General features: G+C 57.9%; 55 protein-coding genes and 1 riboswitch (1 of these 56 only partly in view). Of the genes, 28 read left to right on the top strand and 27 right to left on the bottom strand.

Translation table 11 applies throughout. The features are described from left to right. The 5 genes from DEO48_RS22315 to DEO48_RS22295 form a co-directional block, all read left to right on the top strand. On the top strand, window positions 1-68 hold the final stretch of the coding sequence (locus DEO48_RS22315; RefSeq protein WP_109846315.1) for a fimbrial protein. The gene continues 469 nt to the left of window position 1, outside the view; the window shows 68 of its 537 coding nt (coding positions 470-537); its start codon lies off the left edge, out of view; the stop codon is at window positions 66-68. 68 nt (window positions 69-136) lie between these two features. Then, entirely contained in the window at window positions 137-811 is a 675-nt protein-coding gene (locus DEO48_RS22310; protein WP_109846314.1) for a molecular chaperone, read from the top strand. Window positions 812-836: 25 nt separating this feature from the next. Further along, window positions 837-3380 (top strand): fimbria/pilus outer membrane usher protein, encoded by a 2544-nt coding sequence (locus DEO48_RS22305; RefSeq protein ID WP_109846313.1) that lies wholly within the window; start codon window positions 837-839, stop codon window positions 3378-3380. A gap of 20 nt (window positions 3381-3400) precedes the next feature. Continuing rightward, window positions 3401-4393 (top strand): fimbrial protein, encoded by a 993-nt coding sequence (locus DEO48_RS22300; protein WP_109846318.1) that lies wholly within the window; start codon window positions 3401-3403, stop codon window positions 4391-4393. Then, window positions 4390-4893 carry a fimbrial protein gene (locus DEO48_RS22295; RefSeq protein WP_109846312.1) on the top strand — a complete coding sequence of 168 codons (504 nt, stop codon included), beginning with the start codon at window positions 4390-4392 and terminating at the stop codon, window positions 4891-4893. The genes DEO48_RS22300 and DEO48_RS22295 overlap by 4 nt, the downstream gene beginning before the upstream one ends. On the opposite strand, the gene dinG is transcribed toward DEO48_RS22295, so the two are convergent. Both dinG and rhlE read right to left on the bottom strand, forming a co-directional pair. Continuing rightward, the gene (dinG, locus tag DEO48_RS22290; RefSeq protein ID WP_109846311.1) at window positions 4880-7057 is read right to left on the bottom strand and encodes an ATP-dependent DNA helicase DinG; all 2178 of its coding nucleotides are present in this window, start codon (window positions 7055-7057) and stop codon (window positions 4880-4882) included. The two genes, DEO48_RS22295 and dinG, sit on opposite strands and share 14 nt — an antisense overlap. Window positions 7058-7154: 97 nt before the next feature. Continuing rightward, entirely contained in the window at window positions 7155-8540 is a 1386-nt protein-coding gene (gene rhlE / locus DEO48_RS22285) for an ATP-dependent RNA helicase RhlE (protein WP_109846310.1), read from the bottom strand. A gap of 207 nt (window positions 8541-8747) precedes the next feature. Between rhlE and cecR the strand changes: the two genes are divergently transcribed. From cecR to DEO48_RS22260, 5 genes are read left to right on the top strand one after another with little or no spacing between them, the layout of a single operon-like run. Beyond that, entirely contained in the window at window positions 8748-9425 is a 678-nt protein-coding gene (gene cecR / locus DEO48_RS22280) for a transcriptional regulator CecR (RefSeq protein WP_109846309.1), read from the top strand. Further along, window positions 9422-10417 (top strand): secretion protein HlyD, encoded by a 996-nt coding sequence (gene hlyD, locus DEO48_RS22275; protein WP_109846308.1) that lies wholly within the window; start codon window positions 9422-9424, stop codon window positions 10415-10417. Before cecR ends, hlyD begins: the two co-directional genes overlap by 4 nt. Further along, complete coding sequence (locus tag DEO48_RS22270) at window positions 10410-12149, top strand: ATP-binding cassette domain-containing protein (RefSeq protein ID WP_109846307.1); 1740 nt, start codon at window positions 10410-10412, stop codon at window positions 12147-12149. Before hlyD ends, DEO48_RS22270 begins: the two co-directional genes overlap by 8 nt. After that, window positions 12139-13272 (top strand): ABC transporter permease, encoded by a 1134-nt coding sequence (locus DEO48_RS22265; protein ID WP_109846306.1) that lies wholly within the window; start codon window positions 12139-12141, stop codon window positions 13270-13272. The genes DEO48_RS22270 and DEO48_RS22265 overlap by 11 nt, the downstream gene beginning before the upstream one ends. Window positions 13273-13281: 9 nt before the next feature. Further along, on the top strand, window positions 13282-14388 hold the full coding sequence (locus DEO48_RS22260) for an ABC transporter permease (protein WP_109846305.1): 1107 nt from the start codon (window positions 13282-13284) through the stop codon (window positions 14386-14388). Here the strand turns inward: DEO48_RS22260 and DEO48_RS22255 are convergent. Further along, window positions 14350-14760: a YbhQ family protein gene (locus tag DEO48_RS22255; RefSeq protein ID WP_014883088.1), complete on the bottom strand. Its 411-nt coding sequence runs from the start codon at window positions 14758-14760 to the stop codon at window positions 14350-14352. The two genes, DEO48_RS22260 and DEO48_RS22255, sit on opposite strands and share 39 nt — an antisense overlap. 133 nt (window positions 14761-14893) lie before the next feature. Between DEO48_RS22255 and DEO48_RS22250 the strand changes: the two genes are divergently transcribed. The 3 genes from DEO48_RS22250 to DEO48_RS22240 are packed head-to-tail and all read left to right on the top strand — an operon-like array spanning window position 14894 to window position 17852. Next, entirely contained in the window at window positions 14894-15655 is a 762-nt protein-coding gene (locus DEO48_RS22250; RefSeq protein WP_023334979.1) for an endonuclease/exonuclease/phosphatase family protein, read from the top strand. After that, on the top strand, window positions 15652-16890 hold the full coding sequence (gene clsB, locus DEO48_RS22245) for a cardiolipin synthase ClsB (RefSeq protein ID WP_109846304.1): 1239 nt from the start codon (window positions 15652-15654) through the stop codon (window positions 16888-16890). The genes DEO48_RS22250 and clsB overlap by 4 nt, the downstream gene beginning before the upstream one ends. Next, window positions 16890-17852 (top strand): YbhN family protein, encoded by a 963-nt coding sequence (locus tag DEO48_RS22240; RefSeq protein ID WP_023310857.1) that lies wholly within the window; start codon window positions 16890-16892, stop codon window positions 17850-17852. Before clsB ends, DEO48_RS22240 begins: the two co-directional genes overlap by 1 nt. A 105-nt stretch (window positions 17853-17957) precedes the next feature. Here DEO48_RS22240 and DEO48_RS22235 read toward each other — a convergent pair whose 3' ends face one another. The 6 genes from DEO48_RS22235 to moaA all read right to left on the bottom strand — a co-directional run bounded on the left by DEO48_RS22235 (window position 17958) and on the right by moaA (window position 21437). Continuing rightward, on the bottom strand, window positions 17958-18665 hold the full coding sequence (locus DEO48_RS22235; protein ID WP_109846303.1) for a Bax inhibitor-1/YccA family protein: 708 nt from the start codon (window positions 18663-18665) through the stop codon (window positions 17958-17960). A 64-nt stretch (window positions 18666-18729) separates the two neighbouring features. Then, the gene (gene moaE, locus DEO48_RS22230) at window positions 18730-19182 is read right to left on the bottom strand and encodes a molybdopterin synthase catalytic subunit MoaE (RefSeq protein WP_029742165.1); all 453 of its coding nucleotides are present in this window, start codon (window positions 19180-19182) and stop codon (window positions 18730-18732) included. Between the two features lies 1 nt (window position 19183). Then, on the bottom strand, window positions 19184-19429 hold the full coding sequence (gene moaD, locus DEO48_RS22225) for a molybdopterin synthase sulfur carrier subunit (RefSeq protein WP_023310854.1): 246 nt from the start codon (window positions 19427-19429) through the stop codon (window positions 19184-19186). Beyond that, window positions 19422-19907 (bottom strand): cyclic pyranopterin monophosphate synthase MoaC, encoded by a 486-nt coding sequence (moaC, locus tag DEO48_RS22220; RefSeq protein ID WP_109846302.1) that lies wholly within the window; start codon window positions 19905-19907, stop codon window positions 19422-19424. The genes moaD and moaC overlap by 8 nt, the downstream gene beginning before the upstream one ends. A gap of 3 nt (window positions 19908-19910) precedes the next feature. Then, on the bottom strand, window positions 19911-20423 hold the full coding sequence (gene moaB, locus DEO48_RS22215; protein ID WP_047648328.1) for a molybdenum cofactor biosynthesis protein B: 513 nt from the start codon (window positions 20421-20423) through the stop codon (window positions 19911-19913). A gap of 24 nt (window positions 20424-20447) precedes the next feature. Next, window positions 20448-21437 (bottom strand): GTP 3',8-cyclase MoaA, encoded by a 990-nt coding sequence (gene moaA, locus DEO48_RS22210; RefSeq protein ID WP_109846301.1) that lies wholly within the window; start codon window positions 21435-21437, stop codon window positions 20448-20450. Beyond that, window positions 21425-21558: riboswitch (molybdenum cofactor riboswitch) on the bottom strand. (Overlaps the previous gene by 13 nt.) A 225-nt stretch (window positions 21559-21783) precedes the next feature. Between moaA and yvcK the strand changes: the two genes are divergently transcribed. Next, entirely contained in the window at window positions 21784-22692 is a 909-nt protein-coding gene (gene yvcK, locus DEO48_RS22205; protein WP_023310851.1) for a uridine diphosphate-N-acetylglucosamine-binding protein YvcK, read from the top strand. Window positions 22693-22764: 72 nt separating this feature from the next. Here yvcK and uvrB read toward each other — a convergent pair whose 3' ends face one another. Continuing rightward, window positions 22765-24780 (bottom strand): excinuclease ABC subunit UvrB, encoded by a 2016-nt coding sequence (gene uvrB / locus DEO48_RS22200; RefSeq protein ID WP_109846300.1) that lies wholly within the window; start codon window positions 24778-24780, stop codon window positions 22765-22767. Between the two features lie 752 nt (window positions 24781-25532). Here uvrB and DEO48_RS22195 point away from each other — a divergent pair. Then, entirely contained in the window at window positions 25533-26255 is a 723-nt protein-coding gene (locus DEO48_RS22195) for an ABC transporter ATP-binding protein (RefSeq protein ID WP_109846299.1), read from the top strand. Here the strand turns inward: DEO48_RS22195 and bioD are convergent. From bioD to bioB, 4 genes are read right to left on the bottom strand one after another with little or no spacing between them, the layout of a single operon-like run. Then, window positions 26218-26919 (bottom strand): dethiobiotin synthase, encoded by a 702-nt coding sequence (bioD, locus tag DEO48_RS22190; RefSeq protein ID WP_181367042.1) that lies wholly within the window; start codon window positions 26917-26919, stop codon window positions 26218-26220. The two genes, DEO48_RS22195 and bioD, sit on opposite strands and share 38 nt — an antisense overlap. Beyond that, window positions 26912-27667 carry a malonyl-ACP O-methyltransferase BioC gene (bioC, locus tag DEO48_RS22185; RefSeq protein ID WP_109846297.1) on the bottom strand — a complete coding sequence of 252 codons (756 nt, stop codon included), beginning with the start codon at window positions 27665-27667 and terminating at the stop codon, window positions 26912-26914. The genes bioD and bioC overlap by 8 nt, the downstream gene beginning before the upstream one ends. Beyond that, window positions 27651-28808, bottom strand: coding sequence for an 8-amino-7-oxononanoate synthase (gene bioF / locus DEO48_RS22180; protein ID WP_109846296.1), 1158 nt, complete (start codon window positions 28806-28808; stop codon window positions 27651-27653). Before bioF ends, bioC begins: the two co-directional genes overlap by 17 nt. Beyond that, window positions 28805-29845, bottom strand: a complete 1041-nt coding sequence (bioB, locus tag DEO48_RS22175; protein WP_033144975.1) for a biotin synthase BioB — start codon at window positions 29843-29845, stop codon at window positions 28805-28807. The genes bioF and bioB overlap by 4 nt, the downstream gene beginning before the upstream one ends. A gap of 86 nt (window positions 29846-29931) precedes the next feature. Between bioB and bioA the strand changes: the two genes are divergently transcribed. Beyond that, a complete protein-coding gene (gene bioA / locus DEO48_RS22170; RefSeq protein WP_375232175.1) occupies window positions 29932-31221 on the top strand; it encodes an adenosylmethionine--8-amino-7-oxononanoate transaminase in 1290 nt (429 codons plus the stop codon). 48 nt (window positions 31222-31269) lie between these two features. Next, window positions 31270-31746 carry a kinase inhibitor gene (locus DEO48_RS22165; protein ID WP_109846294.1) on the top strand — a complete coding sequence of 159 codons (477 nt, stop codon included), beginning with the start codon at window positions 31270-31272 and terminating at the stop codon, window positions 31744-31746. 98 nt (window positions 31747-31844) lie between these two features. Here the strand turns inward: DEO48_RS22165 and hutH are convergent, their stop codons facing one another. From hutH to hutI, 5 genes are all read right to left on the bottom strand, one after another. Continuing rightward, complete coding sequence (hutH, locus tag DEO48_RS22160; protein ID WP_109846293.1) at window positions 31845-33365, bottom strand: histidine ammonia-lyase; 1521 nt, start codon at window positions 33363-33365, stop codon at window positions 31845-31847. Next, entirely contained in the window at window positions 33365-35050 is a 1686-nt protein-coding gene (gene hutU / locus DEO48_RS22155) for a urocanate hydratase (RefSeq protein WP_109846292.1), read from the bottom strand. Before hutU ends, hutH begins: the two co-directional genes overlap by 1 nt. Before the next feature lie 127 nt (window positions 35051-35177). After that, window positions 35178-35912: a histidine utilization repressor gene (locus DEO48_RS22150; RefSeq protein ID WP_023310841.1), complete on the bottom strand. Its 735-nt coding sequence runs from the start codon at window positions 35910-35912 to the stop codon at window positions 35178-35180. Window positions 35913-35931: 19 nt separating this feature from the next. Further along, window positions 35932-36870 (bottom strand): formimidoylglutamase, encoded by a 939-nt coding sequence (gene hutG / locus DEO48_RS22145; protein ID WP_109846291.1) that lies wholly within the window; start codon window positions 36868-36870, stop codon window positions 35932-35934. Next, window positions 36867-38090 (bottom strand): imidazolonepropionase, encoded by a 1224-nt coding sequence (gene hutI, locus DEO48_RS22140; RefSeq protein WP_109846290.1) that lies wholly within the window; start codon window positions 38088-38090, stop codon window positions 36867-36869. Before hutI ends, hutG begins: the two co-directional genes overlap by 4 nt. A 226-nt stretch (window positions 38091-38316) precedes the next feature. Here hutI and DEO48_RS22135 point away from each other — a divergent pair, with 226 nt between their 5' ends. Beyond that, a complete protein-coding gene (locus DEO48_RS22135; RefSeq protein WP_048976073.1) occupies window positions 38317-39600 on the top strand; it encodes a putative acyl-CoA thioester hydrolase in 1284 nt (427 codons plus the stop codon). Between the two features lie 77 nt (window positions 39601-39677). Here DEO48_RS22135 and pgl read toward each other — a convergent pair whose 3' ends face one another. Then, on the bottom strand, window positions 39678-40673 hold the full coding sequence (gene pgl, locus DEO48_RS22130; RefSeq protein ID WP_109846289.1) for a 6-phosphogluconolactonase: 996 nt from the start codon (window positions 40671-40673) through the stop codon (window positions 39678-39680). Between the two features lie 140 nt (window positions 40674-40813). Here pgl and DEO48_RS22125 point away from each other — a divergent pair, with 140 nt between their 5' ends. After that, window positions 40814-41632 (top strand): pyridoxal phosphatase, encoded by an 819-nt coding sequence (locus tag DEO48_RS22125; RefSeq protein WP_047650617.1) that lies wholly within the window; start codon window positions 40814-40816, stop codon window positions 41630-41632. On the opposite strand, the gene modC is transcribed toward DEO48_RS22125, so the two are convergent. From modC to DEO48_RS22105, 4 genes are all read right to left on the bottom strand, one after another. Beyond that, window positions 41633-42691 carry a molybdenum ABC transporter ATP-binding protein ModC gene (gene modC, locus DEO48_RS22120; RefSeq protein ID WP_109846288.1) on the bottom strand — a complete coding sequence of 353 codons (1059 nt, stop codon included), beginning with the start codon at window positions 42689-42691 and terminating at the stop codon, window positions 41633-41635. Between the two features lie 2 nt (window positions 42692-42693). Next, window positions 42694-43383, bottom strand: a complete 690-nt coding sequence (gene modB, locus DEO48_RS22115) for a molybdate ABC transporter permease subunit (RefSeq protein ID WP_109846287.1) — start codon at window positions 43381-43383, stop codon at window positions 42694-42696. Then, on the bottom strand, window positions 43383-44156 hold the full coding sequence (gene modA, locus DEO48_RS22110; protein ID WP_109846286.1) for a molybdate ABC transporter substrate-binding protein: 774 nt from the start codon (window positions 44154-44156) through the stop codon (window positions 43383-43385). The genes modB and modA overlap by 1 nt, the downstream gene beginning before the upstream one ends. A gap of 178 nt (window positions 44157-44334) precedes the next feature. After that, a complete protein-coding gene (locus DEO48_RS22105; protein WP_023310811.1) occupies window positions 44335-44484 on the bottom strand; it encodes an AcrZ family multidrug efflux pump-associated protein in 150 nt (49 codons plus the stop codon). Between the two features lie 127 nt (window positions 44485-44611). On the opposite strand from DEO48_RS22105, the gene modE reads away from it, so the two are divergent. The 7 genes from modE to gpmA all read left to right on the top strand — a co-directional run bounded on the left by modE (window position 44612) and on the right by gpmA (window position 52359). Further along, window positions 44612-45400: a molybdenum-dependent transcriptional regulator gene (gene modE / locus DEO48_RS22100; RefSeq protein ID WP_109846285.1), complete on the top strand. Its 789-nt coding sequence runs from the start codon at window positions 44612-44614 to the stop codon at window positions 45398-45400. 67 nt (window positions 45401-45467) lie between these two features. Beyond that, window positions 45468-46940, top strand: coding sequence for a molybdate ABC transporter ATP-binding protein ModF (gene modF, locus DEO48_RS22095; protein ID WP_109846284.1), 1473 nt, complete (start codon window positions 45468-45470; stop codon window positions 46938-46940). A 201-nt stretch (window positions 46941-47141) separates the two neighbouring features. Beyond that, window positions 47142-48158: a UDP-glucose 4-epimerase GalE gene (gene galE / locus DEO48_RS22090; protein ID WP_023334950.1), complete on the top strand. Its 1017-nt coding sequence runs from the start codon at window positions 47142-47144 to the stop codon at window positions 48156-48158. A 9-nt stretch (window positions 48159-48167) separates the two neighbouring features. After that, window positions 48168-49214, top strand: coding sequence for a galactose-1-phosphate uridylyltransferase (gene galT, locus DEO48_RS22085; protein WP_063440600.1), 1047 nt, complete (start codon window positions 48168-48170; stop codon window positions 49212-49214). Window positions 49215-49217: 3 nt separating this feature from the next. Continuing rightward, window positions 49218-50366 carry a galactokinase gene (gene galK / locus DEO48_RS22080; RefSeq protein ID WP_109846283.1) on the top strand — a complete coding sequence of 383 codons (1149 nt, stop codon included), beginning with the start codon at window positions 49218-49220 and terminating at the stop codon, window positions 50364-50366. Further along, window positions 50360-51400 (top strand): galactose-1-epimerase, encoded by a 1041-nt coding sequence (gene galM / locus DEO48_RS22075; RefSeq protein WP_109846282.1) that lies wholly within the window; start codon window positions 50360-50362, stop codon window positions 51398-51400. Before galK ends, galM begins: the two co-directional genes overlap by 7 nt. A gap of 206 nt (window positions 51401-51606) precedes the next feature. Beyond that, on the top strand, window positions 51607-52359 hold the full coding sequence (gene gpmA, locus DEO48_RS22070; RefSeq protein ID WP_023310804.1) for a 2,3-diphosphoglycerate-dependent phosphoglycerate mutase: 753 nt from the start codon (window positions 51607-51609) through the stop codon (window positions 52357-52359). Window positions 52360-52419: 60 nt separating this feature from the next. Here gpmA and aroG read toward each other — a convergent pair whose 3' ends face one another. Next, window positions 52420-53472 carry a 3-deoxy-7-phosphoheptulonate synthase AroG gene (aroG, locus tag DEO48_RS22065; RefSeq protein WP_109846281.1) on the bottom strand — a complete coding sequence of 351 codons (1053 nt, stop codon included), beginning with the start codon at window positions 53470-53472 and terminating at the stop codon, window positions 52420-52422. Between the two features lie 304 nt (window positions 53473-53776). Between aroG and DEO48_RS22060 the strand changes: the two genes are divergently transcribed. Together DEO48_RS22060 and zitB are read left to right on the top strand one after the other, a co-directional pair. Continuing rightward, window positions 53777-54157, top strand: a complete 381-nt coding sequence (locus DEO48_RS22060) for a protein YbgS (RefSeq protein WP_109846280.1) — start codon at window positions 53777-53779, stop codon at window positions 54155-54157. Between the two features lie 105 nt (window positions 54158-54262). After that, complete coding sequence (gene zitB, locus DEO48_RS22055) at window positions 54263-55201, top strand: CDF family zinc transporter ZitB (protein ID WP_109846279.1); 939 nt, start codon at window positions 54263-54265, stop codon at window positions 55199-55201. Here zitB and pnuC read toward each other — a convergent pair. Next, entirely contained in the window at window positions 55198-55917 is a 720-nt protein-coding gene (gene pnuC, locus DEO48_RS22050) for a nicotinamide riboside transporter PnuC (RefSeq protein ID WP_094934374.1), read from the bottom strand. The two genes, zitB and pnuC, sit on opposite strands and share 4 nt — an antisense overlap. A gap of 22 nt (window positions 55918-55939) precedes the next feature. Further along, window positions 55940-56983: a quinolinate synthase NadA gene (gene nadA / locus DEO48_RS22045; RefSeq protein WP_039261329.1), complete on the bottom strand. Its 1044-nt coding sequence runs from the start codon at window positions 56981-56983 to the stop codon at window positions 55940-55942. Window positions 56984-57174 lie beyond the last annotated feature (191 nt).

Genomic DNA, 57174 nt, shown 5'->3' with positions numbered 1-57174 from the left:
AGACTCAGGAATCGATCACTGCCGGACAGGCTAACTCTGCGTCTACTTTTACAGTTATTTATAACTGATACGATCAATAAGGAGATATTAACCTTCACGTAAAGGTTAATATCTCCTCTTTCTTTGAGACAGATTTATGCGACACCGTTATTTATTAAGCGCACTTTTACTGACCGCAGTAACAGCCCATGCAGGTGTGATTATTAATGGCACCCGACTGGTTTATCAGGGAGAGAAAAAAGAGTCTTCGATTGGGATTTCCAATCCGGATGATATTGACTATCTGGTACAGTCCGGGGTGGATACCGGTTTGAAAAGAGGCGGTAAAGCGCCATTTCTGATTACCCCGCCTCTGTTCCGTCTGAACGCTAAAGAAGATAACGTGTTACGTGTGGTGCGCACCGGCGGAAATATGCCAGAAGATCGCGAGTCGTTATACTGGTTAAATATTAAAGCCATTCCTTCTTCACGTCATGAAGAGGGCGTTAATACATTACAAATAGCCATCAACACCCGTATTAAATTGCTGTATCGCCCTGCATCGATTAAAGGCAAACCCGAAGAAGTGGCAGATAAACTGGAATGGCACCGCGAAGGTAATGATCTGGTGGTCAACAACCCCACGCCTTTCTATATGAATTTCCAGAGCGTAACGCTGAACGGCCAAAAAGTGGCAAAAGCCACCTGGGCTGTGCCAGAAACCTCTACCCGCTTTGCCCTTCCGGCAAATATGAACGGTAACACCGTGAGCTGGTCGGTCATTAACGATTACGGAAGCATCAGTAAAACCTGGTCTGCATCCATTCGTTAATACTCTATTCGACGCCTGGATAATCATGTACAGCACAACTAAGCCGCTATTACGTCGACTGCGTGAAATGCTGCCCACTTTTTGTGGGATAGCGGTGACATGCTGCGCGCTGCAGGCCCACGCTGATGATTATTTTAACCCTGCCCTGCTGGATATTGATAATCCAGAGCAGGCAAAGACCGATCTCTCTGTTTATGAAAAAGGTCCCGGTCAGGCGCCAGGCAAATATCAGGTCACGATGTTCGTCAATAACAATAAAATCGACACCCGTGACGTCCTTTTTACATTACAAAAAGATGCGCAGGGAGATAATTCCCTGCAGCCATGCCTGAGTCTGGATGAATTAACGCATCTGGGCATCAAAACCAAAGATTATCCAAAGCTGGCGGCAAAAGGGGAATGCGCGGATCTTAGCGCAATCCCTTCGGCCTCGGCGACTTTCCGCATCAAAAACCAGCAACTACTGCTAAGTATTCCCCAGTCGGCGCTGGGCCAGGTGCCCCGTGGCTATATAGATCCGAAAGAGTATGACGAAGGGATCACCGCGGGCATCCTGAACTATAGCGTTAACGTCAGCCAAAGCCACGCCCGCCAGCATGGGAAAGCGGACAACAGCAGCCAGTTTATTAACCTGCGGCCCGGTTTTAACACCGGTGCCTGGCGCGTGCGTAATTACAGCACCTGGAACCACAATTCGGATGGCGGTCAGGACGACGGCAAGCTGACCCCGGTTTATACCTATGCCCAGCGCGATATCGTGGGGCTCAAGAGCGAACTGACCGTGGGGCAGAGCAGCACCCAGGCCGACGTTTTCGACAGTGTCTCTTACACTGGCGCACAGCTGGCTACCGAAAGCGACATGCTGCCCGACAGCGAGCGCGGTTATGCCCCGGTGGTACGCGGTACGGCGCACAGTAACGCCCAGGTGGTGGTTCGTCAGAATGGCTACGTTATCTATCAAAACACCGTCGCTCCCGGCGCGTTTGAGATTAACGATCTCTACCCCACCGGCAGCAGCGGCGATCTGAACGTCACGGTAAAAGAGACCGACGGCAGCGAGAGTCATTTCGTGGTGCCGTTTGCCTCCGTGCCGGTGCTGCAGCGGGAAAAACACCTGAAGTACAGCATCGCTGCAGGGCGCTACCGTTCATACGATAAAGAGATTGAGAAGCCCCCTTTCGCCCAGGGCAGCGCCATCTATGGTCTGTCACATGGCGTCACCGTTTACGGCGGTACGCAGCAGAGTTCGCATTACCACTCCGCCGCGCTCGGCGCAGGGAAAAACTTTGGTGACCTCGGCGCGTTCTCCTTAGACGTTACCCGCGCCAAAGCGTTACTGGAAAAGCGCAAAACCAGCAATGGGCAATCCCTTCGTCTGCGCTACAGCAAAAATATTACCGCGACCGGCACTAACTTTTCCCTGGCGGGTTATCGCTACAACAGCAAAGGCTTTTACACCCTGCAGGACACCATGGAGTCCCGGACCAGTGCAAACGACTGGTCCGCTCCACAGCAGCGCCGCGCACGGGCGGAGACCACCGTCGACCAGAGGCTTGGCGACAAGTGGGGTTCGGTGACGCTCAGCCTGGTGAAGGAGAGTTACTGGAGCCAGAGTCAGGATATGACCTCCCTGAGCGTTAACTACAACAATAGCTGGCACGGCGTGAGCTATAGCCTGAGCTACAGCGTCAATAAAAACAGCGACGACATGGACGAGGACGGTAAATCCATCAGCTATGACCGACAAATCGGCCTCAACGTGTCGGTTCCGCTCGACCGCTGGCTGCCTAACACCTGGGCAAATTACAGCCTGAACAACAGTAAAGACGGCACCACCCACAACCTTGGCCTGAATGGTACCGCGCTGGAGGGAGACAAGCTGAGCTGGAACGTTCAGCAGGGCCTGGACAGCGCCAATAACAACACATCCACAAGTATGAATGCGGATTACAAAGGCACCTACGGTGAAGTGCAAGGTGGCATAAGCCAGGACAGCCATCAGCATACCGTGAACGCCGGGATCCAGGGCGGCATCGTCGCCCACTCTGACGGCGTCACCTTTGGTCAGACCTTGGGCGAAACCGTGGTGCTGATTAAAGCGCCGGGAACACACGGCACGCACGTTGCCAACCAGACGGGCGTGGAAACGGACTATCGCGGCTATACGCTGGTGCCCTTTGTCACACCGTGGCGCCACAACCCAATTTCGCTGGATACCGAGACGCTGCCAGAAGATGCCGACGTGACACACGCCTCGCAGACGGTGACACCAACACGCGGCGCGATAGTTCGCGCCAGCTTCGATACTCGCGTGGGCAACCGCGTCTTAATGACGCTGGCCTGGAAAGACAAACCGCTGCCCTTTGGCGCAACGGTCACCACGGAAGATAAGAGCATTGAATTTATTGTCGGCAATGACGGACAGGTGTATCTCACCGGCCTGCCGCAGCAGGGACGCCTTTTCATTTCCTGGGGCAAGGAGGCGAACGAACGGTGCGTCGCCGATTACGCCCTAATGCAGGAAAAGGACGACACCAACATTATTAACGCTGCCGCGCAGTGCCACTGATTAACTCCGGACAGACCATGATGCAGATAGCAAAATCGTTTTTCTTACTTATCGTTCTGGCGACCGCCGCGCTCTTTATGCCGCACGCGAAAGCTTCTTGCCAATCGCCGAATCTGCCCGCGCTACTTTCATTAGCGTCGATTTCGGTCCCCACCAGCCTGCCCGTGGGGTCCACCATTCCGGGAACTGAACGCGCTGTCCACATATCGGGAAACTGTTACTACGCGCCGGATGCGGGTCAGCCAATCATCGCGTGCTACAACGGCTTTGGCAAAGAGATCCCCGGGCTCCCCGGCGTCTATGAAACAGGCGTTGCGGGTGTCGGCATCTCGCTAAGAAATGATAAAGGACAGCGCGTGACCGGCGCGGCGGACCAGGTTTGTTCGGCGAACACCCCCGTAGGCCAGGTCTCCGGTACGATAAACAGCGACAGTACAATCCCGTTTAGCTTTGACGTGATGCTGGAACTGGTAAAAACCAGCGAAACCGTGGCTTCTGGCGCACTGACGATGAGCAATACGCAATTTAACCTTGCAGTTGGACGCATTGAGGCCCTCGGTGACCCTAACACCCTCTCTTACTCAGGCAATGTTCAGGTAAAAGCGGTGACCTGCACGGTGTCACCCAAATCCCTGACCATCACGCTGGGTGATTTTCCGGTGAGCCGCTTTACCGGGGCAGGAAGCGTGGTTTCCCAATCGGTATTTATTATCGGCATGCTCTGCGATCGGGATGTACAGCCGGAAATGATGATCGCCAGCGCCAATGGCTATGAAACGAATTTTCCCGGTGTGATCAAATTAACGCCGGAAAGCGGCGTGGCGACCGGGGTGGGGGTGAAAATGCTCTTTAACGGTCAGCCACCTGTTTTTGGTCAATACATGGATACATATGCCGCCAGCGCAAACATTCAGGCGCATTACCCCTTCAGCGTCTCCTATCAACAAACCAGCGCGGAGGTGACGCCTGGCCCGGCTAACGCCGTCGCAACCATTACGGTGGCCTACAAATGAAAACGTTATTGACGGTTTTACTGATTGGACTCACCTGCCAGAGCCTGGCGGATGAGATCCAGCTTGATATTCGCGGCAATATTTACGCCAACGCCTGTCAGGTGGACAGCGCCAGCCAGAACCTGACGATCGATCTGGGCCAGGCGAATGTCAGCGATTTTAAGGGTGTAGGTGATACCGGCATGTGGAAATCGTTTGACATCACCCTGTCGAAATGTCCGACCACCGCCGTGCTGGCCTCCGCCACCTTTCACGGCCAGTCGGACAGCGCCTATCCGATCACATTTGCTAACACCGGCACGGCGAAAGGGCTTGCGCTGGAGCTTGCCGCCCCTCAGGACCAGATCATGATTGCGCCGGGAGTAAGCGTTAACCGGGTCATTAACCAGCAGGAACACACCGTCGATTTCCCACTGGCCGCCCGCTATTACACCACCTCGGTGCCCGTTACCGCAGGCACCTTCAGCAGCGTGGTGCAGGTGACCTTTACCTATCAGTAGGACCGCGCCTCTTAGCATGGAAGCTTTTTCTACGCCCGGCAGCCTGTTTTGCCGGGCGTTTTTTTATCTCCGGCACCTCCGGCTGTTCGATCGGGAAGATCGGCAGCGCGTTCAGGAGCCGTTGGCCGTAATTTTTGGTGAGCAGACGTTTGTCATAAATCACCACCTCGCCCCAGCAGCCGTGGCTACGAATCAAGCGGCCGACCTGCTGAATCAGGTTAAACGACGCCGCAGGCAAACTCTGCACCTCAAACGGATAGCGGTTGAGGCTTTTCAGCCATTCCCCCTCGGTGATCACTACCGGGCTGTCGATGGGCGGGAAGGCGATTTTATGGATATGCACCTGCGTCAGGTAGTCCCCTTTCAAATCCAGACCTTCAGCAAACGACTGTAAACCCACCAGCACGCTGCGCTCGCCGTTATCAATGCGCTTGCGATGGGTTTCCACCAGCCGGTAGCGCGGCTGATCGCCCTGCACCAGCAGGAGCAAACGCAAATCGGTGACGTGTTCGAGGAAGCGCTGCATCGCCCGCCCGCTGGCAAACAGCACCAGCATACCGGGGTACTTTTTACTCTCGACCTGCTCGCGGAAGTAGGCCGCCATTTCGGCGATGTGCTGCTCCTCGTTGTCGATGAGCGGCTCGAATTTCATGCGCGGAATGACCAGCTTGCCCTGCTCGCAGTGGTTAAACGGCGAGTCCAGCGCCACGAAACGGTCGCCCGCTTTCTCTTTGAGCCCGCTCATCTCCTGCAAACGAGAAAAACTGTTCAGGGAGCGCAGCGTGGCAGAGGTGACCACCACGTGCGGCACGCTGCGCCAGATCAGCTTTTCCAGCTGATCGGCCACGCGGATGCCCACGCAGTGGAAAAAGAGATGAACCTGCCCGTCCCGCACTTCGCGAGTGGCCCATTTGGTGACCGGCGCGCCGGACGCCTGCGCCATCGAGGCCAGCCGCCAGAGCTTGCTTTGCGCTTCAAACATCCCCAGCGCGCGGTTCATCTGCAGCAGAACGCGGTGCAGACGTACCACGTCATGCGAGCCGGTTTTCTCGCTGAGATCGTTTAAGAACATCTCCGCCAGCCCGCGCAGCTTTTCCAGATGCTTCGCCAGCTGCTGGCAGATCTCCATCACCTCTTCCGGCAGTTCGCCCATGGCAAAGCGGTGTTCGGCTTCCTGGGTTACCGGAAGATAAAGATTCAGGATGTTGTTCAGGGATGAAATGAGGCTATAGACCTCTTCACAGTGGTCGCTCAGCCGCTCCGGCACCGCCAGCGGCGGCGTAGTTTTCGGGCGGAACTGCTCCATGCAGGTCGCCACAAGCTTGCAGAAGAGATCCAGCTGCAGGCGGAACCACGGAGAGGTGATTTCGGCGCTCATCTCCAGCGCGTCACGCGCCACGTCCGGCAGATGATGACCTTCATCAAGCACCAGCAGCAGGTTTTTAGGCTCCGGCAGCACCGCTTCGCTCTCGAGCGCCGCCATTACCAGCGCGTGGTTAGCCACCACCACTTCGGCTTCCTGAATTTCGCGCCGGGCGACAAAGAACGGGCATTCGCGGTAGTAGTGGCAGTTGCGGTTCAGGCAGCTGGCTTTGTCGGTGCTGAGCCTGCGCCACAGATCGTCGCTGATGGCCTGGCTGGTGTGATCCCGCAGGCCGTCCCACTTATAGCCGTCGAGCTCGACTTTGAGTTTTGCACACTGCTCCTGCTCGGCCTTATTGTTTGGCGTCAGCTCGTCATCCAGAAACGCGAGCAGATCCTGCTGATTCGGCTCGCTGCTGGCAAGCGCCGCCAGGTTACGCGGGCACACGTAACGCCCGCGCCCAAAGGCTGCCGTAAACCGCAGGTCGGGGATAATTTTGCGCAGCAGCGGTAAATCTTTGCTGAAGATCTGATCCTGCAGCGCCACGTTGGCGGTGCTGACCACCAGCGTTTTGTCCTCTTCCCGCGCAATCGCGATGCCGGGAATGAGATACGACAAGGTTTTCCCGACGCCGGTCGGGGCTTCAATCGCCAGATGTCGGCCGTCGTCCCCGGCGAGCGTTTTTGCCACGTCGGCAATCATCTGCCGCTGCGGCGCTCGGGGGATAAAATCGGGGATCTGCTGCTGTAGCGCCTTATACCATGCGCCAATTTGCGCCTTAAGCGCAGCGGTTAAAGCCATTGGAAAACCTGAAATACTGTATAAACAGCCACTATTGTGGCACTTTCTCTTCGCTGCCGCAAAAAGAAAAGCCCGGCTTTACGACCGGGCTTCCAGATTACTGCGGGTTAGCAGGCTTGCGCGGGCGGCGTCGACGCTGCCCTTCCCCTGCCGGTTTCCCTTCGCCGCTGCGCCACGGGCTTTCACCCGCCGGTTTGCTGTCGTTGTTGCGACGCGGCGGTTTGCCGGATGATTTCGGCGCGCCGCCTTCGGCACGACGCGGCTGCTGACCGCGACCGCCGCCGCCCTGACCGCGTCCACCGCCGCCCTGACGACCGTTCTGAATCGGCTCGGCTTTGATCGACGGATCCACTTCGTAACCCGGGGTTTCGATGCGCGGGATCTCTTTCTTCAGCAGGCGTTCGATGTCGCGCAGCAGCTTGTGCTCGTCCACGCAGACCAGAGAAAGCGCTTCACCGGTTGCCGCCGCGCGGCCGGTACGACCGATACGGTGAACGTAATCTTCCGGCACGTTTGGCAGCTCGTAGTTCACCACGTGCGGCAGCTCTTCAATGTCGAGGCCACGGGCAGCGATGTCGGTCGCCACCAGCACGCGGATGTCGCCGGATTTGAAGTCTGCCAGCGCACGGGTACGCGCGCCCTGGCTCTTGTTACCGTGGATCGCCGCGCTGCGGATGCCGTCTTTATTCAGCTGTTCCGCCAGGTGGTTGGCACCGTGCTTGGTGCGGGTAAAGACCAGCACCTGCTGCCAGTTACCCTGGCCGATCATCTGGGAGAGCAGTTCCCGCTTGCGCTTTTTATCCACAAAGTGAACGTGCTGCGTCACCTGCTCAGAGGCGGTGTTGCGACGCGCCACTTCCACTTCCAGCGGGTTATGCAGCAGCTTTTCCGCCAGCGCCTTGATCTCGTCGGAGAAGGTCGCGGAGAAGAGCAGGTTCTGACGACGCGCAGGCAGCTTGGCCAGCACGCGGCGAATGTCGTGAATAAAGCCCATGTCGAGCATGCGGTCGGCTTCGTCCAGCACCAGAATTTCAACCTGGTCCAGCTTAACCGCGTTCTGATGCTCCAGATCCAGCAGGCGGCCTGGGGTAGCAACCAAAACGTCAACGCCGCCGCGCAGCTTCATCATCTGCGGGTTGATGCTGACTCCGCCGAAGACCACCAGCGAGCGAATGTTGAGGTAGCGGCTGTACTCACGCACGTTCTCACCAATCTGGGCTGCCAGTTCGCGGGTTGGGGTCAGGATAAGGGCACGAACCGGACGACGGCCTTTGGCGTGCGGCTGGTTTTTTACCAGCAGCTCTAACAGCGGCAGCGTAAAGCCCGCGGTTTTACCGGTGCCGGTCTGGGCGCTGGCCATCAGGTCACGGCCCTGCAGGACGGCAGGAATAGCCTGTTGCTGGATTGGGGTTGGCTCAACGTAGCCCTGTTCTGCGATCGCGCGCAGAATTTCCGGGTTCAGGCCAAGGGAATCAAAAGACATAAAAACTCCGAACCGCCCCGACCATCACAGGTGTAGTTTTCAGGGAGATATAACGAATAGGGGAGGACAAAAACCACAATGTCGCGAAGGGGCGGAGTGTAGCAGCTTTTGTGACGTAGCGCATAAAATATCCCTCAGCGTTCCCTCGACGTTAGCGTGATTCAGGCATAATCTTAATCAATCGATTGATTAATTCTTAATGCCACCATGAATACGACACCCACAACAACCAAAGGTGAACAGGCCAAAAATCAGCTTATCGCCGCCGCGCTGGCGCAGTTTGGTGAGTACGGGCTGCATGCGACCACGCGCGATATTGCCGCGCTGGCCGGGCAGAACATTGCGGCTATTACCTACTATTTTGGCTCAAAAGAGGATTTATACCTCGCCTGCGCCGAGTGGATCGCCGATTTTATCGGCACGCAGTTTCACCCGCACGTTGAGGAAGCCACCGCGCTGCTCGGCCAGCCGTCGCCCGATCGCGCCGCCGTTCGCCAGCTTATTCTCAACGCCTGCCACGATATGATCCGCCTGCTGACGCACGACGATACGCTCAACCTGAGCAAGTTTATCTCCCGGGAGCAGCTCTCCCCGACAGTCGCCTACCAGCGGGTACACGATCGGGTGATTGAGCCAATGCACTCGTACCTGACCCGGCTGATCGCCGCCTATACCGGTCGGGACGCCAGTGATACCGAGACAGTTTTGCATACCCACGCCCTGCTGGGTGAAATTCTTGCCTTCCGTCTGGGCAGGGAAACCATCCTGTTACGCACCGGCTGGACACAATTTGATGAGGATAAAGCCGCGCAGATTGGCCAGGTCATCGCCTGTCACGTCGATCTGATCCTGCAAGGCTTAACGCAAAGGAGCCTGAAGTCATGAAAAAACCTGTCGCCATCATTCTGGTGGTTGTTGTTTTGTTTGCCGCCGGAGTCGGTGGATGGCTGTGGTATCAGAGCCATCAGGATAAAGGCCTGACGCTGTACGGTAACGTGGATATTCGTACGGTGAACATGAGCTTCCGCGTAGGCGGACGTCTCGCCTCGCTGAACGTGGACGAAGGCGATGCCATTAAAAGCGGGCAGACGCTGGGGATGCTGGATAAAGCGCCCTATGAAAATGCGCTGCTGCAGGCCAAAGCGGGCGTGTCCGTCGCCCAGGCGCAGTATGACCTGATGCTGGCAGGGTATCGCGACGAAGAGATTGCCCAGGCCGCCGCCGCCGTTAAGCAGGCGCAAGCCGCCTATGACTACGCGCAGAACTTCTACGCGCGCCAGCAGGGGTTGTGGAAAAGCCGCACCATTTCCGCTAACGATCTGGAAAATGCGCGCTCGTCCCGCGACCAGGCGCAGGCCACGCTGAAGTCCGCGCAGGATAAATTAAGCCAGTACCACACCGGTAACCGCCCCCAGGATATCGCCCAGGCGAAAGCCAGCCTTGAACAGGCGCAGGCGCAGCTGGCTCAGGCAGAGCTTGATCTGCACGACACCACCTTAATCGCGCCGTCTGACGGCACGCTGATGACCCGCGCCGTGGAGCCGGGCAGCATGCTCAGCGCCGGCAGCACCGTCTTAACGCTCTCCCTGACCCGCCCGGTCTGGGTACGCGCCTACGTTGATGAGCCAAACCTCGGCCAGATGCAGCCGGGCCGCGAGCTGCTGCTCTATACCGACGGCCGCCCGGACAAGCCTTATCACGGCAAGGTGGGCTTTGTCTCCCCTACCGCCGAATTCACGCCGAAAACCGTTGAAACACCGGACCTGCGTACCGACCTCGTGTATCGCCTGCGCATCATCGTCACCGATGCGGACGACGCGCTGCGTCAGGGCATGCCCGTCACCGTAAAAGTAGACAACGGGGAACGACATGAATGACGCGGTTATTCAGCTCAACAATCTGGTCAAACGCTTCGCGGGAATGGACAAACCGGCCGTCGCGCCGCTGAACTGCACCATTCAGAAAGGCTATGTGACCGGGCTGGTCGGTCCGGACGGCGCGGGGAAAACTACCCTGATGCGGATGCTGGCGGGGCTGCTGAAGCCGGATGAAGGAAGCGCCAGCGTGCTTGGTCTTGACCCGATCGAGGACGACGGCGCGCTTCACGCCATGCTCGGCTATATGCCGCAGAAGTTTGGCCTGTATGAAGACCTGACGGTGATGGAAAACCTGAACCTGTACGCCGACCTGCGCAGCGTCACCGGCGAAACGCGGCAGAAAACCTTCGCGCGCCTGCTGGAGTTTACCTCCCTCGGCCCGTTCACCGATCGGCTGGCGGGCAAGCTCTCCGGCGGGATGAAGCAGAAGCTAGGGCTGGCCTGCACGCTGGTCGGCGAGCCGAAAGTGCTGCTGCTGGACGAGCCCGGCGTCGGCGTAGACCCGATTTCGCGCCGTGAACTGTGGCAGATGGTGCACGAGCTGGCGGGCGACGGGATGCTGATCCTCTGGAGCACCTCCTACCTCGACGAAGCGGAACAGTGTCGGGACGTGCTGCTGATGAACGAAGGCGAACTGCTTTATCAGGGCGAGCCGACGACGCTGACGCAGAGCATGGCCGGGCGCAGCTTCCTGTTGCACAGCCCGCAGGAGTCCAACCGCAGGCTGCTGCAGCGGGTGCTCAGGCTGCCGCAGGTCAGCGACGGGATGATCCAGGGCCGCTCGGTGCGCATTATTCTCAAAAAAGAGGCCACCGCCGACGAGATTCGCCGAGCGCCCGGCATGCCTGAGATCGAGATGGAAGAGACCGCGCCGCGCTTTGAGGACGCGTTTATCGACCTGCTGGGCGGCGCGGGTACGTCAGAGTCGCCGCTTGCCGCCATTCTGCACACGGTGGAAGGCACGCCGGGCGAGACGGTGATTGAAGCCAAATCCCTCACCAAAAAGTTCGGGGATTTCGCCGCCACCGATAACGTCAATTTCGCGGTTAAACGCGGGGAGATTTTTGGCCTGCTCGGGCCGAACGGCGCGGGAAAATCGACCACCTTTAAGATGATGTGCGGCCTGCTGGTGCCGACGTCCGGCAAGGCGCTGGTGCTGAATATGGACCTGAAGATCAGCTCCGGCAAGGCGCGCCAGCATCTCGGGTATATGGCGCAGAAGTTTTCGCTGTATGGCAACCTGACGGTCGAGCAGAATCTGCGCTTTTTCTCCGGCGTGTACGGCCTGCGCGGGCGCGCGCAGAACGAGAAAATCCGCCGCATGAGCGACGCCTTCGCCTTAACCAACATTGCCTCCCACGCCACCGACGAGCTGCCGCTCGGCTTTAAGCAGCGGCTGGCGCTGGCCTGCTCGCTGATGCACGAGCCGGATATTCTGTTTCTTGATGAGCCGACTTCAGGCGTTGACCCCATTACCCGCCGCGAGTTCTGGCTGCACATCAACAGCATGGTGGAAAAAGGGGTGACCGTGATGGTGACCACCCACTTCATGGACGAGGCGGAGTACTGCGACCGCATCGGGCTGGTGTATCGCGGCAAGCTGATTGCCCACGGCACCCCGGACGACCTGAAAAACCAGGCCGCCGATGATGAAGTTCCGGACCCGACCATGGAGCAGGCGTTTATCACCCTCATCCACGACTGGGATAAGGAGAATGCCCATGAGCAGTAATGCCATTTCCTGGCGAAGGGTGCGCGCACTGTGCATTAAAGAGACGCGGCAGATCGTGCGTGACCCCAGCAGCTGGCTTATTGCGGTGGTGATCCCCCTGCTGCTGCTGTTTATCTTTGGCTACGGCATTAACCTGGACTCCAGCAAGCTGCGGGTCGGGATTTTGCTGGAGCAGCAGAGTGAAGATGCGCTGGACTTTACTCACGCCATGACCGGATCGCCCTACATTGACGCCACCATCAGCGATAACAGGCAGGAGTTGATTCAGAAAATGCAGGCCGGGAAAATTCGCGGTCTGATCGTCATTCCGGTGGATTTCGCCGCCAATATGGCGCGGGCGAATGCCGATGCGCCGATCCAGGTGATTACCGACGGCAGCGAGCCGAACACCGCCAACTTCGTGCAGGGCTACGCGGAGGGGATCTGGCAGCTCTGGCAGATGCAGCGCGCGGAAGATCGGGGTGAAGAATTTAAACCGCTCATCGACGTGCAGACGCGCTACTGGTTTAACCCCGCCGCCATCAGTCAGCACTTTATTATTCCGGGCGCGGTGACGATTATCATGACGGTGATTGGCGCGATCCTGACCTCGCTGGTGATCGCCCGCGAGTGGGAGCGCGGGACCATGGAGGCACTGCTTTCTACCGAAGTGACGCGGGTCGAGCTACTGCTGTGTAAGCTCATCCCCTACTATTTCCTCGGCATGCTGGCGATGCTGCTCTGCATGCTTGTCTCGGTCTTTATCCTCGGCGTGCCGTATCGCGGCTCGCTGGTGGTGCTGTTTTTTATCACCAGCCTGTTTTTACTCAGCACGCTGGGCATGGGGCTGCTCATCTCCACCATCACTCGCAACCAGTTCAACGCCGCGCAGGTGGCCCTCAACGCCGCCTTTTTACCGTCGATTATGCTGTCCGGGTTTATCTTCCAGATAGACAGTATGCCTGCGGTGATCCGCGCCGTGACCTATGTTATTCCGGCGCGCTACTTTGTGAGCACGCTGCAAAGCCTGTTCCTGGCGGGGAATATTCCGGTGGTGCTGATCGTCAACACGCTGTTTTTAATGGCGTCAGCATTGATGTTTATTGGGTTGACGTGGATGAAAACCAAACGGCGGTTAGATTAAGGAGCGAACATGTTTCACCGATTATGGACGTTGATACGCAAAGAGCTGCAATCCCTGCTGCGCGAGCCGCAAACCCGCGCCATTCTGGTCTTGCCGGTGCTGATCCAGGTTTTACTGTTCCCGTTTGCCGCCACCCTTGAGGTGACCAACGCCACCATTGCCATTTACAACGAAGATAACGGCAAACATTCCGTCGAGCTGACGCAGCGCTTTGCCCGTGCAAAAGCCTTTACCCACATCCTGCTGCTGAAAAGCCCGCAGGAGATCCAGCCCACCATTGACACACAAAAAGCGCTGCTGCTGGTGCGGTTCCCGGCGGATTTCTCCCGCAATCTGGATACCTTCCAGACCGCGCCGATGCAGCTGATCCTCGACGGGCGTAACTCCAACAGCGCCCAGATCGCGGCCAACTACCTGCAACAGGTGGTCAAGGATTACCAGCAGGAGCTGATGGCGGGCAAACCGAAGCCCAACAACAGCGAGCTGGTGGTGCGTAACTGGTACAACCCGAATCTGGACTACAAGTGGTTCGTGGTACCGTCGCTGATCGCCATGATCACCACTATCGGGGTGATGATCGTGACTTCCCTGTCCGTCGCCCGCGAGCGTGAACAGGGCACGCTGGACCAGCTGCTGGTCTCCCCGCTCGCCACCTGGCAAATTTTCGTCGGCAAAGCGGTCCCGGCGCTGATCGTCGCGACGTTCCAGGCCACCATCGTGCTGGGGGTGGGAATATGGGCCTACCAGATCCCGTTCGCCGGTTCGCTGGCGCTGTTTTACTTCACTATGGTGATTTACGGGCTGTCGCTGGTGGGGTTTGGACTGCTGATCTCGGCGCTCTGCTCGACGCAGCAGCAGGCTTTTATCGGGGTGTTCGTCTTTATGATGCCCGCGATTTTGCTCTCGGGTTATGTTTCACCCGTCGAGAACATGCCGGTGTGGCTACAGGATCTGACGTGGGTAAACCCGATTCGGCACTTTACGGACATCACCAAGCAAATCTATCTGAAGGATGCGAGTCTGGATATTGTCTGGGGAAGTTTGTGGCCGCTACTGGTCATAGCGGCCACGACGGGCTCAGTGGCGTACGCGATGTTTAGACGCAACATTGCGTAGCTTTTTCTCTTTGGTCAGCAGCGAGACCACCGCAGGCCCTGCGAGGATAGCCAGACCGGCCAGGGCCAGCAGCAGGTTGTTTTGCAGCACGCGCGACAGCAGCCAAAGCACGATCATCGCCGCGCCAAAATACCAGGTGGTGGTGAGCTCTTCGAGCACATCACCCACCTCGCGCCAGCGCGCTTCATGGTGGCGCTGTAAAAACAGCATCGACAGCACGGTGACGCCATAAAGGACGCATAGCCCCAGGCCAACACGCACCAGCGTGCCGCTCATCCAGCCCATCACCAGTACGGCCACGACCAGTAAATGCAACATTATCTGCCAGCAACTCAGGCCAGTTGCGACACGAACACGTTGTTGCCACTTCATGGCTTCTCTCCTGAAGGATTTTTCTCTGCTTAATCAGACTACCGCACTTTACGGAAAATTCCGTAACGCCGCATCTTTTTGTGACGACGACTACACTTTATTTTCATTGGGATAGTCACTCAGGAAGGAGCTTATGACTCAAAAAATGCAGCATTTCTCGCTTAAGGTGCTGACGATAAACATTCATAAGGGCTTCACAGCATTTAATCGCCGCTTCATTTTACCGGAGCTGCGCGACGCGGTACGCACCGTCAGCGCGGATATTGTCTGCCTGCAGGAGGTGATGGGCGCACACGAAGTGCATCCGCTCCACTTTGAGAACTGGCCCGACACGCCGCACTATGAATTTCTGGCCGACACCATGTGGAGTGACTACGCCTACGGCCGCAACGCGGTCTATCCGGAAGGACATCACGGAAACGCGGTACTGTCCCGTTACCCCATTGAACATTATGAAAACCGCGACGTTTCCGTCGGGGAAAGCGAAAAACGCGGCCTGCTTTACTGCCGCATTACGCCGCCAGACCTCGAGCGACCTGTCCATGTTGGCTGTGTTCATCTGGGCCTTCGCGAAGCCCATCGTCAGGCACAGCTGAAAATGCTGGCCGAATGGGCCAACGCCCTTCCCGAAGGTGAACCGGTGGTGGTAGCGGGCGATTTCAACGACTGGAGACAGCGGGCAAACCATCCGTTGAAAGTGGATGCCGGGCTGGAAGAGATTTTTACTCGCGCCAACGGCAGGCCTGCGCGCACCTTCCCGGTCCGTTTCCCGCTGCTTCGGCTTGACCGCATCTACGTGAAAAATGCCCACGCAAGCAGCCCGACCGCCCTGGCGCTCCTTAACTGGCGGCATCTTTCCGACCATGCCCCGCTCAGCGCGGAGATCCACCTATGAAATGTTCCTGGCAGGAAGGCAACCGAATCACGCTGCTGGTCAACGGGGACGAGTATTATCCGGCCGTATTTAAAGCGATTGACCATGCACAGCAGAAGGTGATCCTCGAAACCTTTATCTGGTTCGAAGACGACGTGGGCAAACAGTTGCATAGCGTGCTGCTGCGCGCCGCCCGGCGCGGCGTCAAAATTGAAGTGCTGCTTGATGGCTATGGCTCGCCGGATCTCAGCGATGCGTTTGTGAATGAATTGACCTCCGCGGGCGTGGTGTTTCGCTACTACGATCCCGGCCCTCGCCTGTTCGGCATGCGGACCAACCTTTTCCGCCGGATGCACCGCAAAATTGTGGTGGTGGATGAGACGGTGGCGTTTGTCGGCGGCATTAACTACTCCGCGGAGCATATGTCCGACTACGGCCCGGAAGCGAAGCAGGATTACGCCATTCGCATTGAAGGCCCCGTGGTGCAGGACATCTTACTGTTTGAGCTGGAGAACCTGCCGGGTAAAGAGGCCGTTCGCCGCTGGTGGAGACGCCGCCATCGCCCGGAAGAGAACCGGAAGCCCGGCGAAGCGCAGGCTCTTTTCGTCTGGCGGGATAACGGCGAGCACCGGGACGACATTGAACGTCATTATCTCAAGATGCTCGCCAACGCGAAGCGCGAAGTGATTATCGCTAACGCCTACTTTTTCCCGGGCTATCGCCTGCTGCACGCCATGCGCAGTGCTGCAAGACGCGGGGTACGCGTGAAGCTGATTGTGCAGGGCGAGCCGGATATGCCGATTGTCAAAGTGGGCGCACGCCTGCTGTATAACTATCTGGTGAAGGGCGGCGTACAGATCTACGAATATCGCCGCCGACCGCTGCACGGCAAAGTGGCGCTGATGGACGATCACTGGGCCACCGTGGGTTCGAGTAATCTCGATCCGCTGAGCTTATCGCTCAATCTCGAGGCTAACCTGATCATTCACGATCGCCAGTTTAACCAGACCCTGCGGGATAACCTGCAGGCGCTAATCGTTAACGACAGCGTGCGCGTGGACGAGTCCATGGTCCCTAAACGTACCTGGTGGAACCTGGGCATCAGCGTGGTGGTGTTCCACTTCCTGCGCCACTTCCCGGCCATGGTCGGCTGGCTGCCGGCGCATACGCCGAAGCTAGCGCAGGTGGATCCGCCGGTACAACCCGAAATGGAAACCCAGGACCGCGTTGAAGCAGAAGACGGAGGCAAACCCTGATGTCGAAATCGCATCCGCGCTGGCGGCTGGCAAAAAAGATCCTGACCTGGCTGTTTTTTATTGCGGTCGCGGTTCTGCTGGTGGTCTACGCGCAGAAAGTTGACTGGGAGGAGGTGTGGAAAGTCATCCGCAACTATAACCGGATGGTGCTGCTGGGCGCTGTGGGGCTGGTTATTGTCAGCTACCTGATGTACGGCTGCTATGACCTGCTGGGCCGCGCCTACTGCGGCCACAAGCTGGCCAAACGTCAGGTGATGCTGGTGTCGTTTATCTGCTACGCCTTTAACCTGACGCTGAGCACCTGGGTCGGCGGCATTGGCATGCGCTATCGCCTTTACTCGCGGCTCGGCCTGCCGGGCGGGACCATCACGCGCATTTTCTCGTTAAGCATCACCACCAACTGGCTGGGCTATATTCTGCTCGGCGGCGTGATCTTCACTATCGGCGTGGTGCAGCTACCCGCGCACTGGTATATCGATGAGGCCACGCTGCGCATTCTGGGCATCGTACTGCTGCTCATCATCGCCGTGTATCTATGGGCCTGCGCCTTTGCTAAACGCCGCCATATGACCATCAAGGGGCAAAAGCTGGTATTGCCCTCATGGAAGTTTGCAGTGCTGCAAATGGCCGTCTCCAGCGCCAACTGGATGGCGATGGGGGCCATTATCTGGCTGCTGATTGGCGAGGACGTGAATTACTTCTTCGTGCTGGGCGTGCTGCTGGTGAGCAGCATTGCGGGCGTAATTGTGCATATCCCGGCGGGGATCGGCGTGCTGGAGGCGGTCTTTATCGCGTTGCTGGCCGGGGAGCATGTCTCTCAGGGAACGATTATCGCCGCCCTGCTGGCGTACCGCATGCTGTATTACTTCCTGCCGCTGGCGCTGGCAACGGTATGTTATCTGGTGCTGGAGAGTCGGGCGAAAAAGCTGAGAGCGAAGAACGAGAAGGCGTTAGCGAAATAAAAGCAAAACGGCAATCTTGTTGCCGTTTTTAGTGTTTGTTCCCTCTCCCGTGGGAGAGGGTCAGGGTGAGGGCACCAGACCGCACCGCCACCCGGCAAAACAACCTTAGCGACGATTGCCTAAAATCCGCAGCAGCATCAGGAACAGGTTGATGAAGTCCAGATACAGCGTCAGCGCGCCCAGAATCGCGTATTTGCGCAGGTGTGAACTGTCGCGTACGTCGATCTGCTCGCCGATGTTTTTCAGTTTCTGGGTGTCATACGCCGTCAACCCAACGAAGATCACCACCCCGATGTAGGTCACGGCCCACATCAGCGCGTCGCTCTTCAGCCACAGGTTCACCAGTGACGCCAGCACAATCCCAATCAGCCCCATAAACAGCATGCTGCCGAAGCCGCTCAGATCGCGCTTCGTGGTGTAACCGTAGAGACTCATCGCACCGAACATCCCGCCGGTGACCACAAACGTGCTGGCGATGGAGGAGTAGGTGTAGACGATGAAAATGCTGGAAAGCGTCAGCCCCGTTAGCGCCGAATAGAGCATAAACAGCGTGGTTGCCATTCCGGCACTGAGCTTTTGCACCAGACCAGAAAGCACAAATACCAGCGCCAGCTGCGCGATAATCAGCCCAAAGAAGGTAATTTTGCTGGAGAAGATAAACATCATCAGTTCAGGCGTGTTCGCCGCATACCACGCGATAAACGCGGTAAGCAGCAGGCCAACCGTCATCCAGCCGTACACCTGAGCCATATACGTCTGCAGGCCGCTACGGGTCTGCTGTACTATTGAATCGGAACGCGGAAATCGGTCCATGATTCACTCCTGATTAAGATTAAGTAGACACACAAGTTAAGATTAACACATCCACGTAAACCGACTACCAACGGCTGGCGGCTTGTTTATCGCTGTCGCGAGATTCTACCCAGCGGTCACCTTCCGGTGTGGCTTCGCGCTTCCAGAACGGCGCTTTGGTTTTGAGGTAATCCATAATGAACTCCCCTGCCGCAAACGCGCTGCTGCGGTGCGCGCTGGTCACCCCGACGAAGACAATCTCTTCGCCAGGCCACATCTCGCCGATGCGGTGAATAACCGTGACGCGGCCAAGCGGCCAGCGGCCCCGTGCCTCGTCGACAATCTCCGCCAGCGATTTCTCGGTCATCCCCGGATAGTGCTCCAGCGTCAGTGCCTTCACGCTGTCACCGAGATTGTGGTTGCGCACCTTGCCGGTGAAGGTGACGACCGCGCCGTCTTCATCGCGTTCCGCCAGCCAGCTGTACTCTGTCCCCACGTTAAAACGCTCGGGGCTCACCAGAATTCGGGTTTCAGCCATCTTAGCCTCCCGTAACCGGCGGGAAGAAGGCCACTTCATCCCCTGCGTTCAGCGGATGGGTGAACTCCACCAGCGTCTGGTTAACGGCGGCCAGCAGCTTGCCTTCGTCCAGCGCCAGCGCCCAGCGGTCGCTTTGTGCCGCCAGATGCGCGCGCAGGGCCGCAACGTTTTCGAAGGACGCGTCCAGCGTCAGGCTATCGGTATTCACCAGCTCGCGCACCTGCGCAAAAAAGAGCACCTTAATCATGGCTGTCCACCTTAAAATCACCGGATTTGCCGCCGCTTTTTGCCAGCAGGCGAACCGGGCCAATCACCATATCTTTCTGCACCGCTTTGCACATATCGTAGATGGTCAGCGCGGCAACTGAGGCCGCCGTCAGCGCCTCCATCTCCACGCCGGTTTTGCCGGTTAAGCGGCAAAGTGACTCAATGCGCACGCGATTATGCTCCGGCTGTGCCTGCAGGTTCACTTCCACCTTGCTCAGCATCAGCGGATGGCACAGCGGAATGAGATCCCAGGTCCGTTTGGCGGCCTGAATACCGGCGATGCGGGCGGTGGCAAAGACGTCGCCCTTGTGATGGCTGCCGTCGATAATCATCGCCAGGGTCTCCGGCAGCATGGTGACGAACGCTTCCGCGCGCGCCTCGCGCATCGTTTCCGCTTTGGCCGAGACGTCCACCATATGCGCTTCGCCGGCGGCGTTAATGTGGGTCAGTTGTGACATAGCTTATTTCTTTAAATGGGGATGGAAATTACACGGACGGGTACGGGCGTCCAGCTGCGGGGCGATGATGTTTTCCCACGCGGTGCGGCAGGCTTTGGTCGAGCCCGGCATAGCGAAAATCAGGGTTTTGTTAGCCACCCCGGCAACGGCGCGCGACTGGAGCGTGGAGGTACCAATCTCTTCAAAGGAGAGCATGCGGAACACTTCGCCGAAGCCTTCCACCTCGCGGTCGAACAGCGGGATCAGCGCTTCAGGGGCCTGATCGCCTGTGGTAAAGCCGGTGCCGCCGGTGATCAGCACCACCTGCACCTCATCGCTGGCAATCCACTGCGAAACCTGAGCGCGAATGGCGTAGCGGTTCTCCTTCACGATCGCTTTATCGACGATGTGATGCCCCGCGTCATGGGCTGCCTCGCGCAGCCAGTGGCCGGAGGTATCATCCTCTTCGCCCCGGCGGTCGGAAACGGTAAGGATAGCAATGCGTGTCGGGATAAATTCTGCGCTTACCTGACTCATCTTCTGATTCCTTCTTAAGCCTGATTACCCGCCGATATAAGACAGGTTCTGAGTAATACCGGTATTGCCCTGATGCAGGAAGTGGGTCTGTTTTTTATGCGTCAGCGCGTCAGAAATGCGTGCTTCAAGCGCGCCCTGCTGCGCATCATCTTCCAGCAGATCGCGAAGGTCCACGCCGCCGTCGCCGAACAGGCAAAGATGGAGCTTGCCAACGGAGGAGACGCGCAGGCGGTTGCAGCTGGCGCAGAAGTCTTTCTCATAGGGCATGATAAGCCCAATCTCACCCTCATAATCCGGGTGACAGAAGACCTGCGCCGGGCCGTCGCTGCGCTGGCGGATCTGGTGGATCCAGCCGCGTTTCAGCAGCTCGTCGCGCAGCACCATGCCGGAGATGTGATGGCGACGGAACAGTTCGCTGCCCTCGCCGGTTTCCATCAGCTCGATAAAACGCAGCTGAATGGGGCGGGATTGGATCCACGCCAGGAAGGTGTCCAGCTGATGGTGGTTCACATCACGCATCAGTACCGTGTTGACTTTGACTTTTTCGAAGCCCGCCGTGAACGCGGCGTCGATGCCGTCCATGACCAGCTGAAATTTATCCTGGCCGGTAATGGAGTGGAACTGACGGGCGTCAAGGCTATCGACGCTGACGTTGATCGCCGTCAGCCCCGCATCGCGCCAGTTCGCCACGTCACGCGCCATGCGGTAACCGTTGGTGGTCACGGCAATCTGGCGGATGCGTTCGTTTTCACGCACGGCGGCAATGATGTCGGGGAAATCGCGGCGCAGAGAGGGTTCGCCGCCGGTCAGACGCACTTTTTCGGTGCCGAGCTCAGAGAAGGCGCGCGTGACGCGGCGCACTTCATCCACGGAGAGAAAGCCGTTATTGGTGACGCTGCCCGGTTTGTAGCCATCGGGCAGGCAGTAGGTGCAACGGAAGTTGCACACATCGGTAATCGACAGACGTAAGTAATAAAACTTACGCGCGAAAGCATCAGTAAGTTGTGAAGCCATGTACACCTTTCCAGATCGGGAGGCACAGTCATTTCTTTCTGTACCCTGGTGGCAAACTCGCCACGGCCAGAGCGCCATATCTTTCGACACAGGCACAAGGGCTAGAGTGTATGTTTTCAATTTTGAAAACGTGGTTAGGGCGATAGTAGCGCGGAAATTCTCACGACGCCATTATCGCCTTTCGCTATATAGTTGTGTATATAGCGAATCAATCCTGCATTTTCGCTACAGAATACCTAAAAACCGCATTTTCACATTGATATACGTCATTTTGCATCGGGTGAGGCATCGTCTTTTAGGGGTAGTTAGGTTACTGTTACGCGATCGAACGTGATAAGGAATACGTATGCGCAATCGCACTTTTGCGGATCTTGACCGAGTGGTCGCTCTTGGCGGAGGACACGGCTTAGGCCGGGTTATGTCCTCTTTATCGTCACTCGGCTCAAGGCTGACAGGGATAGTAACTACCACCGACAACGGCGGCTCAACCGGGCGCATTCGACGTGCCGAAGGCGGCATTGCCTGGGGAGACATGCGCAACTGCCTGAACCAGTTAATTACCGAGCCGAGCGTCGCGTCGGCGATGTTTGAGTACCGTTTTGGCGGTAATGGCGAACTTTCCGGACATAACCTCGGAAATTTGATGTTAAAGGCGCTCGATCACCTGAGCGTAAGGCCTCTGGAAGCCATTAATTTAATCCGTAATCTGCTCAAAGTGGACGCATTCCTGATCCCCATGTCAGAACAACCGGTAGACTTGATGGCCATCGACGCTGAAGGGCATGAAGTTTACGGCGAGGTGAATATTGACCAGCTCATTCTGCCACCCACGGAGTTAATGACCTATCCGAGCGTGCCCGCCACGCGAGAAGCGGTGGAGGCCATCGGGGAAGCGGATCTTATCCTGATCGGTCCAGGCAGTTTTTATACCAGCCTGATGCCAATTCTACTGGTGAAAGAGCTGGCGCAGGCGCTGCGCCGCACCCCTGCCCCGATGGTTTACATCGGTAACCTGGGACGTGAACTTAGTCCGGCGGCGGCGAGCCTGTCGCTGGCAGATAAACTTGAATTAATGGAGCAGTACGTCGGTAAAAAAATTATCGACGGCGTCGTGGTCGGGCCGAAGGTGGATGTGTCGGGTATTGGCGACCGCGTGGTGGTGCAGGAGCCGCTGGAAGCGAGTGACATTAAGTATCGCCATGACCGTCACCTGCTGCGCGAGGCGCTGGAGAAGGCGATTCAGGCGCTGGGTTAGGTTCGTTTTGTGCGGCCTGATGCCCTCACCCCGGCCCTCTCCCACAGGGAGAGGGAGAAAACAACGCTTTACTCACGATGCCGCGATAAACAGATCCCGCAGCTGATGTAGCTGGTCGCGGATCTGCGCCGCCTCTTCGAACTCCAGGTTCTGCGCGTGCTGCATCATCTGCCCTTCCAGCTCGTGGATTTTCTGCTGCAGCGCTTTCGGCGTCAGCACGACGGTATCCTCTTCCACCACTGAACGCGCCTTGCCGCGACCCTTCGCTTTGGTTTTGGCAATGTTCTGACCCAGCGCCAGAATATCCACGACCTTCTTGTTCAGCCCCTGCGGCGTGATGCCGTGCTCTTCGTTGTAGCGCTGCTGTTTCTCGCGGCGGCGCTCCGTTTCGCCAATCGCTTTCGCCATCGACGGGGTGATTTTGTCACCGTACAGAATCGCTTTCCCGTTGACGTTACGCGCGGCGCGGCCAATGGTCTGGATCAGCGAACGCTCGGAACGCAGGAAACCCTCTTTGTCCGCATCCAGAATCGCCACCAGCGAGACTTCCGGCATATCCAGACCTTCTCGCAGCAGGTTGATCCCCACCAGCACGTCAAACTCACCCAGACGCAGATCGCGGATAATCTCCATGCGCTCCACGGTGTCGATATCCGAATGCAGATAGCGCACCTTCTCGCCGTGCTCTTCGAGATACTCGGTGAGGTCTTCCGCCATACGCTTGGTGAGCGTGGTCACCAGCACGCGCTCGTTGATGGCGGAACGGGCGCGAATTTCAGAGAGCAGATCGTCCACCTGCGTAGCCACCGGACGCACCTCGATAATCGGGTCGAGCAGACCGGTCGGGCGCACAACCTGATCGACAACGTCTTCACCGGATTTCTCCAGCTCGTAGTTGCCCGGCGTGGCCGAGACGTAAATGGTTTGCGGCGCTAATGCCTCAAATTCTTCAAACTTCATCGGACGGTTATCCAGCGCCGACGGCAGGCGGAAGCCGTACTCCACCAGCGTCTCTTTACGCGCCCGGTCACCGCGGTACATCCCGCCGATCTGCGGGATCGTGACGTGGGATTCGTCGATCACCAGCAAACCGTCTGCCGGCAGGTAATCAAACAGCGTCGGCGGCGGCTCGCCCGGCCCGCGCCCGGAGAGGAAGCGCGAGTAGTTTTCAATGCCGGAGCAGTAGCCCAGCTCGTTCATCATCTCAAGGTCAAACTGGGTACGCTGGCTCAGGCGCTGCTCTTCCAGCAGCTTATTGTTCGCCAGCAGCACTTTACGGCGCTCGGCCAGCTCCACTTTGATCTCTTCCATCGCCTGCACGATACGCTCGCGCGGCGTCACGTAGTGCGTTTTCGGGTAGATGGTGAAGCGCTGGATCACTGATTCAATGTGTCCGGTCAGCGGGTCGAAGAGCGACAGGCGTTCAACCTCTTCGTCAAACAGCTCGACGCGCAGCGCCATATCGTCCGATTCCGCCGGGAAGATGTCGATCACCTCACCGCGTACGCGGAAGGTGCCGCGCTGGAACGCCTGATCGTTACGGGCATACTGCAGCTCCGCCAGACGGCGAACGATCGCGCGCTGGTCGATGATCATCCCCTGCGTCAGGTGCAGCATCATCTTGAGATAGAGATCGGGATCGCCCAGACCGTAGATCGCGGAAACCGACGCGACGACGACCACATCGCGACGCTCCAGAAGCGCCTTCGTGGCCGACAGACGCATCTGCTCGATGTGTTCGTTCACCGAGGCATCCTTCTCGATGAAGGTGTCAGAGCTCGGTACGTAGGCTTCAGGCTGGTAGTAATCGTAGTAGGAGACGAAATACTCCACCGCGTTTTCCGGGAAGAACTCTTTCATCTCGCCGTAAAGCTGCGCGGCCAGGGTTTTGTTGGGTGCCAGCACCATCGTTGGGCGCTGGAGATCCGCAATCACGTTGGCGATGGTGAACGTTTTACCCGAGCCGGTTACCCCCAGCAGCGTCTGGTGCGCCAGCCCGTCTTCCAGCCCCTCTTCCAGACGACGGATCGCCTCAGGCTGATCGCCAGATGGACGGAAAGCAGAATTTAATTTGAACGGTTTACTCATGGGCGACAACCTGATGACGTTATAAGCGGCAGGTGAGTAATTTTACTCGTTGTTGCCAGGAATGCCAGTAAAAAACACTGGATGAAAAACCAGTAGCATGTCAGGATATTTAGCATAGCGCCTGAATGATTAGCGCGATAGCGGCCAAAATTTGGACTGTGACAATATAAAACACCAGTCAGGTCAGGTTATCCCCAGAACTTTTTCTTTTTTAACATTTGTCAAGCCAGGTAATGATAGTTTTGTGGCAACGGGTGACACTTTAATGACGGGAATTGCTTTTATCTAAGCAATTAAATAATAAACGATATTTTCTAAAGCCGCGTTTAGCGCCAATTTGGGCGTAAGCCGCGTCTTCTCTCGCTTATCGCGTGTTTTCTAACTCTAATGCACATGGTTATCCACAGGAATAGTGGATAACTGCTTCCAGCCCATGCAGACTGGCGCTCGGCAAATTCCCGGTTTTTCCCACGAGACGGCAGTAAAAAATTTTTATAGCTATTTTTTGATGATTAACAGTTGCGTCATTCATAACCAACCGATGGGATCTTGCTCACATTTTCATCATTTCGGGTTCTGCACCACAACTCACCACCTCCAGCACCGTCGATGTGCAATTCCCTTTTTTCACAGCCCCTATCTGGTGACTTATTCCTAAAAAAGCCGTTTTTTTGAACACTTTTCGGTTTCTGGCAGGGGTTTTGCAGATTCAAACATGAGCCTCACCTACACACATTTTTAAGGAGAAAAAGATGTTGAGTCTGCGTGCTGTGAATCAGTTTTACGGAAGCCAACATACGCTATGGAACGTGAATTTGGATTTTCCACAAGGGATGTGTACAGGCGTCGTTGGCCTGCCGGGGATGGGGAAAACCACCCTCATGAATTGCATCGCCGGGAGAGTGCCCGTTGAAAGCGGCAGCATCATCTGGCATGAGGCGGGCGCGCCGCCGCGCGACTTGCTTAACCTGCCGCCAGAACAGCGCTCAGGACCGGGGATAGGCTATGTCCCGCAGGACAGGCGGATCTTCTCCCAGTTAACGATTGAGGAGAATCTGCATATCGCCATGCGGGCGATGGGGAAACCCACCCCGGAGGCGAAAAGTGACGTTTACGACCTGTTTCCGGCGCTCTACGCATTGCGTCAGGCCCGTGCGAACACGCTCTCTCCGGACGACCAGTACCAGCTGGCGCTGGCTAATGCGCTGGTGAACCGTCCGCACCTGCTGATCCTCGATGAGCCCCTGCACGGCGCAGGACACAGCTTCGCCCAGAAGCTGGGGCAGCTGCTGGTGCGCTTAAACCGGGAGTTAGGTATGACGGTGCTATTAGCGGAGCAGCAGCTGTCGTTTATCCGCCGGGTTGCGGACCGTTTCTGCATGCTCTATCGCGGGCGTAACGTGGCGCAGGGCCACGTTAACGAGCTGGATGACGAGCTTATCGCGCACTGGATGTCGCGGGAAGCAAGACGCTGAGATCGAGATAACGCCCGGTGTCGGCATTTTCCACGCCGTCAGCAAGCCAGGGAATTTCCCCGAGGCACGGGGCGGGAAGTACGCGCCTGAGCGTCGCCAGATACTCCTGGTGTCGTTTCCCCGGCGCAACCACGTCGTTGGCTATCCAGCCCGCCAGACGCAGCCCGGCCTGCTGGACGGCCTGCGCGGTCAACATGGCGTGATTGATGCAGCCCAGCCTGACGCCGACGACCAGAATGACGGGAAGCTGCTCGGCCTGCACCCAGTCAGCAAACGTCTGCGTGTCCGAAAGCGGCGTAAACCAGCCGCCTGCACCTTCCACCAGCACCCAGTCGGCCTGGCTTTCCAGCGCCCGTAACCCGGCTGACAGCACGGTGAAATCAATCGGACGACCTTCGTCAGCGCTGATGATGTGCGGCGAGGTCGGCTCGGCAAAGGTGTACGGATTCACCGCTGAATAGGCAAGCTCACGCGTGCTGTTACGCTGGATCGCCAGCGCGTCGGTATTGCGTAATCCTTCCGCCGTCATCTCGCTGCCGGAAGCAACCGGCTTATATCCGGCGGTGTTTTTCCCAAGCTTTCGCGCCGCCTGCAGCAGCGCCGAGCTGGCCACCGTTTTTCCCACTTCCGTATCCGTTCCGGTGACAAAATAACGTTCACTCACGTTCGATAATCCCATGAAAAAGTTGATAAGAGAGCGGGAAATGTCCCCGCTGCTGCGGCCAGGCCAGCTCCAGACGCTGCAGCTGTCCCCGGGTCAGCGGTTTTTTCTCCCGCCCGGCGTGCAGGTGCGTGGCCCCGATGCCCTTCAGCGAGCGCATCGCGCTCAACGCATCCCTAAAATTGAGGGTGATGGTCTGCACCGTGCTGCGATAGCGCCAGCCTGCCAGCGCCTGCGTCACCTGCTCTTGCGATAAAAAGCGGTTAGCGTGCGGCTGCTCATCCACCGCTTTCCACGCCTGGTTCAGCTCCGGCAGCGAACTTTCCAGCAGGGTGGTAAAGGCCACCTTCCCGCCCGGTCGCGCCACGCGATAAAGCTCGCGTAAGGCCTGCGGCAGGCTGCTGCACCACTGAACCGCCAGATGACTCCAGACCAGATCGAACTGCGCATCCGCCAGCGGGATCGCCTCGATATCCGCCAGCAGATAGCGATCCGCTGCCTTTCGCTGACGCGCCTCGTCGAGCATCTGCTCTGAGAGGTCGATAGCCGTGACCTGGCTTCCCGCCCCGCGCCAGTAGCGGCTGTTGCCGCCGGGACCACAGCCGGCGTCCAGCACCTGCGGAAAGCGGTTGTCGCCAAGCGCGACCAGAAGCCCCTGCGCGCTCTGACGCTGCAGCTCATCGTGCTGCGAATAGCTCTGCGCGGCCCGGCCAAATGCCGCCGCGACGGCCTGCTTATTCACCGGCGTCATGGAGCGCCTCCAGCAGCGTCTGGATATCCCGAGCGTCATGCGCCGCCGTCAGGGTTAAACGCAGCCGCGCGGTACCCGGCGGGACCGTTGGCGGGCGAATGGCTGTAACCCACATGCCGCGCTCGCGCAGCGCCTGTGCCAGCGCCAGCGCGCGGCCGTTTTCGCCGACAATCACCGGCTGGATGGCGCTTTGCGAATCGGGGCTGTGGAAGGGCAGCGCCGCTAGCCCCTTGCGGAAGCGGGAGATATGCTCTGCCAGCCGCTGGCGACGTTCATCCCCTTCTGCGCTGCGGATCACCGCCAGCGACGCAGACAGCGCCACGGCCTGCGCCGGAGGCATGCTGGTGCTGTAGATCAGGTGCCGGGCAAACTGCAGCAGATAGTCGGCGACGGACTCGCTGCACAGCACGGCGGCGCCGCTGACGCCAAAGCCTTTGCCGAAGGTGACGATCAGCAGCTCCGGCTTTACGTTTTGCTGATGCGCGCTGCCGCGACCTTCGTCACCCATTACGCCAATGCCGTGGGCATCGTCAACCAGCAGCCAGGCGTTTTGCCGTTTTGCGGCCTCGTGCAGCGCGGCAAGCGGCGCGCTGTCGCCGTCCATGCTGAACACGCCTTCGGTGACCGCCAGCTGCTGTCCGTCGCAGGGTTTATCCAGCAGCGCGGCGAGTTGCCCCGCATCGTTATGGGCAAAACGGCGCAGCTGCGCCGGGCTTAAATTTGCCGCCTCCAGCAGCGAGGCGTGGCTCAGGCGGTCGGCGACAATCCGGTCCTCTTTTCCCATCAGGGCGGTAATGACCGCCTGGTTGGCGGCAAAGCCGGAGATAAACAGCAGCGCGCGCGGGTAGCCGAGCCAGTCGGCAAGCGCCTCTTCCAGCGCCTGATGCGCGGTGGTGTAGCCGCTAACGTGTCCCGAGCCGCCGCTGCCCACGCCAAACCGCTCCGCACCCTGCTGCCAGGCGCGGATGATGGACGGATGCTGGCTCAGCCCGAGATAGTCGTTGCTGGAGAAATTACAAAACTGCCTCCCCTCGCGGGTAAGAAAACGGCCCGCGCCGTTTTCCACCACCCTGCGAACGCGAAATGCCTCTGCCGCCCGGCGTTCGTCCAGCGCGGTATTAATGCGTGCCTGCCAGGTCATACGGCTGCCGCGTTGTAGAACTGGTCGGTGTCGGCGTTGAAAATCTGCTGCTCCAGCTGCTGCTGTTGCTCGTTATCGCCCGTCAGCACCTCGGTCTGATGCGGGTTAAGCCCCAGCTTGCGGAACAGCTGAACGTCTTTGTCCTCTTCCGGGTTCGGCGTGGTCAGCAGCTTGCAGCCGTAGAAGATGGAGTTGGCTCCGGCCATAAAGCACATCGCCTGGGTCTGCTCGTTCATCTGCTCGCGACCGGCTGAGAGGCGCACGAAAGAGGTCGGCATCATGATGCGCGCCACGGCGATGGTGCGAATAAAATCAAACGCATCCACGTCGTCGTTATCCGCCAGCGGCGTTCCCTTAACCTTTACCAGCATGTTGATCGGCACGCTTTCCGGCGGGGTCGGCAGGTTTGCCAGCTGCAGCAGCAGGCCCGCGCGGTCTTTCACCGTTTCGCCTAAGCCGACAATACCGCCCGAGCAGACCTTGATCCCCGCGTCACGCACTTTATCCAGCGTGTCCAGACGCTCCTGATAGGTCCGCGTGGTGATGATGTTGCCGTAAAATTCCGGCGAGGTGTCGAGGTTATGGTTGTAGTAATCCAGCCCTGCGGCGGAGAGGCGCTGCGCCTGCTCCTCGTTCAGCGTGCCGAGCGTCATACAAGCTTCGAGGCCCATCTCCTTCACGCCCTTCACCATCTGCTCCAGATACGGCATGTCGCGGTCGTGCGGGTTTTTCCACGCCGCGCCCATGCAGAAGCGGGTCGAGCCGGCGTTTTTCGCCTTGCGGGCGGAGTCGAGCACCTGCTCTACTTCCATCAGCCGTTCGGACTCCAGGCCGGTTTTGTAGCGCGCGCTCTGCGGGCAATATTTGCAGTCTTCAGGACAGGCACCGGTTTTGATCGATAGCAGCGTGCTGACCTGAACATGGCGCGGATCGAAGTGCTGACGATGCACCTGTTGGGCTTCGAACATCAGCTCAAGGAAAGGTTTGTTGAATAATTCAGTGACTTGCGACATCGTCCAGCGTGCGTGGTGAGCCATCGGGCTTCTCCAAAGGGTTTTGTTAATTTTCGGTTCGGTTTATACTCGTAAACCTAAAACTTTTCAAAATGGTTTACAAGTCGATTATGACCCAGGACGATCTCGCCTTCGACAAGCAGCATATCTGGCACCCTTACACCTCCACTACCCGCCCTCTTCCCGTTTATCCGGTGGCCTCGGCCCACGGCTGCGAGCTGCACCTCGCCAGCGGCGAACAGCTCGTTGACGGGATGTCTTCGTGGTGGGCGGCCATTCACGGGTACAACCACCCGCGTCTGAATGCGGCGATGAAGGCCCAGATTGACCAGATGTCGCACGTGATGTTTGGCGGAATCACCCATCAGCCTGCGGTGGATTTATGCCGTCGCCTGGTGGCGATGACGCCTGAATCGCTGGAGTGCGTGTTCCTGGCCGATTCCGGCTCCGTGGCGGTGGAAGTGGCGATGAAAATGGCGCTGCAGTACTGGCACGCGAAGGGTGAAACGCGCCAGCGCTTCCTCACCTTCCGCAACGGCTATCACGGGGATACCTTCGGGGCGATGTCGGTGTGCGATCCGGACAACTCGATGCACAGCCTGTGGAAAGGCTATCTGCCGGAAAACCTGTTCGCCCCGGCCCCGCAGAGCCGTTTCGACGGCGAGTGGAACGAGATGGACATGGTCGGCTTCGCGCGGCTGATGGCGGCGCATCGCCATGAAATCGCCGCCGTGATCCTGGAGCCGATTGTGCAGGGCGCAGGCGGAATGCGGATGTACCATCCGGAATGGCTGAGGCGTATTCGCAAGATGTGCGACCGCGAGGGCATTCTGCTGATTGCCGATGAGATCGCCACCGGCTTTGGCCGCACCGGCAGGCTGTTTGCCTGCGAGCATGCAGGCATTGCGCCGGATATTCTGTGTCTGGGTAAAGCGCTGACCGGCGGCACCATGACGCTCTCCGCCACGCTCACGACCCGTCAGGTTGCCGACACCATCAGCGACGGCGAGGCGGGCTGCTTTATGCATGGCCCGACGTTTATGGGCAACCCGCTGGCCTGCGCCGTCGCAAGCGAAAGCCTCGCCATTCTGGAGAGCGGCGAGTGGCAGACGCAGGTTGCGGCGATTGAGGCGCAGCTGAAAGAGGAGCTGAGCGCCGCCTCGGATGCGAATTTCGTGGCAGATGTGCGCGTGCTGGGCGCCATCGGCGTGATTGAAACCACCCATCCGGTGAATATGGCGGCGCTGCAGCGCTTCTTTGTGGACCAGGGCGTCTGGGTGCGGCCTTTCGGCAAGCTTATCTACCTGATGCCGCCGTACAGCATTACGCCAGAGCAGCTGCGTAAATTAACCGACGCGGTTGTAACAGCCGTTAACATTCCCGCGCATTTCACGATATAACCCTATGCATTACACTTGCTGAACGAGCGATCAACGAGGGTAAACCGTATGAAAATCATCAGTAAAGATCTGCGCGACGGTGAAAAACTACCGGAACGCCACGTATTCAACGGCATGGGGTATCAGGGAGACAACATCTCCCCGCACCTGGCGTGGGACGAGGTTCCGGCCGGAACCAAAAGCTTTGTCGTGACCTGCTACGACCCGGATGCGCCTACCGGCTCCGGCTGGTGGCACTGGATTGTGGCGAACCTGTCTGCCGACACGCGCGTCCTGCCGCAGGGTTCCGGTTCAGACCTGGTTGCCCTGCCTGAAGGCGCCATTCAGACGCGCACTGATTTTGGTAAAGCGGGCTACGGCGGCGCGGCGCCGCCAAAAGGGGAAACCCACCGCTATATCTTCACGGTGCACGCGCTGGATGTGGAGAAGATTGAGGTCGATGAAGGGGCGAGCGGCGCGATGGTGGGGTTTAACGTGCATTTCCATTCGCTGGGCAGCGCGTCGATTACGGCGATGTATTCATAATAGTGCGGGCTGATGCCCTCACCCCGGCCCTCTCCCACAGGGAGAGGGAGAAAACCGGGCAATTCCCTCTCCCTGTGGGAGAGGGTTCGGGCAAAAAATCACAGCACTGAAGGTAGCAATCCTACAAGGCTTCCCTCTTCCAGAAGCTGCATCGCCTTATCAATATCCGGCGCAAAGAAGCGGTCATCATCGTAGTGCGATACGTGCTCGCGCAGCACATGACGCGCCTGCTCCAGCAGCGGGCTGGATTTTAGCCCTTCACGCAGATCGACACCCTGACATGCCGCCAGCCACTCCACCGCCAGCACGCCGCGGGTGTTGGAGGCCATTTCCCACAGACGACGCCCGGCAGCCGGCGCCATCGAAACGTGATCTTCCTGGTTCGCTGACGTTGGCAGGCTGTCCACGCTGTGCGGGTGCGACAGGGCTTTGTTCTCGCTCGCCAGCGCCGCCGCGGTCACCTGGGCAATCATAAAGCCCGAGTTGACCCCGCCGTTACGCACCAGGAACGGCGGCAGCTGGGACATATGTTTATCCATCATCAGCGCGATGCGGCGCTCGGACAACGCGCCAACTTCGGCAATCGCCAGGGCGATATTATCCGCCGCCATTGCCACCGGCTCGGCGTGGAAGTTGCCCCCGGAGACCACCTCGTTTTCCTGGGCGAACACCAGCGGGTTATCGGACACCGCGTTGGCCTCCACCAGCAGCACTTCTGCCGCCTGGCGCAGCTGCGTCAGGCACGCGCCCATCACCTGCGGCTGGCAGCGCAGGGAATAGGGATCCTGCACCTTTTCACAGTTGTGGTGTGAATCCGCGATCTCGCTGGTGTCGGTAAGCACGTGACGGTACATCGCGGCGGCATCGATCTGCCCGCGCTGACCGCGCACCTCGTGGATGCGGGCATCGAACGGGCGACGCGAGCCCAGCACGGCTTCGGTGGTCAGCGCACCGCACACCACCGCTGAGGCAAACAGATCTTCCGCTTCAAACAGGCCGCGCAGCGCGAAAGCGGTCGATGCCTGCGTGCCGTTCAGCAGCGCCAGCCCCTCTTTCGCCGCCAGGGTTATCGGGTTTAACCCGGCTTTTTTCAGCGCCTCTTTCGCAGGAAGCCACTCGCCCTGCCAGCGCGCTTTGCCTTCCCCCAGCAGGAGCAGCGACATGTGCGCCAGCGGCGCAAGATCGCCGGAGGCACCGACGGAACCTTTTGCCGGGATCCACGGATAGACTTCCGCATTGACCAGCGCCATCAGCGCCTGAATCACGCTCAGTCGAATGCCGGAGAAGCCGCGGGCCAGGCTGTTGATTTTGAGCACCATCATCAGACGGACAATCTCATCCTCCAGCGGCTGACCCACGCCCGCCGCATGTGACAGCACCAGCGAACGCTGTAAGTTTTCCAGATCGTGTGTCGCGATGCGGGTCTGCGCCAGCAGGCCAAAGCCGGTGTTAATCCCGTAGGCGGTGCGCCCTTCGGCAACGATGGCTTCGACGCAGGCGACGCTCTCGTTAATGGCGGCGTGGGCACTTGCATCCAGCGAAAGGGTGACCGGTTTAAGCCAGACGTTACGCAGCTGCTTGAGCGTCAGCGAGCCGGGAGTGAGTGTTAATGCGTTCATTAATGCTTTCCTTGTGTGGCAGGGATCATCGGCAGGTTAAGGCCCTGCTCTTTGGCACAGTCAATGGCAATTTCGTAACCCGCATCCGCGTGACGCATCACGCCGGTTGCCGGGTCGTTGTGCAGTACGCGAGCGATACGCGCGGCGGCTTCATCGGTTCCGTCGCAGACGATGACCATCCCGGAATGCTGGGAGAAGCCCATCCCCACGCCGCCGCCGTGGTGCAGCGATACCCAGGTCGCGCCGCTGGCGGTATTCAGCAGGGCGTTCAGCAGCGGCCAGTCGGAGACCGCATCCGAGCCGTCGCGCATGGCTTCGGTTTCGCGGTTCGGGCTAGCAACGGAGCCGGAGTCCAGGTGATCGCGGCCGATGACGATCGGCGCGGAGACTTCACCGCTGCGCACCATTTCGTTGAAGGCGAGGCCGAGTTTTTGACGCCACTCCAGCCCTACCCAGCAGATACGCGCGGGCAGGCCCTGGAAGTTAATGCGCTCGCGGGCCATGTCCAGCCAGTGGTGAAGATGCTCGTCATCGGCGACGATCTCCTTCACTTTGGCGTCGGTTTTGTAGATATCCTCCGGGTCGCCGGACAGGGCAACCCAGCGGAACGGGCCGATACCGCGGCAGAACAGCGGGCGAATATAGGCAGGAACGAAGCCCGGGAAGTCGAACGCGTTATTCACGCCCATCTCTTTCGCCATCTGGCGGATGTTGTTGCCGTAGTCAAAGGTCGGAATGCCCATCTGGCTGAAGGCCAGCATGGCGGAGACGTGTTCCGCCATAGAGCGTTTCGCGGCAAGCACCGTGCCTTCCGGGTCGGTTTCCGCTTTTTGCTGATATTCTTCCCATGTCCAGCCTTTTGGCAGGTAACCGTGCAGCGGGTCATGGGCGCTGGTCTGGTCGGTGACCAGATCCGGACGTACGCCGCGGGCGACGAGCTGCGGGAGAATGTCCGCCGCGTTGCCGCACAGAGCAATCGACACCGCTTTGCCTTCGGAGGTGTATTTTTTGATGCGCGCCAGCGCATCGTCCAGATCGGTTGCCTGCTCATCGACGTAGCGGGTGCGCAGACGGAAATCAATGCGGCTCTGCTGGCACTCAACGTTGAGCGAGCATGCGCCGGCAAGCGTGGCGGCCAGCGGCTGCGCGCCGCCCATGCCGCCGAGACCCGCGGTCAATACCCAGCGGCCTTTGAGCGAGCCGTTATAGTGCTGGCGACCGGCTTCCACAAAGGTTTCGTAGGTGCCCTGCACGATCCCCTGGCTGCCGATGTAGATCCAGCTCCCCGCGGTCATCTGGCCGTACATCGCCAGCCCTTTTGCGTCCAGTTCGTTGAAGTGTTCCCAGGTGGCCCAGTGCGGCACGAGGTTAGAGTTGGCGATCAGCACGCGCGGGGCGTTTTTGTGCGTTTTAAATACGCCAACCGGCTTGCCGGACTGTACCAGCAGGGTTTCGTCGTGTTCGAGTTCGGTCAGGGATTTTACAATTGCGTCATAGCATTCCCAGTTGCGCGCGGCGCGGCCTATGCCGCCGTAGACCACCAGCTCGTGGGGGTTCTCAGCCACCTCAGGGTCGAGGTTGTTCATCAACATGCGCAGCGGGGCTTCGGTGAGCCAGCTTTTGGCGGTAAGCGTGGTGCCGCGCGCGGCGCGGACGTCCTGCTGGCGGTATTTACCTGACGACATTGTGTGCTCCTCATAGGGGACAGATGATGCATTTAGATATACTTGTATAGACAAGCACACACAAGGTCATATTTAACAAAAAAGATACAATTTTGTTATATTGCGTTAGCGATCACGCTTGTAAAACTTATGACATGAAGTGGCCCTGCAGCCGGTAGCGATTCCCCGGGAAAAGCAGTCGGGCATGCGACACAATGTGCGACGAGGACCAGGTTCGGCGGCGGATCAGCAGGCACGGATCGTGCTCTTTAATGCGCAGCCTTTCGCACTCCTGCGGCGTGGCGCGCACGGCCTCCACAATGTGCTCCCCTTCCGTCAGCGGTGCGACGAGCGAGAGATAGGCATGCGGCGTGGTCTGGGTGTAATCCTGGTTCAGATAGTCCGGTATCCGCTCAGCGTTAACGCAGCGATCTTCAATCTGCACCGGAATGTCGTTTTCGAAATGCACCATCACGGAGTGGAAAATGCGGCTTCCCTCCTTGACGTTAAGCTCCGTAGCCTGCTCGGCGCTGGCCTGGGTCTCTTCGAGCACCAGCACCTCACAGCGGTGCTGATGATTACGCGCGGCTATCTCGTCCGCAATGCTGCGGATTTCAAACAGCGCCGACTGTCCTTTCGGTTCCGCCACAAACGTCCCCACGCCCTGCAGGCGCACCAGAAGCCCTTCGTCGGTCAGCTCGCGCAGCGCCCGGTTGACGGTCATCCGGCTAAAACCAAACTGCGCCACCAGCTCGGCCTCCGAAGGAATGCGATCGTGCGGCCGCCAGACGCCGGTAGCGATTTTTTCGCTAATTGCCTGCTTCACCTTTTCATAGAAAGGCGCGGGAGGGCTCGACTGCGGCAGAGGTGAGCGTGAAAACATCGTGACTCCTTGAATAGTGTTATGCCCACCAGTGAGCAATTTGCCAGGCCAGGCGGGCGGCGAGCTTAGCGCCCTGCCCGTCCCGATCGTACTGCGGGTTAAACTCTACCAGATCGGCGGCCCGTAGCTTACCGCTACGGCAGATTTGTTCGATAACCGGGAGAAGATCCAGCGCCGGTATGCCTAGCGCAGCCGGGGCGGACACGGCAGGCATTTCGCTGGCGGGCAGGACGTCCAGGTCGATCGTCAGATAGATACGATCGGCCTGCGCCAGCACCCTTTCCAGGGCGGATAGCGCATCGCGCCTGAAATGGAGATCTTCCACCAGCGTGACGTTCAGACGTTCGGCCTCATCCCACAGCGCCAGCGTGTTCGCCGCCCGGCTCACGCCAAGGCAGGCGTAGTGAAATTCCCGCCCGAGCTCATCGCAGTAGCGCGCCAGCTGGCGAAACGGGGTGCCGGATGTGGCCCGGTCGGCCTTGCGCAGATCGAGATGGGCATCAAGGTTGATAATGACAACCCGCTCGCTCGGGAAGGCATCCAGCACGCCGCGACCGTGCGCCCACGCGGTTTCGTGCCCGCCACCAAACACCAGCGTCCGCATCCCGGACTGCTGACAGGCGGTGACGGCATCGCTTAACGCCTGCTGTGCCGCTTCCAGCTCGCCGCCTTCAACGTACACCGAGCCCATATCGGCCAGCCGGTCATGCCCCTGATGGCTTGCCATATTTGCCAGAGCTTTTCGCAGCATATCCGGTGCCTGCACGGCGCCGGGCCTGCCCTGATTGCGTTTTACCCCTTCATCACATTCAAAGCCTATCAGCGCGATGCCGGATGAAAGCGGCGTGAACTGGCCCTGCTGCTTTATCGTCTGGAAAATGCGCTTTGCGCTGCTGGCCTCGGCGCTGTCGTCGCGCCCCTGCCAGACGGTTTCGGCTACGGGCCGCCATAATCTCATACTGCCTCCCCACGGAAAATACGTTGATAGAGCGGGTTGCGTCCCGGCTCGTAGACCATCTCTACCGGATGATGAGCATCCCAGACGATAAAATCGGCGACAAACCCTGCCCGCAGCTGCCCATGGGTTGCGCCACGGCCCAGCGCATGCGCGGCATGGCGCGTTACGCCAGCCCAGGCTTCTTCCGGGGTCAGGCCAAACTGGACGCAGGCCATGTTCATAGCCAGGTGCAGGCTCGCAAACGGGCTGGTGCCGGGGTTATAGTCGGTGGCGACCGCCATCGGCACGCCCTGTTTTCTGAGCTGTTCAACCGGCGGATGCTGGCGCTCCTGCAGAAAATAGAACGCACCCGGCAACAGGACGGCAACCGTGCCGCTTTCCGCCATTGCCTGAACGCCTGCGTCGTCGAGATACTCAATATGATCGGCGGAAAGGCCCTTATACCGGCTGACCAGCGCCGCACCGCCCTGATTCGACAGCTGTTCGACATGCCCTTTCACCGGGATACCCAGCGCGGCGGCAGCCTTGAAAAGGCGCTCGGTTTGCGACGGGGTAAAGCCGACGTTTTCACAAAACACGTCGACTGCTTCATATAACTCTTTTTGCCACAGCGTGGGCAGTATCTGCTCACAGACCAGCGTGAGGTAGGCATCCGGATCCTGCCGGTATTCCGGCGGAACCGCATGGGCCGCCAGCAGCGTTGGGCTGATATCGATCGGATTATTGAGGCCCAGCTGGCGGGCAACCTGCAGCATCTTCTCTTCGGCCTCGGCGTTGAGCCCGTATCCCGATTTGATTTCAACGGTCGTCACGCCTTCATTCATGAGACGCTGGAGCCGCTGCTGCGCCAGTTTCAGCAAGGTTTCGGCTGAGCTGCTGCGCGTCGCCGTCACAGTCGCGTTAATCCCGCCCCCCTGGGCGCTAATGGTTTGATAAGAGACGCCGTTCAGACGCTGCTCCCACTCCGCCGCGCGGTCGCCGCCAAATACCAGGTGGGTATGGCAGTCAATCAGGCCAGGCGTGACCAGACGTCCCTGAAGATCGACACAGTGACGGTGTCCGGAAGGAATGTCAGATTCAGGGATCGCGGCCAGAATAGTGTGGCCGCGCACGACCAGGGCGTGTTGCTCTTTCAGTCCATAAGGCGCAGGTACGTCCGGCGCCATCGTAGCCAGTCGCGCATTTCGCCATATTACATCGTCGGGATGAATCTGCTGCATGGGGCATTCCACTTGTCTTAGGTTGTATAGACATTTATTTGCATCCACCGTCTACTGTCAACCGCCTTGACTGAAAATGTTATTTATTTGTGATCACTTACCTGCCGCTCCGGGGCTAAAAATGCAACTTTTACCCTTTTTATCTTCCCGTTTCGCTCAACTTAGTATAAAAAAGCAGGCTATTTCGTCTATCCCGTTTAAGACTTGCATACCCAGGAGCTCTACCTTGAACATTTCCAGGATTTCCCGTCTGGCGTTAGCACTCGCCTTTGGCGTGACCTTATCCGCATGCAGTTCAACACCACCGGATCAGCGCCCTTCTGAGCAGGTTGCGCCCGGTACCGCCTCCCGCCCGATTTTGTCCGCTGATGAAGCGAAGAACTTCGATCGTGCGCACTACTTCTCGGCGATGGATCCTAACGCTGCGCCGTGGACACCGTCTTCTATTAACCTGCCTAAACAGCCTGACTTCGTGGTTGGCCCGGCGGGTGCGCAGGGCGTAACGCATACCTCTATTCAGGCTGCGGTTGATGCTGCCATCACTAAACACAGCGCGTCTCGCCAGTACATCGCGATCCTGCCGGGTGAATATGAAGGCACCGTGTATGTTCCGGCGGCCCCGGGCAGCATTACGCTTTACGGTCTGGGCGAAAAAGCGATCGACGTAAAAATTGGCCTGGCGATCGATTCCGAAATCGACAGCAACGCCTGGCGTCACCTGGTGAACCCGGCCGGTAAATATATGCCGGGTAAACCGGCGTGGTATATGTTTGATAACTGCCAGAGCAAGCGTTCCGCCACCATTGGCGTGATGTGCTCGGCGGTGTTCTGGTCTCAGAATAACGGTCTGCAGCTGCAGAACCTGACCATTCAGAATACCCTGGGCGACAGCGTTGATGCCGGCAGCCACCAGGCCGTTGCGCTGCGTAGCGATGGCGATAAGGTGCAGATTAATAACGTCAACATTCTGGGCCGTCAGAACACCTTCTTCGTGACCAACAGCGGCGTGCAGAACACCCTGCAGAATAACCGCCTGACCCGTACCCTGGTGACCAACAGCTACGTTGAAGGTGACGTGGATCTGGTGTCCGGTCGCGGTGCGGTGGTGTTTGATAATACCGATTTCCGCGTGGTGAACTCACGTACTCAGCAGGAAGGTTACGTGTTTGCTCCGGCAACCCAGTCTAACCTCTTCTACGGCTTCCTGGCCGTGAACAGCCGCTTTAATGCTGCCGGTGACGGCGTGGCGCAGCTGGGACGCTCCCTGGACGTGGACTCTGCGACCAACGGCCAGGTCGTGATCCGCGACAGCGTGATCAACGAAGGCTTCAACATGGCGAAGCCGTGGGCTGATGCCGCAATCTCCAAACGTCCATTCTCCGGCAATACCGGCGCAGTGGATGATAAAGGGAACGTGCAGCGCAACCTGAACGACGCTAACTTCAACCGCATGTGGGAATACAACAACCGCGGTCTGGGTAGCAAAGTGGTTGCTGAGCCGAAGCAGTAAGCTGTTTTGCCGGGTGGTACTGCGTTTACCGGGCATAAAAAAACCTCGCATTAGCGAGGTTTTTTGTTTTTAGCCGCTTAGTGAGCGTTGACCACGACCCACATTGGCCCCTGGCCTACGGCGTAACGTCCTTTCTCTTCCAGCAGCCCCTGCTCGCCTTTAATTTCATACAGCGCGATGTGGTGGGATTTCTGCCCCGCCGCAATCAGGTATTTACCGCTGTGATCGATATTAAAGCCGCGCGGCTGGGTTTCCGTTGGCTGGAACCCTTCAATCGCCAGCACGCTGCCGTCTTCAGAAACGCTAAACACGGTAATCAGGCTGGAGGTACGGTCACAGGCGTACAGATGGCGACCATTTGGCGTAATGTGGATATCCGCCGCCCAGCGGGTATCGGAGAAATCAGACGGCATCATGTCCAGCGTCTGCACGCACTCAATCTGACCGTTAGGATCTTTCAGCTCCCATACGTTCACGGAGCTGTTCAGTTCATTGACCACGTAGGCGTACTGCTGGTTCGGATGGAAGACCATATGGCGCGGGCCGGCACCTTCAACGGTAGTCACTTCGGCAGGATTCTGCGCCACCAGATGACCATCGTCGCTCAGGGTGAACAGGCAGATACGATCCTGCTTCAGCGCAGGCACCCACAGCGTGCGGTTATCCGGAGAGATATTCGCCGAGTGGCAGCCTTCAAGTCCTTCCACCACATCCACGGTTTCGACCGGAATACCCTCTTCCAGACGCGTTACGCTGACGCAGCCCGCGTTATACGAGCCGCTGAAGACAAAGTTGCCTTTACGATCGGTCGAGATATGGGTTGGGCTGCCCGGCAACGGGGCTTCGGCAGTGTACGTCAGCGCGCCATCGTCCGGAGAAATGCGATAGGCCAGCACGCGGAACTCCGGGCGTACACCCACGTACAAGAAACGTTTATCCGGGCTGATGACCATCGGTTGCACCTGGCCTGGCACATCAACAACCTGAACCAGCGTGAGTGTCCCTTCGGTATTTAAACGCCAGACGTGGATCTGCTGGCTTTCAGGACTGGCGGTATAAACGGTTTGTTTCATGAATATTCACTCCTCACTGCGCATGAAAGTAGTTAACTTTTGACGGTGAATGCTGAATTGTCGACAGGAGTTTTGAAGCGTTCGCCTCTCGGTGTACCATCCCATCAAAACGTAAATTCAATATTAACCCGGGAAAACAGATGACCTCGCGTGTGATTGCTCTGGATTTAGACGGTACCTTACTGACGCCGCAAAAAACCCTTCTCCCCTCCTCCCTTGAGGCGCTAAAACGCGCGCAGGAAGTGGGATATCAACTCCTTATCGTAACGGGTCGACATCACGTTGCCATTCACCCTTTTTATCAGGCACTGGCGTTAGATACACCTGCAATTTGTTGTAATGGCACTTATTTGTATGATTATCAGGCAAAAAAGGTTTTAGCCTCCGACCCGCTGCCGGTTCCCCAGGCGCTGCAGCTGATCGATCTGCTGGATGAGCATGCCGTTCACGGACTGATGTATGTGGATAACGCGATGCTGTACGAGCGCCCTACCGGCCACGTGGTGCGCACCAGCAACTGGGCGTTGTCCCTGCCTGAAGCGCAGCGTCCGGTCTTTACCCAGGTTTCCTCCCTGCGTCAGGCCGCCCAGGACGTTGAGGCAATCTGGAAATTCGCCCTGACCGATGAAGACACCACCAAACTGAATACCTTCGCAAAACACGTGGAACAAACGCTGGGTCTGGAGTGCGAATGGTCCTGGCATGACCAGGTGGACATTGCCCGCAAAGGCAACAGCAAAGGCAAGCGCCTGACGCAGTATGTGGAATCTCAGGGCGGGTCGATGCGTGACGTGATCGCCTTCGGCGACAACTACAACGACATCAGCATGCTGGAAGCCGCCGGTACCGGCGTGGCGATGGGCAATGCCGACGACGCGGTGAAAGCCCGCGCCAACGTGGTGATTGGTGACAACACCACCGACAGCATCGCACAGTACATTTACACCCACCTGCTGTAATCAGGCGGTGATCGAGACGCTCTTTATTTGCGCGTAAAGCCACAGGCCGGGTTTGATCCCTAACTCATCCCTCGCCCACGGGCTGATGCGCGCCCAGAGCGTCCTGCTGCCGACTTCAAGCTTCACTTCCACCTGCCCGTTATCATCAAAACACTCCGCCACTTTGGCGCGCAGAATATTTCGAATACTGGTTTGCAGCGGCGGCTGCAGCACCAGCGAGACGTCCGACGCCTGGATGCGAATGCGCAGCGCGGACTGTAGCGGTTTATCGATCTTATTGACCCACAGATGCTGGTCTCCCAGCGCCAGGGCGGTCATCGCGTAGTGCGGATGGTGTTCCAGAACGCTCACTTTAAGAATGCTGCTCTGCTGTTCCCTGGGTAACCACGGGTGCATTACGCTGCTGCCCCACACCTCTTCCAGGTTGCCGAACGCCTTCACGCTGCCCTCTTCCAGCACCAGCACCCTGTCGGCGAGATGGAGGATCTCATCCAGCGAATGGCTGACGTAGAGCATCGGAATATTAATTTCGCGCGTCAGGCGCTGCAGGTAGGGCAGGAGCTCACGTTTGCGCGGAATGTCCAGCGAGGCCAGCGGTTCGTCGAGCAGCAGCAGCTCGGGGGCGGTCAGCAACGCGCGGCCAATGGCCACACGCTGTTTTTCTCCGCCGGAGAGCGAGGATGGCAGCCTGTCGAGCAGAGGCTCAATGCCTAAAAGCATCACCAGCTTGTCAAACTGCCCGGCCATGCTTTTCGCCATGCCGTAACGCAGGTTGCCGCGCACGCTGTAGTGCGGGAACAAGCGCGCATCCTGGAAAACATAGCCGATGCGGCGTTTATCCGGCGAGAGGTAAATTTTGTTCTCCACGTCATTCAGGACGCGGTCATTCAGGACAATACGGCCAGACTGCGGGCGGGTCAGGCCGCTGATGGCATTAATCAGCGACGTTTTCCCCGCCCCCGACACGCCAAAGATGGCGGTGATTCCGCTTGCCGGCAGCGTCTCGTTAAGCGTCAGGGTATGGTTTCCCAGCGTCTGGGTGAAATGGAGTTCCAGCATGCTTATTTCCCCATCCGCTGGCGGCTGAGCCGCGCCAGCCATTCAGACACCATCAGCGATACCAGCGCCAGCACAATTGAAATAATACACAGCCGCGCCGCCGCGCCTTCACCGCCCGGCGTTTGAATCAGAGTATACATTGCCGACGGGATGGTTCGCGTCTCGCCGGGGATGTTCGACACAAAGGTGATCGTGGCGCCAAACTCGCCCAGCGAGCGGGCGAAGGCCAGCACCGTCCCGACAATAATGCCCGGTAGCGTAAGGGGTAGCGTGATGGTGAAAAAGACGCGCCAGCGCCCTGCGCCCAGCGTGCGGGCTGCCTGTTCGAGCTTCATGTCCACGCCTTCCAGCGCGAGGCGTATCGCCCTCACCATCAGCGGGAATGACATCACCGCCGCCGCCAGTACCGCACCGCGCCAGCTGAACGCAAACGTCAGCCCAAACCAGTCGTAAAGTTTTTCGCCAATAAAACCGCGTCGCCCCATGGAAATTAACAGCAGATAACCGACCACCACGGGCGGCAACACGAGCGGAAGATGAAGCACGCTGTCGAGCAGCGCTTTGCCGGGAAACCGACAGCGAACCAGTAGCCAGGCAAAGAAGATCCCAAAGGGCAAGCTCAGCGCAACCGCCAGGGAAGAGACTTTAAGGCTCAGCAGAACAGCCTGCCATTCAGGATCGGTCAATATCATCAGTGAGTCGTAAATCCATAGCGTTTAAAGATTGCGGACGCCTCCGGCCCTTTCAGGTAATCGCGGAAGGCCGTCACGGCCGCATTTTTATGTCCATCAACAATCGCAACAGGATATTCCACTTTCTTGTGGGAGTCCTCCGGGAACGTTGCGACCACTTTTACCCCTTTACTGGCAACGGCATCAGAGCCATACACAATGCCCAGCGGAGCTTCATTGCGCTCTACCAGCGCCAGCGCACCGCGGACATCTTCCGCCGGGGCCAGCTTCGGTGACAATGTCTCCCATGCACCCAGCTTTTGCAGCGCTTCTTTGGCATAAATCCCGGCCGGAACGTGCTCCGGGTCGCCCACCGCCAGACGGCCACCGTTTAGCAGTCTCGTCCAGTTGGTCTGTTTGTTGATGGTGAAGTCCGCCTGCGCGCTGGCTTTTGGCGCCACGACAACCAGGCTATTCCCCAGCAGCGTTTCGCGGGTTGTGGCATCAATCGATTTCTTCTCTGCCGCGTAATCCATCCACTTCTGGTCAGCCGAGATGAACAGATCCGCCGGTGCGCCCGCTTCTATCTGGCGCGCCAGCGTAGAGGAAGAGGCAAAAGAGGAGACCACCTCGACGTTTTTCTCTTTTTTATACGCCGCCGCGATGTCCTGCAGCGCGTTGGTCAGCGACGCCGCCGCAAAGACCGTGATTTTACCTTCTTCCGCCAGCGCGTGTCCGGTAAGTGAAAGCGTCAGCGTTGCCCCTGCGAAAAGGCGTACCCATGAACGTGCCATCTGTAACTCCTGTGAGTAGCGTTATATACATATTAATATAACGATAACGTCAGGGAGATCCCAGCGTTTAATCGTACCGCTGAAGGGGTAAACCGGGGTGATGCGTTAAATAATATCGGCGTAGACGGGAAAACCTTGAGAGCAAAACGCCCGGACTCGCCGGGCGTTTTGTGGGGAATCAATGCTGCTTTTTAGCCTGGTCTTTGTGACCAATGTTCGAAAAGACGTTGAACACTTCACCCAGGCCGTAGATGGCACCGAGGATGATGGCCATCACTACTGGTACCATGATCACGGCGAATACCAGACTTTTCAACAACTCTAACATGGTTTTCTCCAGATATTGTGAATAGCTTATTCTACCCTTTCAAGTGAGAAAAACATCCCCTTTTGTGCGGTACCCTTTGCGCCCTGCACCATTTGGGTCACAATACTCTTTTTGCCAGGACACTGTTATGCAGGCCGAAATTCTCCTCACTCTACGACTTCAGCAAAAGCTTTTCGCCGATCCGCGACGTATCGCCCTGCTTAAACAAATAGAACAAACGGGCTCGATTAGCCAGGGGGCGAAAAACGCGGGCATCAGCTACAAAAGTGCCTGGGACGCCATCAACGAAATGAACACCCTGAGCGAACAACCGCTGGTGGACAGAGCCACAGGCGGCAAAGGCGGCGGCGGTGCGATCGTGACGCGCTATGGCCAGCGCCTTATTCAGCTTTACGATCTGCTGGCCCAGATCCAGCAAAAGGCGTTTGACGCGTTGAGCGACGACGATAACGTTCCGCTGGACAGCTTGCTGGCCGCCATTTCCCGCTTCTCGTTACAAACCAGCGCCCGCAACCAGTGGTTTGGAACGGTGACGGCGCGCGACAATCTGCAGGTACAGCAGCATATTGAGATCCTGCTTGCCGATGGCACCACCCGTCTGAAAGCCGCAATAACGGCGCAGAGCGCAGAGCGCCTGGAGCTTCATGAAGGTAAAGAGGTGCTGGTGCTGCTGAAAGCGCCGTGGGTCAATATCACGCGCGATCCCGACGCCGCAAAGGCGGCCGATAACCAGCTCCAGGGCACAATTAGCCATATCGAACGCGGCCAGGCGCAGTGCGAAGTGCTGATGACCCTTGCAGACGGACAACCGCTTTGCGCGACGATACCGCTTAGCGAAGCGGACAGTTTAGAAGACGGTACTGTCGTCACCGCTTATTTCAACGCGGACCGGGTGATTATCGCCACATTGTGCTGAGCGCATTGACAATCGCGCCGACAGTGCGTATCCCTGATATCTATTGCTGCAAAAACAGGGATAAATCATGTCATCATTGCATATTTCGCAAGGCACGTTTCGTCTTAGCGATACCCGAACGCTGACGATTGCTGATTTAACGATACGCGCGGGTGAAAGCTGGGCGTTTGTCGGCACTAACGGCAGCGGTAAATCCGCGCTGGCCCGCGCGCTGGCCGGCGAGCTCCTCCTCCTCAAGGGCGAATACCAGAGCGACTTTACGCGCCTGACGCGCCTGTCATTTGAACAACTGCAAAAGCTGGTAAGCGACGAGTGGCAGCGCAATAACACCGATTTACTCAGCCCAGGCGAAGAAGATACCGGCCGTACGACGGCGGAAATTATTCAGGATGAGGTGAAAGATCCCGCCCGCTGTCAGCGCCTGGCAGAACGGTTCGGCATCACCGCCCTGCTCAACCGGCGCTTCAAATACCTTTCTACCGGCGAGACGCGAAAAACGCTGCTTTGCCAGGCGCTGATGAGCGAACCCGAGCTGCTTATCCTCGACGAACCCTTTGACGGCCTTGACGTGCAGTCCCGTGCGCAGCTGGCGGCCCTGCTGGAGTCGCTTAACCAGCAGGGATATACCCTGGTTTTGGTGCTTAACCGCTTCGATGAAATTCCGGACTTTATTCAGCACGCAGGCGTACTGGCTGACTGTAACCTGACCGAGACCGGTGAAAAAACAGCGCTGCTCAAGCAGGCGCTCATTGCCCAGCTCGCGCACAGTGAACAACTCGACGGAATTACGCTTCCGGAACCTGATGCCCCTTCGGCCCGCCATGCGCTCGATCCCCACCAGCCGCGCATCGTGCTGCGGGATGGGATAGTCTCTTATGACGATCGCCCGATCCTCAACCGTCTAAGCTGGACGGTCAATCCCGGCGAACACTGGCAGATTGTCGGCCCTAATGGCGCGGGAAAATCCACGCTGCTTAGCCTGATAACCGGCGATCACCCGCAGGGCTATAGCAACGATCTGACGCTGTTCGGTCGGCGTCGCGGCAGCGGCGAAACCATCTGGGATATTAAAAAACATATCGGCTACGTCAGCAGCAGCCTGCATCTGGATTACCGGGTCAGTACCACGGTACGCAACGTGATCCTTTCCGGGTATTTTGATTCCATCGGTATTTATCAGGCGGTATCGGACAAACAGCACAAGCTCGCACAGCAGTGGCTGGATATCCTGGGCATGGACAACCGGGTCGCTGACGCGCCGTTTCATAGTCTGTCGTGGGGGCAGCAGCGCCTGGCCCTGATCGTTCGCGCGCTGGTGAAACACCCCACGCTTCTGATCCTCGACGAACCGCTGCAGGGACTCGATCCGCTGAATCGACAGCTTATCCGCCGCTTTGTGGACGTGCTGATTAGCGAAGGTGAAACGCAGCTGCTGTTCGTTTCACACCATGCCGAAGATGCCCCCGCCTGCATCACGCATCGCCTGGAGTTTGTGCCGGACGGTGAGGGTTATCGCTACCTTCTCAGCAACGTCGATTAACCGTGGAGGGCTCTGCCCTCCTCTTTTTCAGATAACTTGCATCAATACATCGCTATCTCTTTGATCTAGAATGCTCGGAGTCATTGTTAAAGCGAGTGTAAAAACGAGTGTAAACGATTCCACTATTTTATCCCATGTCACACTTTTCACGTCTCTGTTATGCTATGGTTATTACATACCATAAGCCCAATGGAGCGAAATATGCGAGTTCTGGTAACAGGTGGTAGCGGTTACATAGGTAGTCATACCTGCGTGCAACTGCTGCAAAACGGTCACGACGTCATCATCCTCGACAACCTGTGCAACAGTAAGCGCAGCGTGCTGCCAGTGATTGAACGCCTTGGCGGTAAACAACCGACTTTCGTGGAAGGCGACATCCGCAACGAAGCGCTGATGACCGAGATCCTTCACGACCACGCCATCGAAGCGGTGATCCACTTCGCAGGTCTGAAAGCGGTCGGTGAATCCGTTGCGAAGCCGCTCGAGTATTACGACAACAACGTCAACGGTACCCTGCGTCTCATCTCCGCCATGCGTGCGGCCAACGTCAAAAACTTCATTTTTAGCTCCTCCGCCACCGTTTACGGCGATCAGCCCAAAATCCCTTACGTTGAAAGCTTCCCGACCGGTACGCCGCAAAGCCCGTACGGCAAAAGCAAGCTGATGGTGGAGCAGATCCTGACCGACCTGCAAAAAGCGCAGCCGGAGTGGAGCATCGCGCTGCTGCGCTACTTCAACCCGGTCGGCGCGCATCCGTCCGGCGACATGGGTGAAGATCCGCAGGGCATCCCGAACAACCTGATGCCGTATATCGCCCAGGTTGCCGTGGGTCGCCGCGACTCGCTGGCGATATTTGGCAATGACTATCCGACCGAAGACGGTACCGGCGTGCGCGACTACATCCACGTGATGGATCTGGCCGACGGTCACGTTGCGGCCATGCAGCAGCTGGCCAACAAACCGGGCGTGCATATTTACAACCTCGGCGCCGGGGTCGGCAGCAGCGTGCTGGACGTGGTTAACGCCTTCAGCAAAGCCTGCGGTAAGCCGGTGAACTACCACTTCGCTCCGCGTCGAGATGGCGACCTGCCTGCTTACTGGGCCGATGCCACCAAAGCCGACAAAGAGCTTAACTGGCGTGTGACGCGCACGCTTGATGAAATGGCACAGGATACCTGGCACTGGCAGTCACGCCACCCGCAAGGCTATCCGGACTAAGGATCCGTCATGACGCAATTTAATCCCGTCGATCATCCGCATCGTCGTTTTAACCCGTTAAGCGGGCAATGGATTTTGGTCTCTCCGCATCGCGCCAAGCGCCCCTGGCAGGGGGCGCAGGAGACGCCTGCAAAACAGACGCTGCCACAGCATGACCCGGACTGCTTCCTCTGTCCGGGCAACACACGCGTCACCGGGGATAAAAACCCGGACTACAAAGGCACCTTCGTGTTCACAAACGATTTTGCCGCTCTGATGACCGACACGCCGGACGCGCCTGAAAGCCACGATCCGCTGATGCGCTGCGAAAGCGCGCGCGGAACCAGCCGCGTGATCTGCTTCTCGCCCGATCACAGCAAGACGCTGCCGGAGCTGAGCGTGGACGCGCTGAAAGAGGTCGTCAGCACCTGGCAGGCGCAAACCGCAGAGCTGGGGCAGAGCTATCCGTGGGTGCAGGTGTTCGAAAACAAAGGCGCGGCCATGGGCTGCTCAAACCCGCACCCGCACGGCCAGATCTGGGCGAACAGCTTCCTGCCTAACGAAGCCGAGCGTGAAGACCGTCTGCAGAAAGCGTATTTCGCGGAAAACGGTTCGCCGATGCTGGTGGACTACACCCAGCGTGAGCTGGCCGACGGCAGCCGCACCGTGGTGGAAACCGAACACTGGCTGGCCGTCGTCCCTTACTGGGCCGCCTGGCCGTTTGAAACGCTGCTGCTGCCGAAAGCGCACGTGCAGCGCATCACCGATCTCAGCGACGCGCAGCGCGACGACCTTGCCCTGGCGCTGAAAAAGCTGACCAGCCGTTACGACAACCTGTTCCAGTGCTCCTTCCCGTACTCCATGGGCTGGCACGGCGCCCCGTTTAACGGCGAAGAGAATCAACACTGGCAGCTGCACGCCCATTTCTATCCGCCGCTGCTGCGCTCTGCGACAGTGCGTAAATTCATGGTGGGCTATGAAATGCTGGCGGAAACCCAGCGTGACCTGACGGCGGAACAGGCGGCAGAACGTCTGCGTGCCGTTAGCGACGTCCACTATCGCGAATCAGGAGTCTAAAAAATGAGTCTGAAAGATAAAACACAATCCCTGTTTGCTGAGAAATTTGGCTACCCTGCCACCCACGTTATCCAGGCGCCAGGCCGCGTTAACCTGATCGGTGAACACACCGACTATAACGACGGTTTCGTGCTGCCGTGCGCCATCGATTACCAGACCGTTATCAGCAGTGCGAAACGCGACGACCGTAAAGTCCGCGTGATTGCGGCTGATTACGGTAATGAGACGGACGAATTTTCCCTCGATGCCCCGATTGTGACGCACGACAGTCAGCAGTGGTCTAACTACGTGCGCGGCGTGGTGAAACACCTTCAGAAGCGCAACAAGAACTTTGGCGGCGCCGATTTGGTCATCAGCGGCAACGTGCCGCAGGGTGCGGGCTTAAGCTCCTCTGCGTCGTTGGAAGTCGCCGTGGGCACCGTGTTCCAGCAGCTTTATCATCTGCCGCTGGACGGCGCGCAAATCGCCCTGAACGGTCAGGAAGCAGAAAACCAGTTCGTGGGCTGCAACTGCGGCATTATGGACCAGCTGATCTCCGCGCTCGGCAAAAAAGAGCATGCCCTGTTAATTGACTGCCGCTCGCTGGGTACCAAAGCCGTTCCCCTGCCAAAAGGCGCGGCTGTCGTCATCATTAACAGCAACTTTAAGCGCACGCTGGTGGGTAGCGAATACAACACCCGCCGCCAGCAGTGCGAAACCGGCGCCCGCTTCTTCCAGCAGCCCGCCCTGCGCGACGTGACGCTCAATGAATTTAACAAAGTGGCGCACGAGCTGGATCCGGTCGTCGCCAAACGCGTTCGTCACGTGCTGACGGAAAATGCCCGTACCGTTGAAGCCGCGTCCGCGCTGGCGAAAGGCGATCTGAAACGCATGGGTGAGCTGATGGCGGAATCTCACGCCTCCATGCGCGATGATTTTGAAATCACCGTTCCACAGATCGACACCCTGGTGGACATCGTTAAAGCCACCATCGGCGACAAAGGCGGCGTGCGCATGACGGGCGGCGGTTTTGGCGGCTGCATCGTTGCGCTGGTGCCAGAAGAGCTGGTCCCTGCCGTACAGGATGCCGTGGCGAAGGAGTACGAAGCAAAAACGGGCATCAAAGAAACCTTCTATGTTTGTAAAGCATCACAAGGAGCCGGACAGTGCTAAACGAAACACCTACCCTTGCACCGGATGGTCTGCCGTATCGCCTGTTAACCCTGCGCAACAGCGCGGGGATGGTCGTTACGGTGATGGACTGGGGGGCAACCCTTCTTTCTGCCCGCGTACCGATGCCGGACGGCAGCGTACGCGAGACTCTGCTCGGCTGCGCCTCGCCTGAGCAGTACGTCAATCAGTCCGCCTATCTTGGCGCGTCCGTTGGGCGCTATGCTAACCGCATCGCGAAGAGCCGTTTTGAACTCGACGGCGTGCAGTACACCCTGCTTCCAAGCCAGGGTGAGAACCAGCTGCACGGCGGACCGGACGGGTTTGATAAACGCCGCTGGAAGATTGTTCGTCAAAACGATGGCGAAGTTCTGTTCTCGCTGGATTCGCCTGATGGCGACCAGGGCTTTCCGGGGAACCTTGTCGCATCCGCGCGCTTTACGCTGACCGACGACAACCGTATCGCCATCGAATACCGTGCGACGGTCGACAAGCCGTGTCCGGTCAATCTGACCAATCACGCGTATTTCAACCTGGACGGTAGCCAGTGCGACGTGCGTAACCACAAGCTGCAGATCCTGGCGGATGCGTATCTGCCGGTTGACGAGATGGGCATTCCGTATCAGGGCCTCAAAGACGTGAGCGGCACCAGCTTTGACTTCCGCAGCGCGAAGTCCATCGCCCTGGATTTCATGAGCGATGACGATCAGCGCAAGGTGAAAGGCTACGATCACGCTTTCCTGCTGCAGGCCAAAGGCGATGTGAAACAGCCTGCCGCACAGGTCTGGTCTGCGGATGAGAAACTGCAGATGACGGTTTACACCTCTGCCCCAGCCCTGCAGTTTTACTCAGGCAACTACCTCGGCGGCACGACGGCGCGCGAACACGATGAGTACAGCGACTGGCAAGGCCTGGCGCTGGAGAGCGAGTTCCTGCCGGACAGCCCGAACCATCCTGAATGGCCACAGCCGGACTGCGTGTTGCGCCCGGGTGAAGAGTACGTGAGCGTGACGGAATATCATTTTATTCCACATTAATATCCAGCCCTCCCTCCGGAGGGCTTTTTTCTGCGCGCCTTGCTGAAAATAGCGCCGATCGCAGACAAAATCATAACCCTGGATTCACAAGCATCTTACACTCAGAGACTATTTTCGCTATGGTTAGGGTTAAGCGTTGCTGGTGGCACGGCCACGGCAATATAATGAGAATTGTTATCATTCTAAAAATGCTTGAGGAGTAAGAGATGGCTATTACTAAGCTGGTTCTGGTGCGTCACGGCGAAAGCCAGTGGAACAACGAAAACCGCTTTACCGGTTGGTACGACGTTGATCTGTCAGAGAAAGGCGTAAGCGAAGCAAAAGCAGCAGGTAAACTGCTGAAGGAAGAAGGCTTCAGCTTTGATTTTGCTTACACCTCTGTGCTGAAACGTGCCATCCACACCCTGTGGAACGTGCTGGACGAACTGGATCAGGCCTGGCTGCCGGTTGAGAAGTCCTGGAAACTGAACGAACGTCACTACGGTGCGCTGCAGGGCCTGAACAAAGCGGAAACCGCTGAGAAATATGGCGACGAGCAGGTTAAACAGTGGCGTCGCGGCTTCGCAATCACCCCACCAGAGCTGACCAAAGATGACGAGCGCTACCCGGGCCACGATCCGCGTTACGCGAAGCTGACCGACGCTGAGCTGCCAACCACCGAAAGCCTGGCGCTGACCATCGACCGCGTTGTGCCTTACTGGAACGAAACCATTCTGCCACGCCTGAAAAGCGGCGAGCGCGTGATCATCGCGGCTCACGGTAACTCCCTGCGTGCGCTGGTGAAATACCTGGACAACATGGGTGAAGACGAAATCCTCGAACTGAACATCCCAACTGGCGTACCGCTGGTGTATGAGTTCGACGAAAACTTCAAGCCAATCAAACACTACTATCTGGGTAACGCAGAAGAGATTGCGGCGAAAGCAGCGGCTGTCGCGAACCAGGGTAAAGCGAAGTAATTTTCGCCAGATATAAAAAAAGCGCGGAGCCTTCCGCGCTTTTTATTTGTGACTGAGAATTCAGCCGCGACGCGCTTTTACCGCATTCGCCAGCTGACGCAGGATAGCATCGGTATCGTCCCAGCCAATGCAGGCATCGGTGACGCTTTTGCCATACACCAGCGGCTCGCTGCCTTCCAGGTTCTGGTTACCTTCAACCAGATGGCTTTCGATCATCACCCCAATCACCGCCTTCTCACCGCCGGCAATCTGCTGGCAGACGTCTGCACCCACTTCCATCTGCTTTTTAAACTGCTTGCTGGAGTTGGCATGGCTGAAATCGATCATCACCTGCGGTGGCAGCCCGGCTTTTTCCAGCCCGACCTTCACTTCTGCCACGTGTTTCGCGCTGTAGTTCGGCTCTTTGCCGCCGCGCAGAATGATATGGCAGTCACCGTTCCCGCTGGTGTTAACGATGGCGGAATGGCCCCATTTGGTTACGGACAGGAAGCAGTGCGGCGCACCCGCTGCGTTGATGGCGTCGATAGCCACCTTAATGGTGCCGTCAGTGCCGTTTTTGAAACCCACCGGGCAAGAGAGACCGGACGCCAGCTCGCGGTGAACCTGAGATTCAGTCGTGCGCGCACCAATTGCGCCCCAGCTCATCAGGTCTGCCAGGTATTGTGGCGTAATCATGTCCAGGAATTCACCGGCCGCAGGCAGGCCGCTGTCGTTGATCTCCAGCAGCAGCTTGCGCGCAATGCGCAGACCGTCGTTGATCTGGAAGCTGTTATCCATATGCGGATCGTTAATCAGCCCTTTCCAGCCCACGGTGGTGCGCGGTTTTTCAAAATAGACGCGCATTACGATTTCAAGCTCGTCCTTCAGCTCTTCACGGAGGGTGAGCAGACGGGCTGCGTACTCTTTCGCAGCTGCAGGATCGTGAATGGAGCACGGGCCAATCACCACCAGAAGACGATCGTCATTACCTTTCAGGATCTTATGGATCTCTTTACGAGCATGAGAAACCGTGTTTGCGGCATTTTCAGTGGCGGGGAATTTCTCAAGGAGCGCTACAGGAGGTAATAACTCATTGATCTCTTTAATGCGTAAATCGTCGTTCTGATAATTCATTTTCTTTCCAGCTCTGCCATATCTTTAGTAATGAAAGCAATCCTTTCAATCTATCTTGTCGACCAGGAAGTGTAAACACGGTTTTACACTTCACGCAGATAATTCCTGGAATTCGCCTAAAAATCGCCACAAAATAGCGAAAAACGAGATCTAACCTAAGCTTTTTAACTGTAACAACCAATTTTAAACGCTTAAACGCGATTCCCTACTGACGTAAGTCCGTGAGGCGGAATCTTTCGCCTCTGAAACAGATGCACTGTTGGAGAAAGTTATCCAGCGTAACGACAAGAACAGGAGCACCATGATGAAAATGACTAAACTGGCAACCCTCTTCCTGACCGCCACACTCACTCTGGCAAGCGGCAGCGTCCTGGCCGCGGAAACGGGCACATCCGATAGCAACGGGGATGCCAATGCCGCTGCGGCAGCAGGCCAGTCCGCCCCTGATGCGAAACAGAACATCGCCCCGAATAATGTCGACAACAGCCAGATCAATACCGGTAACACCAACACCGGCGGCACTATGCTGCATCCCAACAGCAGCGGTTCCGGCACCATGAATCATGACAATATGAGTTCGGACGAGGTTCATAAGAACTCAATGTGCAAGGACGGCAAATGCCCTGACACTAATGACAAAGTAGGAAACGACGCGAATACCAAAACCGATGGCACCACCCAGTAACGAGGGTGTTCGGGAAGAAAAAGGAGAGCTCTGGCTCTCCTTTCTTTTTGGAGTAACCTATTAAAAACGCTACACTAAAAACAATAACACATCAGGAAAGCAGACATGGCGCACTCCCATTCCCACTCGCACTCTCCCGGCAACGACAACGCTAAACGACTGATGCTGGCCTTTGGCGTCACGGCAACGTTTATGGTTATCGAGGTCATTGGCGGCCTGATTTCCGGCTCTCTGGCGCTACTGGCTGATGCTGGGCATATGCTGACCGATGCCGCAGCGCTGCTCTTCGCCCTGCTGGCGGTGCAGTTTGCGCGTCGTCCTCCCAATGCGCGCCATACCTTCGGCTGGCTGAGGCTGACAACCCTCGCCGCGTTTGTTAACGCTATTGCGCTGGTGGTCATTACCGTTCTTATCGTCTGGGAGGCCGTACAGCGCTTCAGACACCCGCAGCCAATCGCCGGGGCAACCATGATGGTGATCGCCGTGGCAGGGCTGCTGGCGAATATCCTCGCCTTCTGGATTTTGCACCGCGGCAGCGGGGAAAAGAATCTCAACGTTCGCGCTGCGGCTCTGCATGTTCTGGGTGATTTGCTCGGCTCAGTCGGGGCGATTGTCGCCGCGCTGGTGATCCTCTACACCGGCTGGACGCCTGTCGATCCGATTCTGTCCGTGCTGGTGTCATGTCTGGTCTTGCGCAGCGCCTGGCGGCTGCTGAAGGAGAGCGTGAATGAACTGCTTGAAGGGGCACCGACGTCTATTGATATTGACGAGCTGAAGCGCAACCTGCGCCGTTCGGTCCCGGAAGTCCGCAATGTTCATCACGTGCACGTCTGGCTGGTAGGGGAAAAACCGGTCATGACGCTGCACGTCCAGGTGATCCCGCCTCACGACCACGATGCGCTGCTTGAACGCATCCAGCATTTTCTTGAACATCACTACGAAATTGGCCACGTCACCATCCAGATGGAGTATCAGCCCTGTAACGGGCCGGACTGCCACCTTAACGAGGCGCAGTCCGGACATTCACATCAGCATCACCACTAGCTGGAAAGCGCGTGAGAACCTCGCTCACGCGCGCTCTTAATCCACATCCGGCTGCCGTTGAGCGCAATGAAGGTCAGCAGCAGATATTCCAGCGACATCGCATAGACGCCCTGCAGGGCGAAGATCGCCACGCTGATCACGTTGATGATGACCCACAGCAGCCAGTTTTCAACGTATTTACGGGTCATCAGGATCATCGCCGCAATCGACAGCACCATCATGCAGGAATCCCAGAACGGGAAGGCATCCGGCTGGAGCTCGGGCATCGTCACGTTAAGGCCGAAACCAGACATGACCGAAACGGCAACGCGGGTCAGGAATGCAAACACCGGGTTGATATAGACGGTCATTAAACCAATGGCGACCACGCAGGCGACAAACCAGGCGATGGCTTTCGGCAAGGGCAGCCAGCGGATCTGCAGTTCTGCCTCCTGCTGGCTGTTCTGACGCGACCACGCGTACCAGCCGTAAATATTGGCCGCAAAGAAGAACAGCTGCAAAAGCAGACTGGCGTACAGCTGGATCTGGAAGAAGATAATCGCAAACAGCGTAACGTTAATCAGCCCGAACGCGTAGTTGCTGATCTTCTCCAGGCTTGCCAGCCAGATACAGAGTAATCCCGCCAGCGTGCCAATGGCCTCAATCCATGACAGGTCATAGCCACCTGCACCAATCGGTATATGAACCAGAATGTTCTGCGTGCTAAAAAAATCCATCTTTTCCCCGGGGCGTTTTGAATTAAGTACGTAGTGTAGCCGCAAAATCCAGCATGCGGTTAAGCGGAATTAACGCACCTTCACGCAGGGCGGCATCCACATGGATTTCATGTGCTGCACCGCCCGTCTCGAGCCCTTCGGCAATGGCCTTCAGGCCGTTCATCGCCATCCACGGGCAATGCGCACAGCTGCGGCACGTTGCGCCCTCACCCGCCGTTGGCGCTTCAAGGAGCTCTTTCTCCGGCACGGCCTGCTGCATCTTGTAGAAGATACCGCGATCGGTCGCCACGATAAGCTGCCTGTTAGGCAGCGTTCTGGCCGCGTTGATAAGCTGGCTGGTTGAGCCCACGGCGTCTGCCATGTCGACAATCGACTGCGGTGATTCAGGGTGAACAAGAATCGCGGCGTCAGGATAAAGTGCCTTCATGCGCGCCAGCGCCTGGGTTTTGAATTCGTCGTGCACAATGCAGGCACCCTGCCAGCAGAGAACGTCAGCCCCCGTCTGCTTCTGGACATAATTTCCAAGATGGCGGTCAGGCGCCCAGATAATTTTCTCGCCAAGACTGTCCAGATGTTCAATCAGCTCAACGGCGATGCTGGAGGTGACAACCCAGTCGGCCCGTGCTTTTACCGCCGCAGAGGTGTTGGCGTAAACCACCACGGTGCGGTCAGGGTGGGCGTCACAGAAAGCCGTGAATTCGTCAATCGGGCAGCCGAGATCCAGAGAACACTCTGCATTAAGCGTCGGCATCAGAATGGTTTTTTCAGGGCTCAGGATCTTTGCCGTTTCGCCCATAAAACGCACGCCAGCAACCAGCAGCGTGGAAGCAGGATGTTTTGCACCGAAGCGTGCCATCTCCAGTGAGTCAGAAATACAGCCGCCGGTCTCTTCCGCCAACTGCTGAATTTCCGGGTCGGTGTAATAATGGGCCACCATCACCGCATCTCGTTCTTTGAGAAGACGTTTGATCTTCTCACGGTAGAATTGCTTTTCGTCCTGGCTCAGCGGGACAGGCTTTGGCGGAAACGGATAGATTGCGGCTTCAGGATCAAACATCACACTCATTATGGCTTCTCGTTTTACGGGCTTAACAATATTGCCTTTCTTTTGCATGACATAGCAAAACGCATGGCAATTGTGTTTTGTATACTAAACAAGATAGCGAATCTGGAGTGAAAAGTCACCGGGAATAGATGTGCGGAGCATTTGTTGTATCGCAGATAGCAAAAAAGCGCCTTTAGGGCGCTTTTTAACAT

The sequence above is a fragment of the Enterobacter sp. CGMCC 5087 genome (assembly GCF_003144775.1).
Taxonomy (GTDB): Bacteria; Pseudomonadota; Gammaproteobacteria; order Enterobacterales; family Enterobacteriaceae; genus Enterobacter; species Enterobacter cloacae_M.
This window is presented reverse-complemented; position numbering and strand designations above follow the sequence as displayed.

Coding starts and splice junctions, on each gene's coding strand:
- DEO48_RS22310 (WP_109846314.1), top strand. CDS start 137: ATGCGACACCGTTATTTATTAAGCGCACTTTTACTGACCGCAGTAACA.
- DEO48_RS22305 (WP_109846313.1), top strand. CDS start 837: ATGTACAGCACAACTAAGCCGCTATTACGTCGACTGCGTGAAATGCTG.
- DEO48_RS22300 (WP_109846318.1), top strand. CDS start 3,401: ATGCAGATAGCAAAATCGTTTTTCTTACTTATCGTTCTGGCGACCGCC.
- DEO48_RS22295 (WP_109846312.1), top strand. CDS start 4,390: ATGAAAACGTTATTGACGGTTTTACTGATTGGACTCACCTGCCAGAGC.
- dinG (WP_109846311.1), bottom strand. CDS start 7,057: ATGGCTTTAACCGCTGCGCTTAAGGCGCAAATTGGCGCATGGTATAAG.
- rhlE (WP_109846310.1), bottom strand. CDS start 8,540: ATGTCTTTTGATTCCCTTGGCCTGAACCCGGAAATTCTGCGCGCGATC.
- cecR (WP_109846309.1), top strand. CDS start 8,748: ATGAATACGACACCCACAACAACCAAAGGTGAACAGGCCAAAAATCAG.
- hlyD (WP_109846308.1), top strand. CDS start 9,422: ATGAAAAAACCTGTCGCCATCATTCTGGTGGTTGTTGTTTTGTTTGCC.
- DEO48_RS22270 (WP_109846307.1), top strand. CDS start 10,410: ATGAATGACGCGGTTATTCAGCTCAACAATCTGGTCAAACGCTTCGCG.
- DEO48_RS22265 (WP_109846306.1), top strand. CDS start 12,139: ATGAGCAGTAATGCCATTTCCTGGCGAAGGGTGCGCGCACTGTGCATT.
- DEO48_RS22260 (WP_109846305.1), top strand. CDS start 13,282: ATGTTTCACCGATTATGGACGTTGATACGCAAAGAGCTGCAATCCCTG.
- DEO48_RS22255 (WP_014883088.1), bottom strand. CDS start 14,760: ATGAAGTGGCAACAACGTGTTCGTGTCGCAACTGGCCTGAGTTGCTGG.
- DEO48_RS22250 (WP_023334979.1), top strand. CDS start 14,894: ATGACTCAAAAAATGCAGCATTTCTCGCTTAAGGTGCTGACGATAAAC.
- clsB (WP_109846304.1), top strand. CDS start 15,652: ATGAAATGTTCCTGGCAGGAAGGCAACCGAATCACGCTGCTGGTCAAC.
- DEO48_RS22240 (WP_023310857.1), top strand. CDS start 16,890: ATGTCGAAATCGCATCCGCGCTGGCGGCTGGCAAAAAAGATCCTGACC.
- DEO48_RS22235 (WP_109846303.1), bottom strand. CDS start 18,665: ATGGACCGATTTCCGCGTTCCGATTCAATAGTACAGCAGACCCGTAGC.
- moaE (WP_029742165.1), bottom strand. CDS start 19,182: ATGGCTGAAACCCGAATTCTGGTGAGCCCCGAGCGTTTTAACGTGGGG.
- moaD (WP_023310854.1), bottom strand. CDS start 19,429: ATGATTAAGGTGCTCTTTTTTGCGCAGGTGCGCGAGCTGGTGAATACC.
- moaC (WP_109846302.1), bottom strand. CDS start 19,907: ATGTCACAACTGACCCACATTAACGCCGCCGGCGAAGCGCATATGGTG.
- moaB (WP_047648328.1), bottom strand. CDS start 20,423: ATGAGTCAGGTAAGCGCAGAATTTATCCCGACACGCATTGCTATCCTT.
- moaA (WP_109846301.1), bottom strand. CDS start 21,437: ATGGCTTCACAACTTACTGATGCTTTCGCGCGTAAGTTTTATTACTTA.
- yvcK (WP_023310851.1), top strand. CDS start 21,784: ATGCGCAATCGCACTTTTGCGGATCTTGACCGAGTGGTCGCTCTTGGC.
- uvrB (WP_109846300.1), bottom strand. CDS start 24,780: ATGAGTAAACCGTTCAAATTAAATTCTGCTTTCCGTCCATCTGGCGAT.
- DEO48_RS22195 (WP_109846299.1), top strand. CDS start 25,533: ATGTTGAGTCTGCGTGCTGTGAATCAGTTTTACGGAAGCCAACATACG.
- bioC (WP_109846297.1), bottom strand. CDS start 27,667: ATGACGCCGGTGAATAAGCAGGCCGTCGCGGCGGCATTTGGCCGGGCC.
- bioF (WP_109846296.1), bottom strand. CDS start 28,808: ATGACCTGGCAGGCACGCATTAATACCGCGCTGGACGAACGCCGGGCG.
- bioB (WP_033144975.1), bottom strand. CDS start 29,845: ATGGCTCACCACGCACGCTGGACGATGTCGCAAGTCACTGAATTATTC.
- bioA (WP_375232175.1), top strand. CDS start 29,932: ATGACCCAGGACGATCTCGCCTTCGACAAGCAGCATATCTGGCACCCT.
- DEO48_RS22165 (WP_109846294.1), top strand. CDS start 31,270: ATGAAAATCATCAGTAAAGATCTGCGCGACGGTGAAAAACTACCGGAA.
- hutH (WP_109846293.1), bottom strand. CDS start 33,365: ATGAACGCATTAACACTCACTCCCGGCTCGCTGACGCTCAAGCAGCTG.
- hutU (WP_109846292.1), bottom strand. CDS start 35,050: ATGTCGTCAGGTAAATACCGCCAGCAGGACGTCCGCGCCGCGCGCGGC.
- DEO48_RS22150 (WP_023310841.1), bottom strand. CDS start 35,912: ATGTTTTCACGCTCACCTCTGCCGCAGTCGAGCCCTCCCGCGCCTTTC.
- hutG (WP_109846291.1), bottom strand. CDS start 36,870: ATGAGATTATGGCGGCCCGTAGCCGAAACCGTCTGGCAGGGGCGCGAC.
- hutI (WP_109846290.1), bottom strand. CDS start 38,090: ATGCAGCAGATTCATCCCGACGATGTAATATGGCGAAATGCGCGACTG.
- pgl (WP_109846289.1), bottom strand. CDS start 40,673: ATGAAACAAACCGTTTATACCGCCAGTCCTGAAAGCCAGCAGATCCAC.
- DEO48_RS22125 (WP_047650617.1), top strand. CDS start 40,814: ATGACCTCGCGTGTGATTGCTCTGGATTTAGACGGTACCTTACTGACG.
- modC (WP_109846288.1), bottom strand. CDS start 42,691: ATGCTGGAACTCCATTTCACCCAGACGCTGGGAAACCATACCCTGACG.
- modB (WP_109846287.1), bottom strand. CDS start 43,383: ATGATATTGACCGATCCTGAATGGCAGGCTGTTCTGCTGAGCCTTAAA.
- modA (WP_109846286.1), bottom strand. CDS start 44,156: ATGGCACGTTCATGGGTACGCCTTTTCGCAGGGGCAACGCTGACGCTT.
- DEO48_RS22105 (WP_023310811.1), bottom strand. CDS start 44,484: ATGTTAGAGTTGTTGAAAAGTCTGGTATTCGCCGTGATCATGGTACCA.
- modE (WP_109846285.1), top strand. CDS start 44,612: ATGCAGGCCGAAATTCTCCTCACTCTACGACTTCAGCAAAAGCTTTTC.
- modF (WP_109846284.1), top strand. CDS start 45,468: ATGTCATCATTGCATATTTCGCAAGGCACGTTTCGTCTTAGCGATACC.
- galE (WP_023334950.1), top strand. CDS start 47,142: ATGCGAGTTCTGGTAACAGGTGGTAGCGGTTACATAGGTAGTCATACC.
- galT (WP_063440600.1), top strand. CDS start 48,168: ATGACGCAATTTAATCCCGTCGATCATCCGCATCGTCGTTTTAACCCG.
- galK (WP_109846283.1), top strand. CDS start 49,218: ATGAGTCTGAAAGATAAAACACAATCCCTGTTTGCTGAGAAATTTGGC.
- gpmA (WP_023310804.1), top strand. CDS start 51,607: ATGGCTATTACTAAGCTGGTTCTGGTGCGTCACGGCGAAAGCCAGTGG.
- aroG (WP_109846281.1), bottom strand. CDS start 53,472: ATGAATTATCAGAACGACGATTTACGCATTAAAGAGATCAATGAGTTA.
- DEO48_RS22060 (WP_109846280.1), top strand. CDS start 53,777: ATGAAAATGACTAAACTGGCAACCCTCTTCCTGACCGCCACACTCACT.
- zitB (WP_109846279.1), top strand. CDS start 54,263: ATGGCGCACTCCCATTCCCACTCGCACTCTCCCGGCAACGACAACGCT.
- pnuC (WP_094934374.1), bottom strand. CDS start 55,917: ATGGATTTTTTTAGCACGCAGAACATTCTGGTTCATATACCGATTGGT.
- nadA (WP_039261329.1), bottom strand. CDS start 56,983: ATGAGTGTGATGTTTGATCCTGAAGCCGCAATCTATCCGTTTCCGCCA.